Here is a 57,671-nt window from a genome sequence, read left to right on the forward strand (position 1 = left end):
CCCAACATCACTATCGGTCCGGCCGTCGTAAAGGCATTGCGCCCCCATTCGGACAAGCCGTTCGACGTTCATTTGATGATCGCTCCGATCGACCCGTATCTCGAGGCATTCGCGGATGCGGGCGCGGATATCATCACGGTTCATCCCGAAGCGGGTCCGCATATCCACCGCACGCTGCAAGCCATCAAGGGCCTGGGCAAGAAAGCGGGCGTGGTCCTCAATCCGGGCACGAGCGTCGAAGCGCTCGATTATCTGCTTGAAGACGTCGACCTCGTCCTGGTGATGAGCGTCAATCCCGGTTTCGGCGGCCAGAGCTTCATTCATTCCCAGTTGCGCAAGATCGAGGCCATCCGCAAACGCATCGACGCGCTGGGCAAGGATATCCGCCTCGAAGTAGACGGCGGCGTCGACCCCACGACCGCGCCGCTCTGTGTCGATGCAGGCGCAGACGTGCTGGTGGCTGGGTCCGCTACTTTCAGGGGTGGGCCGGACAAATACGCATCCAATATCGCTGCCCTGAAGGGACTTGGATGATGGAAGGGCATTCCGACCTGCTGAGCGTTGCACGCGAAGATGCGTCTGACGAAGAGCAGGTCGCGCTGCCTCTGGGCGATACGCCCGAGCCGCTTGTTGCTGCGGCCCCTGCAAACGAACCGGAGGCGGAAATCGAACCGGCGCGGGCGCTCGTGCTGTCCGACTTCCAGCCGCCGCGCAGTGGTCCGCTGCACGCCGCCTTGCGGCTGGCATACAAATTGGGCGTCCCCGGGCAGATACTGTCATCTCCCTTGCGCAAGCCGGCCAAGCCGCGCCTCCTGGGCACGGTGGAGAGCCCCCTTGCGGGTAACCGGACGGCAGGCGTCGCGCTGCGCGCCGGACAATTTTTCGCAGGCGGCCTCAAGCATCCGCTTGCCAAGATAGATTACCGCTCGCCGTCGAAGATGACGCCGCCCTTCGTTCGCGCGGTGCACGGCTTTACGTGGATGCGCGACCTCGCTTCCAGCGCGCCGCGCGCACAATGTGCAGGTACGGCGGGCGACATGTTTGCTGCCTGGCTCAAGGCGAACCCGCAGCCGGGGAAGGGGCCTGCCTGGACTGTCGAGCTAGCCGGCCTGCGGCTGCTCAACTGGCTGGTTCATGCGCCGATCGTGCTGACCGGCGAGGGTGAGAAGCACAAGCCCAGGTTTCTCGAGGCTCTCGAAATCACGGCTAGGTGGCTCGATCGCAATGTAACGCGTGAAGACGACCGCCTCGCGCAGGCGTCCGGCTGGTCAGGATTGCTCGCCGCCGGCCTGCTTTTGCCCGATGGCAAGGCGCGCAAGCTCTATGCCGAAGCGGGCCTGCTGCGCACGCTTGGCGAGATGGTCGGCGACGACGGCGGCGTCCTGTCGCGTTGCCCTTCGGCGCAGGCCGATGCGATCGCCCTCCTGGTCGAAGTGCGCGCCTGCTACGCCGCAGTGGGCGAGGATGCCCCGGCCGCGCTCGACACGATGCTCGCCCTGCTTGTTCCTGCGCTGCTCGGTGTGCGTATGGGCGACCGGGGGCTCGGCAGCTGGCAAGGCGGCGTTGCCATGAGCGAGAGCGTTCTCGATGCCCTTGTCACAGCAAGCGGCGTGCGAACCCGCCCCTTGGCCGAGGCGGGGCAATGGGGTTTCCAGCGCGTCAAGGCCAGGGAAGCGGTGCTGGTGCTGGATGCGGCCCCGCCGCCAAAGCCTCGCCATGCCCGCCACGCCTGCGCGTCGACGCTCGCCTTCGAGTTCTCGCACGGGCCGCAGCGCATCATCGTCAATTGCGGCGGGGCGGCACTTGCCGGCGCACTCGTGCCGGCGCGGATCGAGCAGGGATTGCGCGGCACTTCGGCCCATTCGACCATGGTGCTGGACGATGCCAATTCCACTGCAATCCTCTTGCACGGCCAGATCGGCAAGGGTGTCGAGGAAGTCGATTTCACGCGCGAGACCCTGTTGCAGGGCAAGAAGTCTGGCACCAAGCTTGAAGCCGCGCATAACGGCTACGCCGCACGCTTCGGATTGGTCCACCGCCGCATTTTGATCCTGTCTGACGAAGGCCATGAACTGCGCGGCGAGGACGTGCTCGAACCATCGGGCCGCAAGGGCAAGCGCGGCAAGATCGGCTATGCCATGCGCTTTCATCTCGGGCGCGGGGTTGAGGCCAAGCCGACCGAGGACGGCCGCGGCGTCCACTTGGTCATGCCCGATGCAAGCTACTGGCAATTCCGCCTTGGTGGCGATAGCGGCGAGGCCGGTTGCAGCGTCGAGGATTCGCTGTGGGTCGATGGCCACGGACGTCCGCATGCAACGAAGCAGATCGTAGTCGAAGGGCTGACCGCCCGCAGCGGGGGGCGCTTCCCCTGGCTGCTCAAACGAATGGGGTAATTCACTTGGCTGATGTGGCAATCAACCGGGCACTGCTTTCGGTGTCCGACAAGAGCGGATTGGTGGAACTGGGCACCGCGCTGGCTGGCAAGGGCGTGGAACTGGTCTCGACCGGCGGAACGGCCAGAGCGCTGCGCGAAGCCGGTCTCGACGTGAAGGACGTTTCCGATCTGACCGGTTTTCCGGAAATGATGGATGGCCGGGTCAAGACGCTGCACCCCATGGTCCATGGCGGCCTTCTCGCGGTGCGGGACAACCCCGAACACGCCGCTGCCATGGAAGAGCACGCTATCGGCGCGATCGATCTCGTCGTCGTCAATCTCTACCCATTCGAGGCCACTGTGGCCAAAGGTGCAGAGCGCGACGAAATCATCGAGAACATCGATATCGGCGGGCCGTCGATGGTGCGCAGCGCTGCCAAGAACCACCAATATGTGACGATAGTGACCGATCCGGCGGACTATGAAACGCTGATCGGCGAATTGGAACAGGGCGGCAGTACCTCGCTCGAATTCCGCCGGAAATGCGCCGCGAAGGCCTTTGCAGCAACGGCAGCCTACGACAGCATGATCAGCCAGTGGTTCGCCTTCGCCGACCAGCGAGAAACCTTGCCCGGCATGCTGGCGGTCAACGGCAAGAACCCGGTCGAATTGCGATACGGCGAAAATCCGCACCAGAAGGCGGCGCTTTACACGCCTGTCGGACCGCACGCCAAAGGCATCGCCCAGGCCGAGCAGCTGCAGGGCAAGGAGCTCAGCTACAACAACTATAACGACGCCGACGCCGCGCTCGAGCTTTGCGCGGAATTTGCGGGCAGCGATCCGGCAGTTGTCATCGTCAAGCACGCCAACCCTTGCGGAGTGGCGCAGGCATCGACATTGATTGAGGCGTGGAATGACGCGCTCGCGTGCGACAGCGTTTCGGCCTTCGGCGGCATCGTCGCGGTCAACACGGAACTCGATGGCCAGACTGCCGCAGCAATCTGCGAGATATTCACCGAGGTCGTGATCGCTCCTTCTGTCAGCGACGAGGCGCGCGAGGCTTTTGCAAAGAAGAAAAACCTTCGCCTGCTCGTCACGGGCGACCTGCCCGACCCGCGCCGCGGCGGATTGATGGTCAAGCCGATCACTGGCGGTCTCCTGGTCCAGACGCGCGATAATGGCGCGATCAGCGAAGCCGATCTGAAAGTCGTCACGCAGCGCCACCCCACGGAGCAGGAATTGAAGGATTGCTTCTTCGCCTGGACCGTGGCGCGCCACGTCAAATCCAACGCGATCGTCTATGCCAAGGACGGCGCGACTGCCGGAATCGGGGCAGGGCAGATGAACCGCCGCGATTCGTCGCGCATCGCCGCAATGAAGGCTGCCGAGGCCGCCGAGAAATACGAGTGGTCCCAGCCGCGCACGGTCGGCAGTGCCGTGGCATCGGATGCGTTCTTCCCCTTCGCCGATGGACTTCTTGCTGCGGCAGAAGCGGGCGCGACTGCGATCATCCAGCCGGGCGGATCGATCCGCGACGACGAGGTTATTGCAGCCGCCGATGAGAAGGGTCTCGCGATGGTGTTCACGGGAATGCGCCACTTCCGGCATTGATCCGCGGGCTGATCGCCTGAACGAATTACAACCATCGCATTAAGTATGTTGCAATCGGTATGCCTGTAACCAGATGGCCAGGCATACCGAAAGACATCCCATGAACCTCTTCACCCCTGACCTCTATCGCAACTTTGCCATCGGCTTCATGGCCGGTGCGCTCGTCATCGCCGCTTCGAATGGAGAGGCGCTGCTCGCAGCTATTCCGGCGCTGTTCTGATGCGCAAGGTTGCCGCCCTCTTTGCCGCAGCCGCCCTTTTCGGGGCGAGTGCATGCCAGCAACCCGCATTCGCCGCAGAGCGCGTCGTCGAGGCGCCCGCAGCTTCGCGTATTGCCAAAGAAGGTGCTGGTCTGAAAACGGCGATTTTCGCCGGTGGGTGTTTCTGGGGTGTGGAAGCGGTCTTCAGCCATACAAAGGGCGTGACCAGCGCCGTTTCCGGCTATCATGGCGGCACCAGGCGCCAGGCGGATTACAAGCTGGTATCTTCGGGCATCACCGATCACGTCGAAGCGGTGAAGGTTACGTACGACCCGCGCGTAGTGCGTTACGACGAATTGCTGCGGATATTCTTTTCCGTCATCGCCGACCCGACGCTGAAGGATCGCCAGGGTCCGGATCGCGGCGCACACTATAATGCAGAGCTCATTCCGCTTTCCGCAGAACAGCGCGCCGTCGCTTCGGCCTATCTTGCCAAGCTTAAAAAGAGCGGCCTGTGGTCACGTCCGATCGTGACTTCGATAGAGCCTGCCAAGACGTTCTATCCCGCCGAGACCTATCATCAGGATTTCGCCGCCAAGAACCCGCGCCACCCCTATATAACCCGTTGGGATGCGCCCAAAGTGGCGGCGCTCAAGCGGCTTTACCCCTCGCTCTACCGCGCAGAGTTCAAGCGCTACTAGCTTGCACCTTGGCAGGTGGGCGCTTACCTCCCTTCCATGGCCCAGCACGCACATTCCCATAAGGAACACTCCGGCGAAGACCTGGTCGACGCTGCTCGCCACACGCTCACCGATGCGGGCGAGCAATGGACGGGTATGCGCCAATCGGTTTTCGAGGAACTTTCCCGACACGAAAAACCGGCGAGCGCTTATGACATCGCGGACAACCTCTCGGCGGCGCGGGGCAAACGCGTGGCACCGAACAGCGTTTATCGCATCCTCGACCTCTTCGTGCGGAACAACCTGGCGAACAGGATCGAAAGCGCCAACGCCTATCTCGTCAACACGCATCCGGGCTGCCGTCACGACTGCATTTTCCTGATCTGTGACGATTGCGGCAAGGCTCTCCATATCGACGACGACCGCGTGACCGGTGCGCTGCGCGAGGCGGGCAAGGATGCCGGTTTCGTCGACGTACGTCCCGTGGTCGAGCTGCGCGGTTTGTGCGACGAGTGCGGCGCATAGAGACTGTCGACGCCAGACCGTGCATGACTTGCGACAAGCCGTTCATCGACAGTTGTGAAAACGCGGTGTAAGGCACTCGCTATGACGACGCGACCCGAAACGCCGCTGCTGGATACAGTCGATACTCCGGCTGATCTCCGCAAACTCGACAAATCCCAGCTGCGCCAGCTCTCCGACGAGCTGCGCGCGGAAATGATCGACGCTGTCGGGACGACGGGTGGTCACCTCGGTTCCGGCCTCGGCGTAGTCGAGCTTACGACTGCCATCCACTATGTTTTTGATACGCCGACCGACAAGCTTGTCTGGGACGTCGGGCACCAGTGCTATCCGCACAAGATCCTGACCGGGCGGCGCGACCGGATCCGCACGCTGCGCCAGGGCGGCGGCCTTTCGGGTTTCACCAAGCGCGCGGAAAGCGAATACGATCCTTTCGGTGCAGCGCACTCCTCGACCTCGATCAGCGCGGCACTCGGCTTTGCCATGGCCAACAAGATGCAGGGACGTCCCGGCCGCGGCATCGCGGTGATCGGCGACGGCGCGATGAGCGCGGGCATGGCCTATGAGGCGATGAACAACGCCGAGCAGGCCGGCAATCGCCTCGTGGTTATCCTTAACGACAACGACATGTCGATCGCGCCCCCGGTGGGTGGCCTTTCGGCATATCTAGCGCGCATGGTGTCGAGCAGCGAATATCTCGGCCTCCGGTCGATGGCCTCGAAGATCGCCCGCAAGATGGGCCGCCGCGTATGGGGCGGGCTTGAAAAGGCGGAAGAATATGCCCGCGGCATGGTGACCGGCGGGACCATGTTCGAAGAACTCGGCTTTTATTACGTGGGCCCCATCGACGGGCACAATCTCGACCACCTCATCCCGGTGCTGGAGAATGTGCGCGACAGCGAGCAGGGCCCTGTCCTGATTCATGTGGTGACGCAAAAGGGCAAGGGCTATGCGCCTGCCGAAAACAGCGCCGACAAATATCACGGCGTTGCAAAATTCGATGTCGTGACCGGCGAGCAGAAGAAGAGCTCGGGCGGTCCGCCTGCATACCAGAATGTGTTCGGGGAAACGCTGGCGAAGCTTGCTAATGACGACCCGCGCATCTGCGCTATCACGGCCGCCATGCCGAGCGGTACGGGGGTCGACAAATTCGCCAAGGCGCACCCTGACAAGGCCTTCGACGTTGGCATTGCCGAACAGCATGGCGTGACCTTTGCTGCTGGACTCGCGGCAGAAGGCATGCGCCCGTTCGCGGCGATCTATTCGACCTTCCTCCAGCGCGCCTACGACCAGGTCGTCCATGACGTTGCGATCCAGAACCTGCCTGTGCGCTTCGCCATCGACCGTGCTGGTCTCGTGGGTGCCGACGGTTGCACCCACGCCGGTTCTTTCGACATCACCTATCTCGCCACGCTTCCCAACATGGTTGTGATGGCCGCCGCCGACGAGGCCGAGCTGGCGCATATGACCTACACGGCGGCAGAGTATGACGATGGGCCCATCGCCTTCCGCTATCCGCGCGGCGCAGGTGTTGGCGTGGAAATCCCGGAACAGCTCAAAAAGCTGGAGATCGGTAAAGGCCGCATCGTTCGCGAAGGCACGAAGGTCGCCATCCTTTCACTAGGCGCGCGTCTCGAAGAGGCGAAGAAGGCTGCCGACCAGCTCGAAGCCAAAGGCCTTTCGACCACGGTAGCCGACATGCGCTTTGCCAAGCCGCTCGACACCGCGCTGATCGAGAAGCTGATGCGTAGCCACGAAGTCGTCGTCACGGTCGAGGAAGGCGCTATCGGTGGTCTAGGCGCACACGTGCTGACCTTCGCCTCTGACGAGGGCCTGACGGACACCGGCCTCAAGGTCCGCACCATGCGCCTGCCCGATATCTTCCAGGACCAGGACGATCCGGCCAAGCAGTATGACGAAGCAGGTCTCAACGCCCCGCAGATCGTCGACACGGTGCTCGGCGCGCTTCGGCACAATTCCGCAGGTGTCGAAGAGGCGCGGGCTTGAGCCGACCGGTCCGCGTCCTCTTGTGGATCGTCGGCCTCGCAATCGCAGCCTACCTGATAGTGCTGACGCTCCTTTGGAGCCAGCAGCAAAGCCTGATTTATCCCGCGCCGAAAAAGCTGAACCCGCTGACGGGCGGGTTCGAACAAGTTACCTACCGCACCAGTGACGGGCTCGACCTTGCCGCCGGATACCGCGCGGGCGAGCCAGGTAAACCAACCATCATCTACTTCCACGGCAATGGCGCAGATTGGGTGTCGAGCGTTGTTGCGACCGACCGGCTCGTACCTCTGGGCTATGGCGTTCTGGCAGCTGAATACCGCGGCTATCGTGGCAATCCCGGAACGCCGCATGAGGACGGTCTCTACCGCGACGGACGGGCGGCTCTCGCCTTCCTTGCAACCCGCGGCATAGCCGCAGGGGATGTCGTCATCATCGGCAATTCGATCGGCTCCGGCGTCGCGGTCCAGATAGCCAGCGAGCAGGCGCCACAGGCACTCGTGCTAATCTCGCCGTTCGCCAGCCTGCGTCAGCTCGTCGGCGAGAAAATGCGCTGGGCACCGACCGGCCTGTTGCTTCGTGACCGCTACGAGAATGCCGAGAAGATCGTGAGCATCGACGCGCCGCTGTTGCTGTTGCATGGCAGCGCCGACACGCTGATCCCCGATGCGCATTCGCGGCAGCTCGAAAGGGTGCGCGATGATGCGACGCTGGTCATTTTCGAAGGCAAGGGACACGACCTTGCGTGGCACGACGAAGCCGAAGAGGCCGTGCTGTCCTTTCTCCAAACTCTGGACAAGCGAGGAAACGCGCGATGAGCCTGCTCCAAATCGTCAAGGCCGACCATATTGCCACTCTGACTTTGAACCGTCCGGACAGCATGAATCCGCTTGGCGCTGCGGGCGATGGTGACGCTTTTGCCAGGGCTTGCGATGCCATCAATGCCGACATGGATGTGCGCTGCGTCATCCTGACCGGCGCGGGACGGGCGTTCAGTGCCGGCGGCGACATCAAAGCGATGAAGGAAAAGACGGGCAATTTCGGCGGTACAGCTCCCGAGATCGCCGACGGGTACCGCAACAACATCCACAAGATCCTGCGCGCGCTATACTCGCTTCGCGTGCCGCTTATCGCAGCGGTCAACGGCCCGGCGATCGGTCTCGGCTGCGATCTTGCCTGCCTCGCCGATATGCGGATCGCGAGCGAGAAGGCGAAGTTCGGCGTCACGTTCCTCAAGCTCGGCATCATTCCGGGCGATGGCGGCACCTGGATCCTGCCCCGGATCATTGGCGAAGCGCGCGCGGCGGAACTGTTTTACACCGGCGACGTGATCGAGGCCGGGACGGCTCTCGACTGGGGCCTCGTCAGCCGAGTGGTCGACCATGACGCCTTGCTGGATGATGCAAATGCGCTTGCCGCCAAGGTCGCAGCCATGCCCCCGCATGCGCTACGCCAAGCGAAGAACCTCATGCGGCAGGGGCGTTCAACGACTTACGACGCGGCGCTCGAAATGGCAGCGAACGCACAGGCGCTGATGCATTCGACGCGAGATCACATGGAGGGGGTCGACGCCCTGATCGAAAAGCGCGCGCCGAAGTTCACCGGCGAATAGATTAGCCGATCCAGCGCCAGATCCCTGCGGGAATACCGCCTGCGTGGATGTGGCTCCAGCTGATCAGAAGCCACACGGCGATCCCTGCTAGCCAAAGGCCGAAGCCCGCCTTCGGCAGATTGCTCCAGCGCGGCCAGTAGCTCGTACGCGCCTCCCAGTGTTGCCAGGCTTCGCCCATGAGGACTTCCTTCTTGCGATCCTGCATCCGTGCGCCAACAAGGGCCAGGAGGAGGATCGAAAGGGCGACGATATTCGTTCGCCAGCTCCACCACAGGACGATGTGGCTCACTGACCAGAGAGCAAAGCCCCACATCATCGGATGGCGGGTCACGAGGTAGACGCCGCCCGGTTCTTTTTCTGCAAGCTTCTCGGCACCGGGAGCGGGCGTAGCCGGGTTGCCTCTTAGCGAGCCGAGAAACAGGACGAGAGCAGGCAAGGTCAGGACGGTGGCAATGATCCACCCGATTTCGCCGCTGCCGCCAAGGCCGGCAGAGGTAACACTGGTGAAAGCGAAGTACATCCACGCCATGCAGGCCGCCGCGACAACGCTGTAGAGCGCAAGGAAGCCACCCGCGCCCAGAGCTCGCACGAGGGTGCCGCGCAAGGGATGCGACAGTGCGAAATGCGTGCCGACGAAAACGGTCGATGCGGCGATCAGCGAAACGAGAGCGGTATCCATGGCTATCTCCCCGGCCGGAGCCAGTTAGGTAGCAAATAAAAACCTATCCGGCAATCACTGGCTTTCGATGTCCAATAATTCGACCTTGAAGACGAGTGTGGCGCCGCCCGGGATCGGACCTTTGCCCTTCGCTCCGTAGGCCAGGTCGGCGGGCGCCGCGATTTCAATCGCCTCGCCTACGCGCATCTCGGGTATGGCCATCTGCCATGCCTTGACGAGACGCCCGAGCGGGAAGGTTACCGGTTTCCCCCGGTCATAGCTGGAATCGAACGTCTCTCCATCGATGAAGGTACCGGCGTAGTGGACCGTGACCCTGTCGGCGACGGTCGGCTTGGCCCCGGTGCCCTTGTATTCGAGATAGCGCCAGTAGAGGCCGCCATCCATGTATCGCCAGCCATCTTCCGGCGCGAGCCTGGCCAGATAGGCCTGCTGTGCGCTCATCCAGGCGATGTCCTGCGAACGGTCGGGCGGACTGTCCTGCGCGACCGCCGCATAGGTGCCGACAGCGGCAAAGGCAGCCGCCACGGCAAACACCATTCCGCGCATTTCCTTGGGAATACTCACCAGTCGTACGCCTCCGGCAGGGTACTTTCATCAAGCTCGCGATACCGATCGCGCAGGCGGCTCTGATGGTTTTCGAGCGGCTGCTCGATCCCGTCGATATAGACGCGTACCGGGGTAGAGCCGACTTCCAGCGGATCACCATCCCAGACGACCAGATCGCCATTGGCGCCCGGTGCAAGAACGCCGGCCTTGCCGCCCATCCCGCTAATCTCGGCGGGAACGGAACTGATGGCCGCGAATGCCTGACCCCAGCTCAGCCCATCGGCACCGGGCATGCGTGTGAGGGCGACGAGATTGCCTGCGTATTGGTTGAGATTGCGCGGGTTCTCCATAGCGGCAGCGTTGATCGCGACCTTCACCCCGGCTTTCACCATGCGGCCGATGTTCGACTGGGTGCTGGCAAGCTGGTCGAAACCCTGGGGCAGGTCGTCCAGGCCATCGGCAATAACCGGAACCCCTGCTGCAGCAATGTCGCTCGCCACCAGCCAGCCTTCACTCGCGCCGACCAGGACCATGTCCAGGCGCGGGAATTCCTTCTTCAGGGCAAGCGCGCTGCGGATATCGGCGGCCCGCTCGACCATGACGTAGAGCGGTTGTTCGCCGCGTGCGACGGGAATCAATGCGGCCGCGTCGAACCGGGTCAGAAGGACATCCGAAGCGCGATCGCGCGACATGCGCGCCATCCGGCTGTCGATGCCGATATCGTCACCCTGGCGCGAAGTGCCTCCGCTACCGGTGCTGCGGAGCGTACCGCTGCGTTCGAACTCGCCCGCCTCGAGCAGGGCATTGCGGAACAGGGCTTGCGCTGAAGTCCTGCTGCCGCCCGAGAGGCGTGCGCCGCCTTCTCCCAACTCCACCACCTGGAAGGCGCGTGGCGTCGTGACCGCATCGGCGTCCGAACCCAGGTCGATGATCGCGCCCTGGCCGGCGAAGATAGACCCGCTGGCCGAGCCGACCACTGCGGCGCGCGTGATGCCCGCCGCACGATGGATGAGGATGTGCTGCGAGGCAGGGTTGATGACCGGAGCCACATCGAGCGCGGCGCTGAAGGGCGAGCCATTGGCGCGAATATCGTTCGATTCGCTAACCGCTCCGACGTCCCACAGGCCGAGGTTCGTAACAGTGGCGAAAAGGCCCGGCGTCACCCAGGTACCGTTTCCATCGATCGCATTGCTCGTTTCGCGGGCCGGGGCGCCGCTATCGGGCCCGGCATACACGACGCGGCCATTGCGGATCGATACCGTCGCGCCCTGGATCGGCTCGGAACCGTCACCGGTGGCGACCGTGGCGTTGATGATGTCGACGTTTTGTGCAGCGACCGGTGCGGCCATGGCGAATGCTGCACTCGCCGCGAGGAGGATAGCGCGCTTCATTTCACGTCTCCTTCACCGGGCTGGCCGAGCTCGAAGTCGCTCACCGGCCGACGCTTGCGGTCCATGGCATCGAACAGCAATGCGCCGTCCACCCAGACCTTTTCGGGTCGCGAATAGACGCTGAGGGGGTTGCCGTTCCACAGGACGACATCGGCCATCTTGCCCGGCTCAAGGCTCCCGGTCATTGCATCGATGCCCATGGCTTTCGCAGGGTTGAGGGTGATCCAGCGGATGACCTGCGCGTCGGAGATGTCGATGCCCACGCGTGCACCTGCCGCCTGTGCTTTCGCCGCTTCCTGGTTCAACCGCTGGATGCCGTTGGCATCGTCGGAATGGATGACCACGCAGGCGTCCTCGCGCTGCAGATAGGCCGCGTTTTCGAGGATGCCGTCGTAGGCTTCCATCTTGAAGCCGTACCAGTCGGCCCAGATGGCGCTGCACACGTCGTTTTCCCGCAGGAGGTCGCCGATCTTGTAGGCTTCTACAGCGTGGTGGAACGCGCTCACCTTGTAGCCCATCTCCTTGGCCATATCCATGACCAGCGCCATCTCGTCAGCGCGATAGCAGTGGTTGTGGACAAGGATCTCCCCGTCGAGGACGCCCTTCAATGTTTCCTTGGCGAGGTCGCGTTTCTTGCCATCATAGGCCTTGGCATCGAGCCACGTCTGCCGGTTGACCGCAAAATTGCCCATGCGGGTCGAGGGCATCCGGCCACGATTTCCGTAGACGCGTTTGGGGTTTTCGCCGCACGCCATCTTGAAGCCATAGGGCGCGCCGGGGAATTTCATGCCCTGCACCGTGCGCGATGGTACGTTCTTGAGCGTCGCGCTGCGTCCGCCCATGAGGTTGGCCGAACCCGGCAGGACCTGCAGGCTGGTCACCCCGCCATTTGCAAGCGCGCGGGCGAAGCCCGGGTCCTGCGGCCAGACGGAATGTTCCGCCCAGACTTCGGGGGTTGTCGGGCTCGTTGCTTCGTTGCCATCGGAATGCGCGTCGACGCTTGGTGTCGGATAGTCGCCGAGGTGCGAGTGGATGTCGATAATACCCGGCGTCACGAATTTGCCGGTTCCGTCGAACACGGCGATGTCTGCCGGAACCGGCGTATCCGGCCCGCCGATCGAGACGATCTTTCCGCCGCTGAAGAATACCGTACCGTTGTCGATCCTGCCGCCCACACCGTCGTATATCGTCGCACCTACCAGTGCCGTGGGTGCTCCCGGATAGGGCTCGTACGTCGACGGGAACGGCGTGTCGGTGGTCGCCTGCGATCTGCTGGCGCTTTCGGTTTCCGCCGTTCCATTGGTCGAGCAGGCGGCGAGCGCGATGGCAAGCGTACCTGCGGCGATGGTCTTGAGCTTTGTATTCATGGGAGCCTTCATGCCGTGAGACGTCTGATTTGCAAATATCGGGCGCAAAGAAAAAGGGCGCAGATTGCTCCGCGCCCTTTTCGTTAGTGGTGCCTGCCGGCGATCAAGCGTCGCCGCGGGTCGTCGGGTGGACGCCTGCAGCCTGCGGCTCGGCCGGGAATTCCGACTGGCCTTCGAGGTCATCGTCGATCGAATCGTCCTTGATCGTGTCGAGATGCATCAGCTTCTTGATCAGCGGGCTGACGACCATCACGCCGACACCGATCGCGACGGCGAACCAGCCGACCGTCGAGTAGACGTCGAGGACGACCTGCTTGCCCGCTTCCTCGCCGACGCCCTCTGCACCGGTTGCAGCGGCGATGAGGCCGGCAGCGAAGTTACCCGTGGCCGAGGCGAAGAACCAGGTACCCATGATGAGCGAAGCCATGTGGGCCGGGCTCAGGCGGTTCATCGCCGAAAGGCCGACCGGCGACAGGCAGAGCTCGCCGGTGGTGTGCAGCAGGTAGATGAGGAAGATGAAGATGACCGGCGTCGGCACGTTCACGCCAACACTTTCGGCGCCCCAGACAAGGACCAGGAAGCCGAGGCCGACCTGGATCACGGCGAGGCCGAACTTGAGCGGAGTGCTCGGTTCGGCACCCTTGCGGGCAAGGCCCTGCCACAGCATCGCGAAGAGCGGTGCCAGGAGCACGATGTAGATCGCGTTGATCGACTGGAACATCGAGGCGTTGACGCCCTGCGTGTCGACGTGGCGGTCGGTGAACAGGTTCAGCGAAGAACCGGCCTGTTCGAACAATGCCCAGAAGACGATCGACGTCAGGATGAGGAACATGGCCGCGAAAATGCGGTCGCGTTCTTCGCTCGGCAGCTTGGTGACTGCGGTAAAGAGGACGTAGAGCACGAGGCCGCCACCGAAGGCGCCGAGGACGTATCCGACCATTTCCTGGTACTGGATTGCGGCCCAGCACAGGGCGACCATGGCAAGGCCGGCGCCGTAGATGCCCCATTCCTTGCCGCCCTTGATCTTGGACGGGTCCTTGGGTTCGCCCTTGCCGAGCAGGAGCGGCTTGCCGAGCACGAAGAACACGAGGCCCAGCAGCATGCCGAAGCCGGCGAGGCCGAAGCCATACTGCCAGCCATAGGTCTGGCCGAGATAGCCGCAGATGATCGACGCCGTCGCCGCACCCACGTTAATGCCCATGTAGAAGATGGTGTAAGCCGGGTCGCGGCGAAGGTCGGTGCGCGAATAGAGCTGACCGACGATGACCGAGATGTTTGCCTTGAGGAAGCCCGAGCCCACGATAATGAGGGCAAGCGCCAGCCAGAAGACATTGATCATCGGGTCGGCCTGGCCGCCGCTGCCTTCGAAGGCCATGAAGAAGTGGCCGAAGGTCAGCAGGACAGCGCCGAACAGCACGGCCTTGCGCTGGCCGATGTACTGGTCGGCAAGGTAGCCGCCCACGACCGGCGTAATGTAGACCAGCGCGGTGTATGCGCCGTAGATGACCGAAGCCTCGCTATCCGAAAACAGCCAGTGCTGGACGAGATAGAAGATGAGCAGGGCGCGCATGCCGTAGTAGGAAAAACGCTCCCACATTTCGGCCATGAACAGCAGGAACAGACCCTTGGGGTGTCCCAGCACCTCTGCCTGCGGGCGCGTGACCAGCACGCTGCCCCCGATGAGGAACGCCGCCAAGGCTATGACGGCGATCCAGAAAGCCCACATTTCGAACATGGAGTCGAAAGTGAAGAAGAGACCTTCGATCATTAGTGTGAAATCCTTATTGTCCCTGAGGGACGCGCAGCTGCGCCTGCCCTCCCCGAAGAAGCGCGCACCCTAGCGCTATCTGCGCTCATGTGAAGCCTTAGTTACAAACGCTACCAGCTTGCGGCGGCATGAATGCGCGAAACCCGGGAACCTTGCGCGCCGCGCTGTATTATGGCACTGATGCACTATTCGCGAACCGGGGACCGGCCATGAGCAACCAGAGCAAGCCCGTATATCTCAAGCTGCGTGACCAGATCGCGGCTGCCATCATCGACGGACGCTATCGCGAAGAGGAAATGTTGCCTTCCGTGCGCGCTCTGGCGGCAGAGCAGGGCGCGAACCCGCTCACAGTCGCCAAAGCTTACCAGCAGTTCCAGGCCGACGGGCTCGTAGAGGTGCAGCGCGGGGTCGGCATGTATGTGGCGCGCGGTGCTGCAGAGACGCTGCGCAAGCGCGAGAAAGAGGCGTTCCTTTCCGAGGAGTGGCCCGAGATCTCGACGCGCATCAAGCGCCTCGGGCTCAAGCCGGAAGAGCTGCTGGCTGCGGTGTGACGCACCGAATGTCCCGCTAAGCTACGGGCGGGTATTAACAATTGCTATCTTATCAGGCTTCTGGCAGGGTTTCCCGCGTTGTGCAGGGGGTCAGGCATGACGTGAGGGCGCATAGAACAATCTGTATCGCGCGGGGGCGCGATCGAGGGAGCCTGAGACATGATTCGATCCGAACTTCTCGCCGCGCTGGCAGACGACAATCCGGACCTGCGCCCCGAAGAGGTCGAGCAGGTGGTCGACATTTTCTTCGAAGAGCTTGCGCAGCGCCTTTCCGAAGGCGGCCGTGTCGAATTGCGGGGTTTCGGCGCCTTTTCCACGCGCGAGCGCCAGGCGCGCCAGGGCCGCAATCCGCGAACCGGCGAAATGGTCGATGTCCCTGCCAAGCGCGTGCCCTACTTCAAGCCGGGCAAGGACATGCGCGAGAAGCTCAACAGCAACTAAGCGGGGCTCGCTTCGCCTTCGCGATTGCGGGGGCCGGTGCTTCGTTCTAGGCACCCTCGCCAGACGTGCGGGTGTGGCGGAATGGTAGACGCCGGGGACTTAAAATCCCCTGTCCTCTGGGCGTGTGGGTTCGAGTCCCACCACCCGCACCAACGAAAGGCCGGGAGTGCGAGCGGCGCGCGGCTGCTCAGCAGGCAACCGCCTTATCCAGGTGTTAATACCTAATCGCTTACTAGAGTGCCTCAAAGGGGCGCTATGCCAAGACTCGTACCGGCAAACAGGGGACTGCCGGATTCTTGGGAGAAATTGTAAGCATGGATTATTCATCGGGCATCGGGGCCCATGCCGGCACCGGCTATGTCGATAGCGAGCAGCGCGGTGCGCCGCGATACACCTCGCTCATCCGCTCGGCAAAGCTCGTTTGCGGCCAGGGGGAGTTCCTGTGCGTGGTGCGCGATGTCTCTTCCACCGGCATCTCACTACGGGCATTCCATAATCTGCCAACCGACCCGACGCTCGCGCTCGAGCTGCAGAACGGCGAATCGTTCGAAATCAAGCAAGTGCGCGCCAACGGCCTGGAAGGAAGCTATCGCTTCGACAAGCCGGTGGTGGTGGAGCGACTGGTTCACGAGACGTGGAATTATCCCAAGCGTCAGTTGCGCCTCAATATCATGATCCCGCTGACGATCTCGACGCTCACGCAGAAAGCGGATGCGGTCACCCTCAACATTTCGCAGCAGGGCGCGCGGATCGAATGCGATACGGTTTTCGCAATCGATCAGACGGTCCGGGTGAACGGTCCGGGGTTTCCGGAAACGCAGGCCAAGATCCGTTGGCGCAGGGACTCCAACTACGGGCTGGTCTTCGAGAATACCTTCTCCTTGCGCGAATTCGCGCTGATGGCGGCATCGGTCCAATGTCCGTCAATGCTCGAGCCGCAATAGGAGAGCGGGATCGCGCAGCGCTCCTGCGGCGGGCAGGCCATTTAACGATTAGCTAACCATTTTCCTTCACTTCCGGTTATAGAGATGCCGGGGGTTTCAATGGATAGTGTCAATTCGCCGATCAAAGTCGATGTCGCGATCATCGGTGCCGGCCCTGCCGGTCTGACGGCAGCATACCTGCTTACTAAGCAGGGCAGGTCGGTCGCCATCATCGAGAAAGACCCGACATATGTCGGCGGCATCAGCCGCACGGTGGAGCACGAAGGCTATCGGTTCGACATCGGCGGGCATCGCTTCTTTTCCAAGAGCTCGCAAGTCGTCGATATGTGGAACGAGATCCTTGGCGAGGACGATTTCATCCAGCGTCCCCGAATGAGCCGCATCTATTACGAGGGCAAGTTCTACAGCTATCCCTTGCGAGCATTCGAGGCCCTGTCGAACCTGGGCATCCTCCGGTCGACCGCCTGCATGATTTCCTACCTTCGCTACAAGCTCTTCCCGATCAAGGAGGTGAAAAGCTTCGAGGACTGGACGACCAACCAGTTCGGCAAGCGTCTCTATTCGATCTTCTTCAAGACCTACACCGAGAAGGTGTGGGGCATGCCGTGCGACGAGATGAGCGCGGACTGGGCGGCCCAGCGGATCAAGGGCCTGTCGCTGTGGAGTGCCGTGGTCGATGGTCTCAAGCGCAGTCTCGGCCTCAACAAGAAGCCCAATGACGGCATGGCAACTAAGACCTTGCTGGAGACCTTCCGTTACCCGCGGCTCGGACCGGGGATGATGTGGGAGGCCGCACGCGACAAGGTGTTGGCGAGTGGTCGCGGTCACCTGTTCATGGGCCACGAGCTGTCGCAGCTCTCGGCCGACGGCAAGGGTGGCTGGCGCATGAGCGCTCGCGGCGAAGGCGGCGATGTCGTGGTGGAAGCGGATCACGCGATCAGCTCGGCCCCGATGCGCCAGCTGGCCAAGCGTCTCCACCCGCTCCCTGAAAGTACGATCCAGGCCAACGACCTCAAGTACCGCGACTTTCTTACCGTCGCGCTGATGGTGGAGGGCGAGGACCTGTTTCCAGACAACTGGATCTATATCCATGACAGCAAGGTGCAGGTCGGCCGCGTCCAGAACTTCCGCAGCTGGTCGCCGGAAATGATTCCCGATCCGAACATGGCCTGCGTCGGGCTCGAATATTTCTGCTTCGAGGGCGATGGCCTTTGGTCCATGGAAGATGCGGACCTCATTGCCCTTGCAACCGACGAGATGGAAATCCTCGGGCTGGTCGATCGCCGCAAGGTCAAGGGCGGAGCGGTCGTGCGTCAGGAAAAGGCCTATCCCGTCTATGACGAGGATTACGCCGCCAATGTCGATGCGATGCGCACGGAACTGGAGGCCCGGCATCCGACCCTCCATCTCGTGGGGCGCAACGGGATGCACCGCTATAATAACCAGGACCATGCGATGATGACGGCCATGCTCACGGTCGAAAACATCCTTGCCGGCGAACGCGTATATGACACCTGGTGCGTGAACGAGGACGCGGAATACCACGAGGCAGGCGACGAGGGTGCAGAGAAATCCCTGCCGAACCGTACCCTCAGCGCCGATCAGGCCGCCGCGCTGTCCTCCGTCCGCGACGTTCCCGAGCGGGTTAAGAAATCCGCCTGACGCGACATTGGCCGGGCTTCTCCAACGCATATTCCGCTGGCGGCTCGCCCGCTACATGGTGGCAAGCCTTGCCGGGACGGTAGTCGATCTCGGCGGCTTCCTGCTCCTCTATGGCAACGGCATGGCGCCCGTGCTGGCCGCAGTCGCGAGCTACGTCATGGGGGTCGTCATCCACTGGATGGTGTCGAGCCGTTTCGTGTTTGCCGACCGGCTTGCGAGCCGGGGGCTGGCGCGCGGCACCCAACAATTGCTGTTTGCGCTCTCGGCCCTTGCCGGACTGGCGATTACCGCAGGCATTGTCTGGTTTGCCGGCGAGATCGATGTCGATCCCCGCATCGGCAAGCTGGTGGCGATGGGCGCAAGCTTCCTTGCTGTCTGGACCATAAGATTGCTGCTCGTGTTTCGTCCTGCCTGACCTTGGGGTTGCCTCAAATCGCTGGCGCCACGCCGGATTTTGCGTTTTATTTACCATGATTTGCGAAACAGGCGTGCCGCGCGGTGGCGCGGGGTCGTTCGCGACGGGGGGAAACTTGATCGGATTGCTGGCACGGCTGCGGGACGTCCGCCTGATTCGCTATGGCCTGGCGAGCGTCGGCGCACTTGCGGTCGACATGGGGTCGTTCCTGCTACTGCTTGCCATCGGGATGATTTCGCCGCTCGCCGCAGCCGCAGGCTACTCGCTCGGCATCGTGGTCCATTGGGTGCTTTCGAGCAGGACGGTTTTTCAGGATACTGTCGCCGTCAAGGGCGAGGGACGCGGGTGTCAGAAAGCCCTGTTCGTCGGTTCCGCCCTGGTCGGCCTTGCCCTGACGACCGCAATCGTCTGGGCCGGCGATCACAGCGGGATCGATCCGCGGGCAGCCAAGGTCGCTGCTATAGCCGCAAGTTTCATCGTCACCTATCTCTTGCGCAAGACGATCGTGTTCGGACGGGCGACCGGCCGATGAGGGATGACCGGCGCCTGCGTTCCGACAGGCACCCGGTGTTCTGGGTGCTGCTGGTCTGGGCGCTCGGGATAGGTCTGCTGAGCGTTCTCGCATTCCCCTACATCATGGAGCGGCGCTTTCCCGGCCCCGACGACGTGCTGCGTCTCGTCCAGGTCCGCGACCTCCTCGACGGACAGGGCTGGTTCGACCTCCGGCAATACCGGATAAACCCTCCCGATGGCGTGGCCATGCATTGGTCGCGGCTGGTGGACATTCCCCTGGCGCTGGCGATCCTTGCACTGGAACCGCTGGTCGGGACCGCAATGGCCGAATGGATCGTGGCGCTTGTGCTGCCTCCGCTGATCCTGCTCGCGGTGCTGATGATCGTCTCGCGTCTCGCGTGGCGCTTGTTCGGGCGTCTCGAAGCGGTTTTCGCCGCGATCATCCTCGTTCTGTGGTCGAGCTTCATGATCCAAATGCAGCCGCTCAGGATCGATCACCACTCATGGCAGATCCTCAGCGTCGCGATAGCCCTGTGGGCATTGTCCTGGCGGTCTGCAGTGCGTGGCGGGGCGGCGGCCGGGATCGCGATGGGCCTCGGCGTGATCATTTCGCTGGAAGTGCTCCCGATGGTCGCCGGTTTCGGCGCCGTCATGGCACTGCGCTGGGTGAGAGACCACCGAGAAAGGCTATGGCTGACGGCCTATATGCAGGCGCTGGCCCTGACCATCGTCATAGCCTTTGCAGCGACGAGGGGTATCCCTGCGGCGTCTCCCTTCTGCGACGCCATCTCACTGCCGCACATCGGTTTCTTCGTCATCGCCGCGCTAGGTACGGGCGTCATCGCGGCGCTGCCGAAGCTACCGGTTATCATGCTGGCAGGCCTTTTCACCCTCGTAGGGGCGCTGGGTCTCGGCTTTATCGCGATTTCGGGGCCCCAGTGCTTCACCGCACCGTTCGGAGTGCTGGATCCGCTGGTGCGCGACTATTGGTATGCCAATGTGATGGAAGGCATGCCAATCTGGCGACAGGCTCCGGAAGAATATCTCGTGGCGATCGCCCAGATGGCCATAGCGCTCTTCGCCTGCACCCTCCTGATCCTGAGGAGGCGCGACTGGCAGCGCCGTTGGTGGCAGGAATACATGGTGCTGCTGATTGTCGCGGCGATATCGACAATCGCGACTTTCCGTTCTCTCTATTTCTTTGCCGTCCTCGCAGCTGTGCCAAGCGGCTGGCTGGCCAGTCGGGCGGTCGCGCTGGTCCGTGATGGCAAGGGGCTCGTCGCCAGGGTGTTTGCTCCGGTCTTGACTTACCTTGTCCTGATGCCGGGCGCACCCGTGGCTGTCGGATCGCAACTCCTGCAAAGCGAGGCGCACAGCTCGCCTGCCATTGCCGGTAGCGAGGAGGTTCGCCTGCGCGAGTCTTCATGCGATCTCGCACGAAGCACGACCGGACTGGCCGCATTGCCCCGCTCCACGATCTTCTCCCCGCTGGACGTGGGCCCCTTTATCCTGCTCAACACGCCCCACTCGGTCGTAGCCACCGGCCATCACCGGGCCAACTTGGCCATGCGCGATGTGATAGCGGGTATGATCTCTACCCCGGACGAAGCTCGCCCGATCGTCGAACGCCACCAGGCCGATTACGTCGTAATCTGCACCGATATCGCAGAGCCGCGCATGCTGGCGCAAGTTGGCGGTCCGGAAAGCCTTGTCGCACGCCTGCTTGCCGGTGCTCCGCCCGATTGGCTGGAGCATCTCGATCTGGAGGGCCCCGAGGCGCTCAAGGTCTGGCGCGTTCGCGGCGGGCGGTGATGGTCAGGCCGGACGGAAGTCCATCGCCACTCCGTTGATGCAGTGGCGCTTGCCGGTAGGTCGCGGGCCGTCGCTAAAGATATGCCCCAAGTGCCCGCCGCAGTCGGCGCAATGCACTTCCGTGCGGGGGTAACCGAGCTTGAAATCCCGGCTTGTGCCGACAGCCCCCTTGTCGACCGGTGCCCAGAAGCTCGGCCAGCCGGTTCCGGAATCATATTTCGTTTTCGAACTGTAGAGAGCATTGCCGCATCCCGCGCACACGAAGACCCCGGCGCGCTTTTCCTCGTTGAGAGGGGACGAGTAAGGCCGTTCGGTACCTTCCTGCCGCAGGACGTAGAACTCGCTCTTGGTCAGCTTGCTGCGCCATTGGGCCTCGCTCAGGGAGACCGGGAAGCTCTTGGCCTCGGCCCGGCCGGACCCGCAGGCTGCAAGTGCTGCAAAGCTTGCTGATGCACCGATCCAGCCGAGGAAGCCCCGGCGCGAAGGTTTGTTGGTCATGGCGTCGTTCCGTTTCATGCGCGCACGATAGACCTGCGCACCTGAACTTACGCTTGAAGCGGCAGAAAGGTTACGAAGCGCTGCGGCGCATCACCGTCAGAACTCGGTGATCTCGACCTCGAGCTTGCGGAACCCATGGACGAAGTTCGCCCGCACGCGCTCGATGTCGCCGGCCACGTGGACCCGCATGCGGCGCTTGTGCAATTCTTCGAGCAGGACACGAAGCTGCAGTTCGGCAAGGCGGGCACCGACGCAGCGGTGGATACCGTAGCCGAACGCGATGTGGCGACGGGCGTTCTCGCGCTCCAAGTCCAGCTTGTCGGGGTTCTCGAATACCTGCTCGTCGCGATTGGCGCTCAGATACCACAGCACCACCTTGTCACCCTTCTTGATCTGCTTGCCGAAGACCTCGGTGTCTTCGGTGCAGGTGCGGCGCATATGCGCGAGCGGGGTCTGCATGCGCAGGATTTCCTGCACGGCGTTGGGGATGAGGTCGGGGTTCTGTTCGAACTTCTTGCGCTGGTCGGGGTTCTTGTCCAGCTGGTAGATGATCCCGCTCATCGAATTGCGGGTGGTGTCGTTACCGCCCACGATAAGCAGCACCAGATTGCCCATGAATTCCTCGGGCCGCATCTGGTTCATCGCTTCGGAGTGGATCATCATGGAGATGAGGTCGTCGCCCGGCTCCTTGTCCATCGTGCGTTCGACCCAGAGCGACTGGAAATAGGCCCCCATCTCGTGGAGGAAGCCCCAGCGCATCTCGTCGAGTTCGCGTACGCTGGCGAGTTCGGTATCACCCGACCAGTCCGACCAGAACGTCAGCAGTCGGCGGTCTTCCCAAGGGAAGCCAAACAGGATGGCGAGCATTCCGGTCGTCAGTTCGATCGACACCTTGTCGACCCAGTCGAAGACTTCCCCACGCGGCAGCGAGTCGAGCAATTCGCCGGTGCGCTGGCGAATCTCGCCTTCCATTTCGGCCATACCGCTCGGCGTGAACTTAGGGGCGACGGTGCGCCGCTGCCCCGTGTGCTGCGGCCGGTCCATCGCGATGAACATCGGCAATTCGCGCCGGTCGACACCGCTTTCCGCCAGCTCTTCTTCGGTAAGCCGGTTGAGGATCGTGATGCCGCCATATTCCCAGCTGGACGAGAAAATCTCGGGCAGGGCTTCGATATGCTGGATCGCCTTGTGCTGCACGACCGCCCAGTAGGGGCCGAACGGACTGTCTTCGATATAATGCAGCGGCCCGGCTTCGCGCATTTCCTTGAAGATCGGCTGCCAGGTGTTCTCGTAGTAGATATCGCTCCGGCTGACGTCCCACTTGTGCGTGTGCTGGAGCCGCTGTTCGGGATGCTCTTCGAAGTGCTTGGTCAGCGCTTCGTAGGCGGTCGGGCTCGAACGGACTTCGGGTCGCTGCGGGGCGATGGTGGCCATATCTCTCTCCGTTTTGGCGGACTCTTTGGCGAGTCTCTGCCGTTATCCTCTGCGGTGCATCCTGAACTAACTGACATATGTGTCAATAGTGCGTTGCAAAACGGAACCTAAATCGCGGTGCCTCAAACGGATTGCACCGATGCGACCCGATCAGGAGCGCGCCTTCCTGCCGAACAGGAAACGCGGCTTCGTGTGGCCGCCACCCGCGCCCGATTTCATGACCAGCTTGCGGAACAGGCCCGACCCGGTGCGCACGAAAATCGCGACCCAGAGCAGCTGCCAGGCAAGCGCAGCTGCGTGAGTCCAGAGGACCGGCGACTGTGCCGCGCGGGCAACCATCGCATAGGGCGACGAGACCGGGAAAAGCACCGCGAAGATCTCCGCCGCCGATCCGGGATCGCTGAGCGAGTAGGTGGCGAGGAAGAACACGGCGAGTTGCAGGATCGTTGCCGGCATCGACAGCGTCTGCACATCGCGCACGGTCGGAGCCATCGAACCGATCGTGAGGAAGATCGACCCGATCAAAAGATAGGCCGTGGCAAAATAGGTCACGAACAGGATCACGAACAGCGGCCAGCCGACGGCAGGCTCCGGTATCGGGCCGAGCGCGGCGCTGCCGAGGGTCAGGACCAGCAGCGCAATGCCGCCCCAGACCGCGATGCCGACGAAACTGACCGCCAGCATGGCGAAAAGCTTGCCATAGAAAACCGCTTCCATCGGAATGGCCGCAGCAAGGATTTCGATGATCTTGTTGGCCTTCTCCTCGACGAGGTTGGAAAGGACCATGCCGGCCAGAAGCATCGTCAGGAGGAACAGGAGCGTGATCGCCCCGGTGGCAGTTGCCGTCTGGGCGCTACGGATTGTCGCGACGCTGGTTCGCGTCGGCGAGAGGTTCACGTCGGGCAATTCCGCACTCGAACCGCCTAGCGCCTGCGCAGAAAGCAGGGCGACCTCACCTTGCCATCGTGCAATCCGTTCCTCGGTACCCGTCAATTGCGGGGTCTCGAGCGACCCTGTCAGGACCGCACCGAAATTGTCCGATTTGTCGGCCAGCAGTTCGGCCGCATCTCTTCGGTCGCTGTCCGGCACTGTCACGATCGCTGGCAGGCCCACGGCTTCGGCAAGATTCTCGTGCGCCTTTGCGAAGGCGGCGTTTTCGGCGTCGGACAGGGCTACCGCCAGCTTGGGCGGATCGGAACTTTCTGCAGCCTTGGCGCCGAGCGCGCCTGCCGTAGCACTGATCGCGCCGAAGAAGATCGGGCCGAGCAGGAAGAAGAGGAAGGCCTTGGAAAACAGGATCGCCCTGAAATCCCGCCGCGCCATCACCAGCGCTGCGCGCCAGAGCGGAAGCCTGCTTGCATTATCGCTCATGCCAGATCTCCTGCCGCGTCTTCATCGAGTGCGCGCGCTGCCGCTTCACCGGCGATCTCCACGAAGGCATCGTGGAGACCGGCCCGTTCTATCGATAGCGAAAGGATACCGGCGCCCCCTTCTATGAGCCGTTTCAGGAGCGCCTCGATCCCGCTCTCGGGCACGGGGAAATACCAGAAGTGGCCGCCATGCGCCTTTGCGTCGTGGCGGGCATCGTCCGGAAGGGCGGAGCGCCATTCCCCCTCGCCATTGGCCGTCTCCAGTCGCACCTGCGCGGGAATGCGGTCGCGTGCCGCGTCGACCGATCCGGCATAGGGTACCTTGCCCCCCGCAATGATCGCCACATCGTCGCACAGTCGTTCCGCATGGTGGATGACGTGGGTCGAAAAGATCACGGTCGTCCCGTCGTCCGCCAGCTCGCGGATCATGCCTTCGAGCTTGCCCTGGTTGATCGCGTCGAGACCGCTGAAAGGTTCGTCGAGCACCACCAGCTTCGGCTTGTGGACCAGGCTTCCGAGCAATTGCACCGTCTGCGCCATGCCTTTCGATAGCTGGCGGATCTGGCGGTCGATGGCGTGGCCGAGGCCGTGCGCCTCCATCATCTCGCGCCCACGCCGTTTGCCTTCCTCGACAGGCAGGCCGCGCAGGGCGCCGAGGAAACCGATGGCCTCGTCGCACTTCATCGCCGGATACAGGCCGCGCTCCTCGGGCAGGTAACCGATAAGGCGCGCTATCTCGTGCGGCCGCTCGTGGCCGAAAATGCGGCGCACCCCTTCGTCGGGATCGATGATGCCGAGCAGCATTCTCAGCGTGGTCGTCTTGCCTGCCCCATTGGGCCCGAGAATGCCGTAGATCGCCCCTTCGGGAACGCTGATGTCCACTCCGTCCACCGCGAGCGTATCGTCGAACCTCTTGACCAGGCCCTTTGCTTCGATGGCAAGTGGTGGCGACGTGTCGGTCAGGGGTCGCGGCTTGGCATTCGGCTCGGTAAGCATATAGCAGCGTTAACCGCGCCGAGTGAACGGGAGCAACAGCAAGTTTGGTTAAGAACCCCTCTTTGAAGGCCCTGCAGGAGGATTTGCGCAAGGAAGCACGCTCGCTCGGCTTCGCGGCGTGCGGCTTTACTTCTGCGGGCGAGGACCGTGGGCGCACTGCAAGGCTCGAAGAGTGGCTGGGCGAGGGACGGCACGGCTCGATGGAGTGGATGGAGGCGCGAAAGGAGCAGCGCGCTTGCCCGCAGGGCCTGTGGCCGGAGGCGCGCAGCGTCATCGCTCTCGGAATGAGCTATGCGCCCGATATCGATCCGCTGGCGCTTGAGGGCGATACCGACAAGGCGAGAATTTCGGTCTATGCGCAGGGACGCGACTATCATGACGTCGTGAAGAAGGCGCTCAAGGCCCTGGCGCGCTGGATTATCGAGCGGGAGCCTGACAGCGAGCTCAAGGTCTTCGTCGACACCGCACCGGTCATGGAAAAGCCCCTGGGCGAAGCCGCCGGCATCGGATGGCAGGGCAAGCACACCAATCTGGTCAGCCGCGATCATGGCAGCTGGCTGTTCCTGGGCGCTATATACTCCACATTACCGTTCGAACCGGATGCGCCGTCAAGCGACAAATGCGGGTCGTGCCGCGCCTGTCAGGATGCCTGCCCGACCGATGCTTTCCCCTCTCCATACCGGCTCGATGCGCGGCGGTGCATTTCCTACCTGACGATCGAGCACAAGGGGCCGATCCCGGAGGAGTTTCGCGAAGCACTGGGAAATCGGATCTACGGCTGCGACGATTGCCTCGCGGTGTGCCCATGGAACAAGTTCGCGGACACTGCGCACCGGCATCTGAAGCTGGCACCGCGCGAGGAATTGCAGGCCCCCGACCTCGCGCACTTCCTCGCATTCGACGATGCAGGGTTTCGCCAGTTCTTTTCGGGCTCGCCGATCAAGCGGATCGGGCGCGATCGGTTCGTGCGCAATTGCCTTTATGCCGCAGGAAACAGCGGGAGCGCGTCGCTGGTTCCGCTGGTTGAGTCGCTTCGCGGCGACCCCGATCCGGCAGTGAGCGATGCGGCCGACTGGGCAGCCGCGCGGCTCAGAGCATCTCCTTGAGCGGGACCTCGGTGTCGGCGAGAAGGTCGGGATCGACCTCAGCCCGCGCCTCCACAAGCTTGCGTCCCTGCGCGTAATCGCGGGTATTGTTCACGCAATCGAGCGCAATCACGCAGCCCTCCTTGAGGTAGATCATGGCGAATTTCCGATCGGCAGGATCGCCCCGCAGCACGCAGCCATCGTGGCCGGTGGAAATGCCGACAGTCTGCAAACGCAGATCGTACTGGTTCGACCAGAACCAGGGAACGGCATTGTAATCCTGCTTGTCGCCCATGATCGCCTTCGCCGCGACGGTTGCCATGTCGTTGGCGTTCTGGACCGATTCCAGCCTGATTACGGCATTGTCCGCATAGGGATTGGCATGCGCGGCGCAGTCCCCGATGGCGTATATGTCGTCGAGCGACGTGCGGCAGTAGGAGTCGACATCGACGCCGTTGCTGCCTGCCGCGCCTGCCGCGATCAGGGGCCCGACCGAAGGCACGATGCCGATCCCTGCAATCACGATGTCGCAGGGAAGGGTCTCCCCCGTGGTCAGGGTGACGCCGCTTACCCGTCCGTCGTTGCCTTCGATGCGTTCCACGCCCGTCTCGAGCCGCAGGTCGACCCCGTGCGCGCGGTGTTCGGCGGCATAGAATCCGGACAACTCCGCTCCGGCGACGCGGGCGAGAACGCGATCCTGCATCTCGATCACGGCGACTTCGCATCCCAGCTTGCGCAGGACAGCGGCCGCTTCGAGACCGATATAGCCTGCACCGACGATGACGGCGCGTTTCGTGCCGGTTTCCAGTTCGGACTTCAGCGCATCGGTGTCGCGGCGACCGCGAATGGTGTGGACACCGGCCAGATCGGCACCGGGGCATGACAGTCGGCGCGCATCGCCGCCACCGGCCCAGATGAGTTTGCGGTACGTCACCTTGGTATCGTCGGACAATGCGATGGTGTGCGAACGCGGATCGATCTCGTTGGCATTGGCGCCGAGGCGCAAGGTCACATTGCGATCGGCCCAGAACTGTTCTGGCCGGATCAGGATTTTCTCGAAGGGCTTTTCACCGGCGAGATAATCCTTCGATAGCGGCGGGCGCTCATAAGGCGGGTTGCGGTCGCGGCTGACCATGAGGATCGTATCCTCATGCCCCGCCTGGCGTAGTGCGATGGCAGCCTGCGCTCCGCCATGACCCGAACCCACGATAACGACGTCGTAATGCTCCATGACGCGCAGGGCTGGCGCTAAACGCGCACGCGGTCAAGCATTCCTGCGCTGGATCACCGAGCCAGCAGGTTACGTGCCATGCTCGCGATCTGCGCCAGCATCGCCGGTGCAACCGGGGTTTGCGACTGCGCGCGTTCGATCATGGAGCGGAACTGCCGCATCGCGGATTGGTGATCTGCAGCCCAAGCGTTGACGACACCGCGCATGTCCTCTTTCGCATCCTTGCGGCGCGAGAGACGGCGCAGGAGGTCCAGCCGCATCTGCTGGAAGTCGCGCGCGATCCCGGAGACAAGCAGGCGCTCCCACACGTCCGAGGGATTCATCAGTGCAGCAGTTCCTTGTGCCCAGTCGATGCCGAGGCTTGCACCGATATCGGTAAAGCCCAGCGTCAGCGGTTCCGGATCGAGGCCCGTATCTGCGGCCAGCTTGGCCAGGCCGACCGACCCATCGAGATTGAAGATATGCGTGATCCGCGAAGCGATGGCATCATTCGCTCCTGCATCGGTGAAAGTGTCGTGCAGGTCCTGCGACTGATCCTTGAGCTGCGAGCCGAGGAGCTGGTCGGTCGACTTGACGAGCAGGGCTACGTTCTTGCCAAGCTCTTCGACCATTTCCGCAGGCCGCACACGACCCGATGCCGTACGCAGAACGTCTGACATCAGATTGCCGACGGCAGCCGCAAGACGATCGAACAGCAGGAGACGCGCGGTTTCGTCGATCTTGGCATTGTCGAGCTCGTTCCAGATCGTCCGGAGATCGAACAAATGCGCGGCCGCCACGAAGGCACCGGCAACTTCGGAAAGTTCGACGCCTTCCTCTTCGGCCAGTTCGAACGGGTGGATGATCCCGATCCGGTTGACCATCGCATTGGCCAGCTTGGTCGCGATGATCTCGCGGCGCAGGCGATGGTTTTCGATCTGCTTGCGGAACTTGCCGCGCATCGGTTCGGGGAAGCTGCGCATGAGCAGGTCGTGCAGGATCGGATCGTCCGGCAGGTCGCTGGTCTGGATCGCGTCCTGCAACACCAGCTTGGCCGACGACAGCAGCACTGCCAGTTCGGGGCGGGTGAGGCCCATTCCGTCGGCAGCCCGGCGCTGAAGCGTCTGGTTGTCGGCCAGGCCTTCGGTCCTGCGATCGAGATTGCCGCCGTCTTCCAGTGTCTCGATCAGGTGCAGCTGCGATGCCATGGCCCGCGCGCCGCCCTTTTCGGCAATGGAGAGGGCCAGCGCCTGCAAGCGATTGTCTTCCAGGACGAGGTCCGAAACCTCGTCGGTCATCGCTTCCAGCAATTCCACGCGTTTGGGTTCGGACAAGCGTCCTGCGCGCTTGGCAGCGGCGAGGGCGATCTTGATGTTGACCTCGTTGTCCGAGCAATCGACGCCGGCGGAATTGTCGATGAAGTCGGTGTTGCAGCGCCCGCCACCGAGCGAATATTCGATGCGCCCGGCCTGCGTCGTGCCAAGGTTGGCGCCTTCGCCGATAACCTTGGCGCGAAGGTCCTTGCCGTCGACGCGCAGCGCGTCGTTCGCCGGATCGCCGACCTGGACGTTATTCTCGCTGCTCGCCTTGATGTAGGTGCCGATACCGCCGAACCAGATCAGGTCGACCGGCGCCTTGAGGATCGCCGAAATCAGGGCTTCGGGCTCGATCTCGTCCTGTTCGATGCCAAGCACGCCCTGCATCGTTTTCGATAGCTTGATGGTCTTCGCATCGCGCGGATAGACGCCGCCGCCACGCGAAATCAGGTCCTCGTCGTAATCTGCCCAGCTCGACCGGGTCATCTCGAAGAGGCGCTTCCTTTCCTTCCAGCTCTTGGCCGGATCGGGATTGGGGTCGAGGAAGATGTGGCGGTGATCGAAGGCGGCGACCAGCTTGATGGCCTTGGACAACAGCATGCCGTTGCCGAAGACGTCACCGGACATATCGCCGCATCCCACGACCTCGATGGAATCGGTCTGCACGTCGATGCCCATTTCGAGGAAATGGCGCTGGACGCTGACCCAGCCACCCTTGGCGGTAATGCCCATCGCCTTGTGGTCGTAGCCCTTCGAGCCGCCGCTGGCGAAAGCGTCGTCGAGCCAGAAGTCGCGGCTTTCCGCAATCGCGTTGGCGACGTCGGAGAAGCTGGCCGTGCCCTTGTCTGCGGCCACGACGAAGTAGGGATCATCGCCGTCGGTGATCACGACGTTTTCAGGGTGCACGACCTTGTCGTCGATAATGTTGTCGGTGACCGACAGCAGGCTGCGGATGAAGACTTCGTAGCTGGCCTTGCCCTCTGCCGCCCAGGCATCGCGATCGGCGGAAGGATCTGGAAGCTGCTTCGGATAGAAGCCGCCCTTGGCACCGGCAGGAACGATGACTGCGTTCTTGACGCGCTGCGCTTTCATCAGGCCGAGGATTTCGGTGCGGAAGTCGTCCCGGCGATCGGACCAGCGCAGGCCTCCGCGCGCGACCGGGCCGGAGCGCAGGTGAATGCCTTCAACGCGGCGCGAATAGACGAAGATTTCGCGCCATGGCACGGGCTTGGGAAGTCCCGGCACCATCGAACTGTCGATCTTGAATGCCAAAGCTTCGCTGGCTGCCGGCGCAAAGACGTTCGTGCGCAGGATCGCGTCGATCAACGCCTTGTAGAGGCGGAGCAAACGGTCGTCGTTGATGGCTTTCACCCGCGTCAGGGCGCGCCTGATCGTTTCGCTGGCTTCTTTGGCTGCCTCTTCACGGTCGCCATCGAAATCCGGGTCGTGTCGTGCGGTGAACAGGTCGATGAGGGCGCGCGTGATGTCCGCCGATTTGGCCAGCGCATCGACGACCGTGTAGATCGTGAACCCCATGCCGATCTGGCGCAGGTAGCGATAAAAGGCGCGCAGCCATTCGGTCTGGTGCGCGTCGAGGGCAGCTTCCACGACAAGGCGGTTGAAGACGTCGTTTTCCGCTTGTTCGTTGAGCACTGCGCCGATCGCGTCCTCGATCCCTGCCGCACGCTCGATCAGGTCATCGGCGTCGAGGCCGGGCGCAAGCTGCAGCGCGAAATCGTGGATCGTGCCCAGGCGTCCCTCTTCCAGGACCGTCGGCATTTCGGATCGCACATGGAAACCGAAGTTCTCCAACGCGGGGACGGCATCGGAAAGCGGCAGGCTACCTTCGGCCTGGTAGAGCTTCAGCCGCAGGCAGCGCTCGTCGTCGCGCTCGCACAGGTACAGGCGGGCACCGCGGTGCGGGGCGTCGTCCTCGTCATCGGCGTGATGGCCGAGTGCGCGCAGGCGGGAGATATCCTCGGCCGCTTCGCGAGGGCCGAAGCGTGCGCGATAGGCGGTCGGGAAGGCTTCCGCGAAACGCAGGGCCAGGGCGGCTGCGCGACCCTTTTCCTCGAAGGCGAGCAATTCGTTCTCGACCGCTTCGCTCCATCCGCGGAGCAGGGTCTGGAGCTGTTTTTCGAGAGCCGCTTCGTCGGGCTTCTGCGCGCCTTCGCGAATGTCGAGGACGAACCGCAGCATGGCGAGGTTGCCGCCTTCGACCTCGAGGCTCCAGTCCAGCAGTCGCGCTTTCGCGCCTTCTTCGAGCAGGCCGAGGATCTGTAGGCGCACCTGCGTTGCGAGCATGTCGCGCGGCATCCACACGAAGGCAAAGAGGTGGCGGGCCAGGGGGGCTTCGACCAGTGCCAGGCGGGGGCGGGGCCGGTCGACCAGGCTCATCATGGTGGTCGCGATGCGCGCCGTGTCTTCTTCGGAGAAGCCGATCACGAGATCGTGCGGCAATGCCGTAAGGGCGTGGACCAGTGCCTTGCCGGCATGGCCGGTGTCGTCGAAATTCAGCTCGTTGCGGATCGCGTCGAGCCGTTCGCGCAGGATCGGGACGCTGCGCGGTGGCGAGGCGATTGCCGCGCTTGTCCAGACACCGGCGTGCACGGACAGGGCCGTAACCTTCTTGCCGTCGCGGATCGGGACGATGAACAGGTCGAGCGGCACGCGGCGGTGCACGCGCGCCATGTGATTGGCCTTGATGATCAGCGGCGTGCGGGCTTCGCCCTTGCCTTCGAACCAGGCGAAGGCACGCTCGTAACTGGCATCGACCAGGAGCTGGCGGGACGAGGTGCGACAGATGCCAAGTTCGTTTTCCTGCGTACCGTCGCGCTTGCGCACCACGTGCCCGAGCTGCGTGAGCATACCCGAGTTCAGCCATTCCAGCAGGGCGGCGCCTTCTTCGTTATCGACCCTGTCGACGTCGGCGCTCATCGCTTCTTGCAGCTTGGACCAGTCGGAAACCGCCGATCGTACGTCGGCGAGCGCTTCCAGCAGGGCGTCCTCGATCGACTGTCTGCGCTTGGCGTCGACACGCGGCGCCTCGAGATATATCATCGATTCCCAGAAGGCGTCGTCCGGCTCGCCCTCGATCACCTTGCCAAGAACGCCATCGCCGCTCCGTTCGACCGGGACGACAGGGTGGATCAGGCGGTCGATCGCAATCCCCATTGCAGCGATCGCCGCGGCCGTGGAATCGACCAGGAACGGCATGTCGTCGTTGATGATCGCGATGCGCGTATAGCGGCGGTCGTCGCTGATCGACTGGATGGCGATCGCGGGTTCGCCTGCTGCGCGCTTTTCGGCGGTCTCGGCGAGGAAAGCTGCGGCCTCGGACAAGTGCTCGTCGTCGATCGGAGTGTCGCCCGGGAGCAGGGATTCGCGCATGTGCTGCGCGATGGCCTTGGCGTGGGGGGACATGCTCTGGCTTGCCTTGGCGGCTTTGGAACCCATGAAAGGCCTCTCGCTTGCGGCGTACGATACTTTCGCACCCGTGAAATTTCCGAGTCGTCTTCAGCGACGCGCTGGCTCGCGATTAGGCCCGTTGTCGCGCCCTCGCAAGGCTAGCAAAAAGGAAAAGCCGCAATCGTATGCGTTCCTAGGTTCCGTAGCGTCGGCGAAGGGTGTCAGCCGAGCGCCGAAAGCGCACGGGACAGCGAATCCACTCGCTCTTGCGGATCGAATGTCGGCCCGGCGAAGATAATCTCGTCCGCACCGGTTCGGGAAACGAAGGCGCGGATCTTGTCGGCACATTGCTCGGGCGTTCCGACTGCACTGGCCTGCCCGATATGGGCGAGCATGGCCTGCGCCGGGGCGGGAAGGCTCTCGCGATAACCTTCCACAGGCGGCTTGAGCCTGGCCGGCGATCCGGTGCGCAAGGCAACGAAGGCCTGCATCTGCGAAGTCGACAGCGTCTCCGCTTCCTCTTCCGTCTCTGAGCAGAAAAGGTTCATCGCAGCCATCACATACGGCGCATCGAGCTGGTCCGAAGGCTCGAAATCGCGGCGGTAGACTTCCAGTGCGGTATCGAGGTGATCGGGCGCGAAATGGCTCGCGAAGGCATAGGGCAGGCCGAGCCGCGCGGCCAGTTGCGCGCCGAACAGGCTGGAGCCGAGCATCCAGAATTCGGGCTTGGCGCCAAGCCCCGGTGTGGGATGAATGGCCGTGTCCCCGCGCATCAGGGCCTGCAATTCCGCGACGTCCTGCGGAAACATCTCCGCGGCGCGATGGAGGTCCTTGCGCAGGGCGCGCTGGAGTTCCGGGCCTGCACCTGGTGCACGGCCAAGTCCCAGGTCGATACGGCCCGGGAACAGCGCGTCGAGCGTGCCGAATTGCTCGGCAATCTGGAACGGGGTGTGATTGGGCAGCATGATGCCGCCGGAGCCGATCCGGATCGTGTTCGTCGCATTGCCGATATGCGCAAGGACGACGGACGTGGCGCCCCCGGCAATGCCTTCCATCGCGTGATGCTCGGCAACCCAATAGCGCGTGCATCCGAGGCGTTCGGCGGCTTGCGCCAGCTGGGTCGCCGCTTCGAAGGCTTCCGCAAGGGTTCCGCCCTCACGGACCGGAACGAGATCGAGAACCGAGAATGCCGTCATTCTGCCGGCGCGATCTGTGCGAGGTACTCGCGCGCCTGGTCGGCCTGCGGGCTTTGTGGGGCAACGTCGAGCACCGACCGGAAGCTGCTGCGCGCATCCGCCTCGCGACCGGACAGGGCGGCGATAACGCCAGCTTCCAGTCCGACTTGCGGATTGCGGGGCGAAAGCAGGGCCGCCCTCTCGATCTGTTGCTGCGCTTCGCCGAGGCGCGATAGCCGGCGCGAAAGGGTGGCGGAGAGAAGCCATGCCTGCGCATCGTCGCCATCGGCCTCGCGTGCCTCGGACAGGGCTTCTGCCGCGTCATCCATGCGGCCCATCCGCACCAGAACGCGGGCCAGATCGACACGCAAGTCCGCAGCGAGCGCCGCGTCGGGTGCGGCAAGTGCCTGCCCTCCTGCGCGGTCGAGCAGGACGAGGGCGCCTTCCATGTCTTCTTCGGCGAGCGCCGCATTGCCCGCCATCGCATTTAGCCGGGCGGCATAGGCGAGATTGTCTGCCGGAGCTTCCGCGCTGGCGAGTTCGAATATCTCCCGCGCCTCTCCCATGCGATCGAGCTGGACCAGCGCGAGGCCAAGGCAGTGCGCCGATTGTGCCATTTCGAGGTCGGTTTCAGCCGTTTCGCGCCAGCTTTGCGCAAAGTCGAGCGCGGCCTCGGGTGTATTCGCTGCCTGGCGCAGGCAGGTCGCAAGCCGGGGCTGCACCCGCGGCTCGGAAACTTCGGCCCGCGGCGGCCGGTTGGCGAGTTCGTCGGGAATACCGGGCATGGCGCCTGCAGACGGATTCGGACCGACCTGCATGAAAAGGAGAGCGAGCGGGGCAAGGGTCAGGGTCATTCGGCTTCCAGATCGTCGAGAAGTCCGCCAATCGTACGCAGCAGCAAGGCGATATCCTGCGGCCTCGACAGGCGGTGGTCGCCGTCCTTGATATAAGTGACTTGAACGTCGTCCGAACGCAGGGCTGCGGCAAGCCTGCTGCTGATTTCCCACGGCACGTCGGCATCGCGCTGGCCGTGGACCAGGCGCACCGGCGCATCGATTTCGATCGTCCCTGTCAGTTGGCGCAGGGCCTGCCCGTCGGCCCAGAAGGCGGAGTGCATGGGCGTCGGCTCGGGACCATAGGGATTCTCGTCGTAGACGGTCTCACCTGCCTCCAGCTTAGCTTTCTCCTTCGCGTTCCTGCCCCAGTCGGTGAAATCGGGCGCAGACGCGATGCCGACCACGCCGGCCAGCCGATCCTTCAGTGCCAGCCCGACAAGCAGCATGAGCCAGCCGCCCATGGAAGAGCCGATGATGACGAACCGCTCCTCGACCTCGGCTTCGATCAGCGCGGCCACCTCCTCGCGCCATCTGGACAGCGTGCCGTCGGCGAAGTCGCCGTCGCTGCGGCCGCAGCCCGAATAATCGAGCAGCAGGCACGCCCGGCCTCTTTCCCTGGCCCATTCGTAGAGGGCGGTCGCCTTGCCGCCTTCCATGTCCGACATGTAGCCGGGCAGGAAGACCAGCGTGGGCCCGTTACCCGGCGTATGGCGAAACGCGATCCTGCGACCGTCCGGCATGGCATGAAACTGGATATCGTTCATGCGTCACGATGTCGGCCCACGCGCCCGGCTTTGCAAGCCTAGAAGAAGTCGAACTCCTCGACGTCGGGATCCTGCTTGCACATGGACTTGATGGCTTCGAACTCCGCCTGGGTAAGGACCGGTTTGAAGGTCTTGCCCTTGGCGGCCTCGCGATAGGCGCGCGCCCGTTCGCCTGGTGCAGGGTGGCTGGCGATCCAACCGGTAATGCCGTTGGTGTCGCCTTCTTCGCTGTCGCCGCCGAGGCGCTCGAAGAATTTCGCAGCGCCCAGCGGGGAGACATTGCTTTCGGCCATGCGCGCCCTCGAATAGGCGTCCGCTTCGCGTTCCGCGTCGCGTGAATACCCCATCTGCGCGACCCCGAACAGCGTGTCGCCGAAGCCGCTGTCCGCGCCTGCCAGCAGGACGGACAGGCCGAACTGCCGCAGCAGCGCAGTCATCACGTGGCGTTCGCGCACATGTCCGACCTCGTGGCCGAGCACGCCGGCAAGTTCCTCGGGCGTTTCCGCGTCCTGCACGAGGCCATCGAAAAGGAGGACGCGCCCACCCGGCAGGGCGACCGCGTTGACCATGTCGATGTTCGCCACATTGGCACGCACCTGCTCGCGCTCGGGATCGACCGCGTCGAGCAGCTTCGCCATGGCGGCATCGCCTTCGGGCGTGCTGCAGAGACGATTGCCGAAGTCGCCGATCATCGCATCGCCCATTTGCCGCTCCCAGCTTTCGGGAACGCGCGGGCCGAGCCACTCGGGAGCCGTCATGAACAGCGCAACCGCGCCCGCACTGACGATGGCGAAGAGGGCGACTGCCTTGGGCAGGCCAAGCCCGTCCACCCAGGCGCCGTATGTCGCTTTCGCGGGCAGCCGCGAGGCGAGGCCCGGCGGCAAGTCTTCGGGCAGCATGAGGCGGAAATCGGGCTCGCTCTGGCGGCGATAGACATTCTCGCCGCCGCGATTTTCGCCCCACTGGAGATCGGCAAACGGCACTTCCATCGTACCCGTCGGGCCCACCAGCAGCAATGTATCGGCATCGCTCCACACGGCCTCGCCCTCGTGGCGAACGGCGTTGCGACCGTCATACCACTGGGCAGGCGCACGAAAGGCAGCGTCGCTCATGTCAGATAGCGCCGATGTCGAATGCGTCCAGGAGGCCCTCGCCGTGCTTGGCGGTGGTCGTGGTCGACTGGGTGAGATCGTCGAGCAGGATTTCTCCGTTGGCCTCGAGGTGGACCATGAAGAACTTCCAGTGGCGATAGCTGAGGAAGATGAACCCGATGCCGAAGGTGAACACGACCAGCAGCGCATCGACGATCAGCAGCTTGACCCAGTCCATGGTGGACGCCTCGAAACTGAAGCCGAGGTCGCCCCATGTCGTGCTGCCCACGACTTCGCGATAGAATTTCGCGAAGAACGCCACGGCGATCAGGCCGAGGCCGAGGTAGAAGAACAGGAACAGGAATATCACCGCGCCGACCATGCCGATGCCGGCTCCCTGGTCGCCGCCGAGGCTTTGCCCGGCGATCATGCCCATCGCACCTGCCGCAATCCCGCCGATGAAGAAGACGATCGGGGCGAGATAGAAGAGCAGGTAGCGCGCGAAGACGTTGGAGCTGTCGGCATTTGCATCGAACTCGTACGGGCCGAAGCTCATCTTGCGCATGCGCTCGTTCCACAGGCTGGTCATCGACCAGGGCACGAGCAGGCCGAGGGGGATGTAGCCGACAATCGTCTTCCACATATAGGACCAGCCGTAACGGAAGCCCTGGTGGTTGCTGCCGCCGCGGATGCCGCGCCAGCGGGTCCGTGACAGGCGATACCGCAGGGCGCGGAATCTCGCGACGCCGGTGAGGTAGAAGAAGCCGAAGAAAATCGCGAAGGTCGCAATTGCTGCCACCGCCTCGTACCCGCGAGCAATCAGTGCCTGCTGCACGAAGCTGAACAGCGAGAGCGGGAGGATGAAGAGGATGAAAACCAGCACGAAGCCGACGAACAGTTCCTTGCCGGTGCCGGTCCATTCCAGCCGCTCGTCCACGAAGCGGCTATGCGCCCAAAGGTATTGCCGCTCGCGCGTGGTCGCCCAGAAACGATAAATCCCCAGCGTAACGATAGTCAGCAACAGGTTGGGGAACGCGATTTTCGCGAAATCCTGCCAATTGCCGTCGAAACCGAAAGCGCTTTCCGCCTCGATCGGTGCCTGTTCCATATTGTGAGCGACCCCCCGCCTGTAAAAACCGTAATTGAACACCCGTCCGTATCGGGTTCTTCAAAGCAGCGGGCTCCAAGTCAAGGCAAACGCTCACTCGCGCAGGAATATGTCTTCTATTTGTGTCCCGAATACATCGGCAATCCTGAATGCCAGCGGGAGAGAGGGGTCGTAACGCCCCGTTTCGATGGCGTTTACCGACTGGCGGCTGACCTCGAGCCGGTCGGCGAGGTCCTGCTGGCTCCAGTTGCGCTCCGCACGCAGCACCTTGAGGCGGTTCTTCATGCGCCCCTTACCTTCTGCCACAGCTGCGCTCCGGCAAGTCCGATGGCCCAAGCGGGCAGGACCCACCAGGCCCAGATATGCGGCACCAGTTCGAACATCTCCAAGAAGCCCCAGAAGATACCCAGCGCCAGCACGAATGCGAGCGCTGCAAGCGATGCCATCATCGACTTGTAGCGCAGGTATTCGTCGCTCTCTTCCCCGAGGTATCGCGCCATCGCCCAGATCATTCCCAGGGTCGGCAGGATGGGCAGCAGGGTCAGGGCGAAGACCGTCCAGTCGGCCAGTTCGTAATTGCGCCAGAGCACGATTGCGATCCCGAGGCCCAAAACATAGCCAATGCCGCACAGCATCATGCGCCGGTTGTAGACGTCCATAGCCTCGCTGTAGGTGCAGGTGCTGTTTTTCATGGCCTTGTTGAACGGGATCATCAGGCCCATCGACAGCGCGAGCAGGATGAAGCCCACGGGCTCTTCAATGGCTCCGCTAAGGCGCAGCGCGATGATGACGCCGGCGCTGGCGAAGAACAGGCCGACCCACAGGCCGGGGCGGCTCCTTTTTCGGGTTTCGGCGGTCATCGAGCCGACCTCTTCAGAAGATTGCAGGACCGGTCGCCGCGCAGCCAGACAGGGGCGAAAAGAGCGAGAAGCAGGAAGGGAAGTAGCTGTGCCACTTCGTGCGGGATGATGCCCGCGTTCCCCAGCAAGGCCAGACCCAGCATGGCCGAAGCAAGCAAAATGGAAGGTAGTAAGGTTTTCATGACAAGCATCCTTTTCTCAATGTAAAGTGCGTTTGTCATAAAGGCCCCGATTTGTCAAGCCTCCTTTACAAAGTGGAGCGCGGCCTTTCCATCGCCTCTTTCTGCTTGTCATCTGCCTGCCATCCGGCGCAGTCATGGAAGGAGGAGAGAGGACCCGTTTCATGATCAAGACCGAACCACCCGTTGCCGCGCCGATCCTGCCGCTCGATCGCAGGCAATTGCTCAAGGGCGGGGTGCTGGGTGCGGGTCTTGCTGCGGCACCCCTGTCCGCCAGCAGCGCTGCGCGCGGCTTCACACATGGTGTAGCAAGCGGAGAGCCGGGGTCCTCGCGCGTTCTTTTATGGACGCGTTACGTAGGCGATCAGGACGTCCGGCTGACATGGGAAGTGAGCGAGACAGCCTCCTTCGCTGCTCCCGTCGCTTCGGGCTCCATCACGGCGAGCCCCGCAAATGACGGATGCGCCAAGCCATGGGCCGACGGGCTCGCGCCGGGTCGCTGGTATTACTTCCGTTTTACTGCGCCCGACGGCAGCCACTCCGATATCGGCCGCACGCGCACCCTACCCGAAGGCCCGACCGCGCGCTGGAAGATGGCGGTCTTCTCCTGCTCCAACATCGGCTTCGGCTGGTTCAACGCCTATGCGCATGCGGCCGCGGCGAACGAGTTCGACTGCACGCTGCACCTCGGCGACTATTTCTACGAATACGGCCAGGGCACCTACCCCTCCGAGAGCGAGTGGCTCGGCACCCGAGCTCCACTCGACCCGCAATCCGAAACGGTGGCCCTTGCGCAGTACCGCGCGCGCTATGCCCAGTATCGCAGCGATCCGGACCTGCGCCGCATCCACCAGATCTATCCGATGATTGCCGGCTGGGACGACCACGAGAGCGCGAACGACAGCTGGGAAGGCGGTGCGCAGAACCACCAGAGCGAGACCGAGGGCGAATGGAGCGTGCGCAAGGCCGCCGCCATGAAAGCCTATCGCGAATGGATGCCCGTCTCTGATGAGCCTTGGGCCGAGTACGAGATCGGCGATCTCGCGAGTCTGTTCCGCCTTGAGACGCGCCTTTCGGCTCGCGCAGAGCAATTCGATTACGGCACGCTGCTGCGCGGAATGACATCTCCCGAACAGGGCGTCGCCGCGCTCACCGCGTTCCGGGAGGAGAGCTATCGCGACCCCACGCGCGAAGTGCTCGGCGCCGCACAGCAGGCCTGGCTCGGCAATGGTCTCATGCGCTCGGCCAAGGGCGGCAAGACGTGGCAGGTGCTCGTCCAGCAGGTCCTGATGGGCAAGACCGCCTCCGCTACCTCGCTGACCGACGCCCTGCCGCAAGGACTGCCAGACTACATCATGCGCCGCGTGGTCGCAGGCGCTATCGCCTCGCGCGCCGGTCTGCCGCTCAACATGGATGCGTGGGACGGCTATCCCGCAGCCCGCGCCCGTCTTTATGAAGCGGCTCTTGCGGCGGACGCAAATCTCGTCAGCCTTGCAGGCGACACCCACAACGCATGGGCTTTCGACCTTGCCCACGAGGGCGAGAAGGTCGGCGTCGAATTCGGCGGCCAGTCGGTCACCTCCCCCGGCTTCGAAGGATACTTGCCGCAATTGGCGCCGGGCGATGTCAGCGCGGCCATGGTCGCCCGCAATCCCGAGCTTAAATGGATGGACGCCTCGCGCCGCGGTTACATGGCGGTCGAACTCACGCCGACGCGTGCGACGAGCGAATATCGCTTCCTGTCCTCGGTGCGTGAGAAGGGGGCCGAAGTCGTCGCGACGAAGCGCCTCTCAACCCTTGCCGGAGCGCGCGCGCTCGATCTCGGTTGAGATTTTAACCTGTCGTCGCTATCTCCTGGCGCATGACGCATCAGCGCATCACGACAACCACTACCACCACCCCGGGCGACCGGGGGCGGGTGCGCGCGTCCTGACGTAGCGCTCCGCCGCCCGGTTTCGGGCGGTCGGCGTTTCCTCCCGAAATCGAATTTCTCGTAAACGCCGCTTCAAGCGCGCGCCTAGCTGTGCCATGGGCCTCGACATACCGAGGCCGGTCACGGGAGGCCGCGCCAGGACAACGGACGGATAGAATGACGGAACTGCTCAAGATCAGCCTGCCCGATGGTTCGGTGCGCGAGATGGAACCCGGCAGCACGCCTGCCGATGTCGCCGCCGCGATCGGGCCGGGCCTTGCCAAGGCCGCCATTGCCGCGCGCGTCGACGGGGAGCTGCGCGACATCAACCGCCCCTTCGAAGGCGATGCGGAATTGGCGCTGGTCACGAGCCGCGACGAGGAAGACGCGCTGGAACTGGCGCGCCACGATTTCGCGCACGTTCTTGCAGAAGCGGTGCAGTCGCTCTTCCCCGGCACGCAGATCACCTTCGGTCCGGCGACGGACGACGGCTTCTATTACGATGTGAAAGCGCCTGATACGCGTGAGCCGTTCTCGATGGACGACCTCCCCGCGATCGAAGAAGAAATGCGCCGCATCATCAAGGCCGACAAGCCGCTGCGCCGCGAAGTGTGGAGCCGCCAGCAGCTGATCGACAAGTGGGAAGCGGAAGGCGAGGTCTTCAAGGCCGAATGGGCCAAGGAACTGCCAGAAAACGAGGAACTGACGGTTTACTGGTCGGGTGAAGACTGGCTCGACATGTGCCGCGGTCCGCACCTTGCCTCGACGGGCAAGCTGGATCCGCAGGCGTTCAAGCTGACGCGCGTTGCCGGTGCCTATTGGCGCGGCGACCAGAACAATCCGCAGCTCACGCGCATCTACGGCACGGGCTGGCTCAACAAGAAGCAGCTCAACGCCCACCTCACGCGGCTGGAAGAAGCGGCCAAGCGCGACCATCGCAAGCTGGGCCGCGAGATGGACCTGTTCCACCTGCAGGAAGAGGCGCATGGCAGCGTCTTCTGGCACCCCAACGGCTACATGATCTGGCGTGAGCTCGAAGCTTACATGCGCCGCAAGATGGACGGCGCGGGCTACCGGGAAATCAAGACGCCGCAGCTGATGGACGTGCGTCAGTGGGAGCAGTCCGGACACTGGGGCAAATATGCCGAGAACATGTTCGCGGTGCCCGACATGGTGCCCGAAGTGGACGAGCTGGGTGACGGTCCGGCCAATCCTTCGGTTGCGCCCGATGCCGACTGGATGGCGATCAAGCCCATGAACTGCCCTGCCCATGTGCTGGTCTTCAAGCAGGGCATCACGTCCTATCGCGAACTGCCCATCCGCCTTGGCGAAATGGGCTGCTGTCACCGCAACGAACCGCATGGCGCGCTGCATGGCCTCATGCGCGTACGCCAGTTCACGCAGGACGATGCGCATATCTTCTGCACCGAAGACCAGGTGGTCGAGGAAGTGCGCGCCTTCTGCAAGCTGGCCGACAGCGTCTATCGCGATTTCGGCTTTACCTATCACGTGAAGCTCGCCCTGCGCCCGGAAAAGCGCTTCGGCAGCGAGGCGGACTGGGACAAGGCCGAGCAGGAATTGCGCGACGCCGTGGCCGAAGCGGGCATGGCGAACGAGGAATACGGCTGGGAAGAGCTCCCCGGCGAAGGCGCTTTCTATGCGCCGAAGCTGGAGTGGCACCTTACCGATGCCATCGGCCGCACCTGGCAGGTCGGCACGATCCAGGGCGACCGCGTGTTGCCCGACCGCCTCGATGCAAGCTTCATCGGCGAAGACGGGGAAAAGCACCGTCCCGTCATGCTGCACCGCGCGATCTTCGGATCGTACGAGCGGTTCATCGGCATTCTGATCGAACACTTCGCCGGGCGCTTGCCCGTCTGGCTCGCCCCGACGCAGGCCGTCGTGGCGACGATTGTCTCGGATGCCGACGACTATGCCAAGGAAGCCGTCGCCAAGCTCAAGGCAGCCGGCATTCGCGTCGAAAGCGACCTTCGCAACGAGAAGATCAATTACAAGGTCCGCGAGCACTCGGTCGCCAAGGTCCCCCACCTCCTGGTGGTGGGCATGCGCGAGGCGGAGGAAGGCACGGTCGCAGTCCGCACGCTGGGCCAGCAGCACCAGAAGGTGATGCCGCTCGAGGAAGCGATCGCGATGCTCAAGGCCGAAGCCACGCCGCCGGACCTGCGGGACTAGTCCTTCGTGCGACGGCGATTGGGACTTGCGGCGCTGGTCGCCGTGCTGGCCGGCCTGCTCGTCCTCGCGCTCGGCTATTCCAACGCACGCGCAGACCCGATCGTCCGCGAAGCCTATGTGCCGGTGGCCGGTTGGCCGGAGGGCGAGGCCCCGCTCAAGGTCCTCGCCCTGTCGGATGTCCATGTCGCAGGTCCCGACATGCCGCCTTCGCGGGTCGAACGCATCGCGAAGCGGCTAAACGCGCTGTCGCCCGACCTCATCCTCGTGGCGGGCGACCTCATCAGCGAGAGACGCACCGCGACAAAGCTCTATTCCGAGGAGGAAGTAGCCGCACCCTTTGCCACTTTCGAAGCGCGCTTGGGCATGGTGGTCGCCCCCGGCAATCACGACCATTGGGTCGATCTGGGCGCAATGGTCGCCGCGCTTGAGGGGCATGGCATCACGGTCCTGAGAAACGAAGCGGTGAAACGGGGGCCGCTGCTCATCGGCGCAGTCGATGACGACTACACCGGCCATGACGATGTACCCGCGACCTTTGCTGCGCTCGACGCTCTGGGCGAGGGACCGGCTGTAGTGGTCAGCCATACCCCCGACATCGTGCCCGACCTCCCGCGCGCGGTCGCGGCAGTCTTCGCCGGACACACGCACTGCGGCCAAATCAGCCTCCCCGTCATCGGCCCGATTTCGACGCTCTCGCGCTATGGTGACCGCTTCGCCTGCGGCACGATACGCGATGGCGGGCAGACGGTTTTCGTGGGCGCGGGACTTGGAACCAGCATCCTGCCGCTGCGCTATGGCGCGCCGCCCGATGTGTGGCTGGTGACGCTGGGGCCGCCCCGATGATGGGTCTGGAATACTCGCTTCTGCAGATTGTCGCTGCACTGCTCGCCGCCTTCGGTTCGGCCTTCGTGCGTGGGCTCACTGGCTTCGGCATGGCCATCCTTATCGTGCCCGTTCTGGCGCTGGCCCTGTCGCCCGTCGACGCGGTCTTGCTGACCAACTTCCTTTCGGTCTTCATCGGCCTGTCCGAAATCCGCCGCCTGCTGCGCGGAGCCGAGAAATCGGCCTGGGCCATCATCGCGCTGGTGGCGGTGACGACGCCGGTCGGCCTCTACCTGCTCAGCATCACCTCGCCCTCGATTGCGCGGGTGGTGATTGCGCTCATCGCCCTCTCGGCCTTCCTCGCGATCCTCCTGCCTCGCCGCAAAGCCCTAGAGCATCATCCGGCGACCACCGGAGGCGTCGGGGTGCTTTCGGGCCTGATGACAGGCTACGCCGGAATGCCGGGCCCGCCGGTCGTGCCCTATTATGTCGGACGCGACATTCCGCGCGAGACCGCCAAGGCCTCGATGCTCCTCATCTTCACCTGCGCCTCGAGCGCCGGCCTTGCCAGCGGAACGGCGCTGGGCGTGCTCGACTGGAGGCTGGCGCTGCTGGCGCTCCTGCTCTTCCCCGCCGTGCTGCTCGGCAACTGGCTCGGCAACAAGGCCTCGGGCAGTATCGAGGACCGCACCTGGCGCATCTGCGTCGGGCTGGTGCTGGCCGGAGCCGCGCTGGCGGCCTTGTGGAAGGCCTTCGCCTAAATGCTCGGCCTGCCCCCCGAAGCGATCGGCATTGCCCTGGTGACCGCGCTGGCGGCGGGTTTCGTGCGCGGGCTTGCGGGGTTCGGGCTGTCGGTCGTGATCGTGCCCGTGCTCGCGCTGACCATCGCCCCGCGCGAAGCGGTGCTGGTGGGTAATATCTCGCTGTTCCTGATCGGCCTGACCGACATCGGGCGCATAAGGCGCGAGGCCGATCGCTCAGCCATTCCGATCACACTGCTGGCGCTGGCCTGCATGCCGCTTGGCCTGTGGGCGCTGGTGACGCTGAGCGCGGACTGGGCGCGGCTCCTGATCGCGCTCGTCTCGCTTGGCGCATTCGTGCTGGTGGTGGTGCCGCTCGGCAGGATCGCCATGCCGCGCAAGCCTGCCATGGGGCTGTCGGGGTTCTTCACCGGCTTCTTCGGAGGCTTCGCCGGAATGCCGGGGCCGGGCATGGCGCCCTTCTACCTGCGCGGACGCCTTCCCCCGCGCGAGGCGCGGGCGTCCATGATGGCGATTTTCCTGGTGCTGACACCGCTATCTTCGGCGCTGTTCATTGCACTCGGCGTCGGCGGGATGCGCGAGGTCCTGCTCGCCCTGCTGCTCTTCCCGGCAGTGCTGGTCGGCGATCTCGTGGGCCACGCAGCCTTCGGGCGCGTCACATCGCGGCAATGGCAGGTGAGCGTCGCCCTCGTGCTGGGCGGCGCGGCAGCCGGTGCGGTCTGGAAACTGTTAGAAGGGTAGGGCCGGTCCGGCGAGGACCAGGGCAAAGCCGCATCCGCTCACGATAAGCGCGCGCGCAGCTTCCGCCAGCGGGAATGCCGGAACGTGGGTGCGAGCGAGAGCGATAGCCTTTGCCATGGCCCCATTCTCGCGGCCAAACCCTAATGAAGCGTTAAGGCTTCCATCCGGCAGAGGGCATTTGCTGGCTGGCGCAGTGGAACCCGCCGCCGCCCGCCAGCACCGCATCGCCCGGAAGGCCGATAGTCGCGCGATCCGGGAATAGCGCGTCGATCGCCGTCACGCCTTCCTCGTCGTACGGACTGCCGAAGGTCGGCACCACGACGAGGTGGCTGGTAATGGCGAAATTCACGTAGCTCGCCGGCTCGACATGGTCGCCGCTGGTTACGAGGCCGGGCGAGGGGATCTCGACCACCGAAACGCCAGCCGCTTCTGCCCGGCGGCGCGCATCGGCATAGATCTCCGCATTGGGGTCGGCGCTTCCCGTGGCGCGCGGGATGACGAGCGTGTTGGCCGCAACGAAGCGGGCGAGATTGTCGACATGGCCGTCCGTGTGATCGTTGATCAACCCGTCGCCGAGCCACAGCACGCGGCTAAAGCCGAGATCGCGTTCGAGGCGCTGCTCGATTTCTTCGCGCGAGAGCTGCGGATTGCGATTTGGGTTGAGCAGGCATTGCTCGGTCGTAGCGACGAGGCCGGTCCCATCGCCATCCACCGCGCCGCCTTCGAGGATCCAGTCCGCCGTTTGCAGCGGCAAGCCCTCGTCCACGGCCAGCTGCGCGCCGACGGTCTGGTCTCCGTCCATCAGGTACTTGCCGCCCCAGCCGTTGAAACCGAACCGCCGCGCCGCCCGCTTGCCATCGCGGTTTGAAACAACCAGAGGTCCGGTGTCGCGCAGCCAGACATCGCCATAGTGACGTCGTTCGAGCGTGACGTTCCCGCCGACCAGCTGACGCGCGCGTGCCTCGTTCGCATCATCGCGCACCAACAGGCGGACTTCCTGCCCGCTATCGGCGACAACATTGGCGAAGGCCGCGATCTGCTCCTGCGCCCTTGGCAGGACTTCGGGCCATTCATGCGGATCGTGCGGAAAGCCGATCCACAGCCAGTCCTGCGGGGCCCATTCGGGCGGCATCATCCAATCGGGCGTCGTGCTCATGCGCGGCGGTTAGGACGAGGTGATCGCTCCGCGCAATAAAAAAGGGGACGCCGCAGCGCCCCCTTTCCATTCGGTGACAGAGTGGCTCAGGCGTCGGCCTTGGGGCTTTCGCCGCTGTCCTTGTTCCTGCCTGCGTCCTTGCCATTGGCGGGAAGCGCCTTGGGGGCGTCTTCCTTCTTCGGCTCGGGCGCATCTTCCACTTCGAAGCCGCCGGTCTGCTCGGCCGGGCCCTTGACCAGGCTGTTGAGGCTGGAGCCGTCGAGGCCCAGTTCCTTCATCAGCCCGTCGAGCACCGGCGCCTGCGCGCGGTAGGCAAGCGCTGCGCTGACCGCATCAGTCGCGAGGTTGCCCGATCCGCCGCCGACACCGGCTGCACCGCCCGACGACTTGCCGCCGCCATTGGTAAGCCCGTCGACCTGGACGATCTTGATGCTCTCGATCGCTTCCATCGGTTTGGCGCTTTCCTTGACCAGTTCCGGCAGGACCTTGAGGAGGGCCATCTTGGTCTGCAGGCTGATCTGGTCGGACGAGAGAATGTTCGCCGCCTCGTTGATCGCCTTTTGACCGGCTGCCTCGACTTCGAAGCGCACGCGCGCAGCTTCTGCCCGCAGCTTCTCGGCTTCGGCCTCGCCCTGCGCTTCCAGGCGCAGCGCTTCGGCACGGTTGGTCGCGGCGTCCCTTTCGGCCTCCGCTTCCACGCGAACGCTGATAGCTTCACGCTCTGCCTGCTTCGATGCCTCGATCAGCTCGATCTTCTTCTGCCTTTCGGCGATCTCGCTTTCGCGGCTCGTTGCGACCTGTTCCTCGGCAGCGACCGCCTTGGCGCGGGCTTCGTCGGCTTCGGCCTTGGCCTGGCTTTCCTCGCGGCTCTTGTTCTGGACCGCGATCTGCTGCTCCTGCCGGGCGATTTCGAGCGCCCGCTGCTGGTCGATCCGCGCCTCTTCGACGAGACGGTCGGCTTCGATCTGCTGCGCGTCGACCTGCTTCTTCGCCTCGATCCGGGCAGCATCGGCCTCGCGGCTGCGCTCTGCCTGCTCGCGGGCGATTTCCGAAGCCTGCGCGGCGCGGCGGATTTCCACCTCGCGTTCCTGCTGGAGGCGGGCGTATTCCTTGTCGCGCCCGATCTCGAAGCTGCGTGCGTCGGCCTCGAGGTTCTTCGTCTCCATCTGCACGCGCGTGTCCTGCTCGATGTCGTTGCGCAGTTTCTTGCGCGCCTCGATCTGCTCGGTCAGCTTGGTCAGGCCTTCGGCGTCGAAGGCGTTGTTGGCGTTGAAGTGCTCGATGCTGGTCTGGTCGAGACCGGTCAGCGAGACCGATTCCAGTTCCAGGCCGTTCATCGCGAGGTCGTTCGAGGACACCTGCTGCACCTTCTGGACGAAGTCGGCACGCTGTTCGTGCAGCTCGTTCATGGTCATGCCTGCCGCGACGGAGCGCAGCGCGTCGACGAACTTGCCTTCGACGAGGTCCTTGAGCATTTCCGGCTGCATCGTCCGCTGGCCGAGCGTCTGCGCCGCCATGGCGATCGCATCGGCATCGGGCTTCACGCGGACGTAGAATTCCGCCTTCACGTCGATCCGCAGGCGGTCGAGCGTGATGAGGGCCTCGCCATCGCGGCGAATGACCGAAAGCACCAGCGTGTTCATGTTGACCGGCATGGTTTCATGCAAGACCGGCAGCACCAAAGCGCCCCCGTTCATGACGACCTTTTCGCCGCCCACGCCGGTCCGCACGAAAGCGATTTCCTTCGACGCCCGTCGGTACATCCTCAGCAGGAATGCGAAAAATGAAACCACCACGACGGCGATGACCGCCATGCCGATAATTCCCGTTTCAAGTAGACTGTCCATTGCTCCTCCTTATTGATTGGCTGTCGGCGACAGGCGACGCTCTGAGAGCGCGGTCGCGTAGAACTGATTGCCCTCGCGGCGGACGAGGAGGACCTCGTCGCCCGCGTGGAGTTCGGATGATGCCTCGTGCGGCTCGACCATTACGTAATGCGACTGGCCGTGCACGTCCTTGACCCGGGCACGCGCAGGCGATGCCTGACGGGCGACGCCGTCCGTGATCTTGGCGCGGCGACCGACAAGGCTGCCCGTGCTCACCGCGGTGGTGTGATCCTTGGGCATGATCCGGCCCAAAGGCCGCGCGAATATGCCCGTGACCGGCAAAGCAGCCACACCGGCGATCAGCGCGGCGAGCCAGCTGTAGAGCGTGCTGCCGGTGAGATCTTCGGCGATCGCCTGTATCGAAAGACCGACGATGGCGAACACGCCCAAGAACAACATGATCCAGATCGTCAGCGGCACGCGCCCGATGCCAAGCAGCGTCAGCAGCCCGTCGAGCATGCTCGCATCGGGCAGGCCTTCGCCGTCAAGGTCGACATCGGCATCGCCGAAATCGGCAACCCCGATCAACTGGACGAGCGCGAGGATCAGCATGATGACGAGCGCGGCCGCAAACGGCATGTTGTGCGGCTCCAGCAATGTCATGGATTCCCCCCTTTCTTATGCGCAGAAAGTCCCGCCTCCGGCCTCAGCCGAAAGTGGATCCCCCTACTGTTGTATCCATGTCATTCACCTAGCAGAAATGTGCGGTGAACCGTAGAAATATGCGACGAACCGAGTTCGATTTCCCCCACAATTGCGCGGGTTTGACTTGGATTTGCGGATTTTCGACTTCGGCCGGGGAAATGTTGTGGTGACCAGGTCTTGGGACAGGCGAAGAAAGACCGTTTCCGGCCAACAGGCGCCGCTCTCCGGCATCCGACCAAGGGCATCGCGAGCGGGAATTTCCTACATGGCAATCGGCGGCTATGTGAACATCATTCCCGTGGCTCGCTGGAGGACGATGTGCAGCGAAAGTGTCACCCGGCGGACTGGGCCGTAAAGACTTGTAATTAAAGAATAGATGCCCTTTTGCCGCGGGCGACACACTGTCGCCTTCGTCAACCGTCGGCAGTACGTCTCAGGCAGCGGCTATCCGGAGCGGCAAGGTCTTGAGCCCGCCGACGAAGGTCGATTTCGCGCGCTTCGGTTCTCCCGCCAGTTCCACGCTGTCGATCCGGTCGAGCAGGGTTTCGAACAGGATGCGCATTTCAAGCCGGGCGAGGTGGAGGCCGAGGCACTGGTGCGCTCCGGCTCCGAAGGCGAGGTGCCGGTTGGGGCTACGGCTGGCGTCGAACTTGCGCGGGTTTTCGAACTGCGCCGGATCGTGGTTGGCGGCAACGTAATTGATCATCAGCCAGTCGCCCTTGGCGATGTGCTGGCCGCCAAGCTCGGTGTCCTCGGCCGCCGTGCGCATGAAATGCTGCACCGGGCTGGTCCAGCGGATCGCCTCTTCCACGATTCCGGGGAGGAGCGAGCGGTCGGCCTTCACCCTCGCCCATTGTTCGGGGTCCTGCGCCAGGGCGAGCATGGCGCCTGCCGTGCTGGCGCTGGTGGTGTCATGACCGGCGGCGGCGACGATGATGTAATAGCCCATCATGTCGCGGTCGTTCAGCGGTTCTCCGTCCACCGTTGCATTGGCGATGGTGCTGGCGACATCGTCGGTCGGATTGGCGCGCTTTTCGGCGGTCAGGCCTGCGAAATAGGCTTCGAAATCCTTCACCGCGCCGGCGACCAGCTGGGTGATCGCTTCGGGCGGCAGGTCCTTCATGCCTGACTGGTTGAGGTCTTCGTCCTGCCCGCCGAACATCTGCTGCGTGAGCATCAACATGCGCGGCTCGTCCTCTTCGGGCACGCCGAGGATCTGCATGACCACGTGCAGCGGATAGGGCTGCGACACCAGCTTGCAGAAGTCCGCTTCCGGCCCGGCGTCGATCAATCGGTCCACCGTCTTGTGCGCCAGCTCGCGGATCTCGTCCTCCAGCGTGCGCAGGTTCTTGGGCATGAACCATTCCTGCGTGAGCTTGCGGTATTTCATGTGGATCGGCGCGTCGAAGGTGACGAGGCTGGCGACCATATGCGGGCTGCCGCCGGTCAAATTCTTGGCGAACTCGATCCCTTCGGTGAGGCTGAACACGACCGTCTGCGGATTGTTGAGGAAGGTAGCATTGTCCTTCGAGACGCGCATCACGTCGTCATAGCGGCTGACCAGCCAGAACGGCGGGTGGCGGCCCTCGGGATCCTCGACCCAGGCGACCGGGCTTTCCTCCCGCAGGCGATCGAAGGTGTCGAGCAGCGGGTCCCACCGGGCGTAACTTTCCGGAGAGATGACCTCGTACGCGGTTTGCGGATCGAGGCGGGGTTTCGCTGCGCTCGCCATCACGCCTGCTCCGCTTCTATCTCCGCCTTCTTCGCGTACTCGTCGCGCAATTCGCGCTTGTACAGCTTGCCATTGGCCTCGCGCGGCAATTGCTCGCGGAAATCGAACAGCTTGGGCATCTTGATCTTGGCTAGCTGCGGGGCGAGGAAATCGCGCAGTTCGGCTTCCAGCTTTTCGCCAGCCTCGCCCATGTCGATGGGCTGGACGACGGCAACGACCTTCTCCCCGAAATCGGGGCAGGGCGCACCGATCACGGCGGCATCCATCACCTTGTCGTGTGTGACGAGCAGGTTCTCGATCTCTTGCGGGTAGATGTTGACGCCGCCGGAAATGATCATGTGGCTCTTGCGGTCGGTCAGGAAGAGGAACCCGTCCTCATCCACATGGCCGATATCGCCCAGCGTCATCCAGCCTTTCGGGTGCATGGCGTCGGCGGTCTTTTCCGGGTCGTTGTGATAGGTCGGAATGTTCTCGTTTTCGAAATAGAGCAGGCCGTCGGTCCCCGCGGGCACTTCCTCGCCATCGGGACCGCAGACGTGCAACTGCCCGTGGATCGGCTTGCCGACCGTACCGGGGTGCGTGAGCCAGTCCTCGCTCTTCACGAGCGTCATTCCGATGCCTTCCGATCCGGCGTAATATTCGATGACGATGGGGCCCCACCACTCGATCATCTCGCGCTTCACCGGAACGGGGCACGGGGCGGCCGCGTGGATTGCACGGGCATGGGTGGAAAGGTCGTACCGGGTACGCACTTCGGGATCGAGCTTAAGCATGCGCACGAAATGGGTAGGCACCCACTGGCTGTCGGTCACACGGTACTTCTCGATCGCTTCGAGAGCGGTCTCGGGGTCGAATTTCTCCATCACCACGATCGTCGCGCCGAGGCGATGCGCCGTGGTGCACCAGCCAAGCGGTGCCGCGTGATAAAGCGGGGCGGGCGAAAGGTAGATCATGCTGCCATCTGCCGGCCAGCCCACGCCCATCACGGCAAGGCCGACGAGCGGGTTCACCGCGAGGATATCGTCGTCGGCGGGCGGCGCGGGGCGGATACCCTTGGGCCTGCCGGTCGTGCCGCTGGAATAGAGCATGTACTGGCCGGGAGCCTGGTCCGCGATCGGATCGGCCGGATACTTCGCCAGCGCTTCGGTCAGGTTCTCTTCGCCTTCTCCGCCCTTGGCAAGGATTGCGATATCAGGACAATCGGCGCGGATGTCGTCCATCACCTCGTCGAAATAGCGCGAGGTGACGAGCAGCTTCGCCCCCGCGTCCTTGAGGATGTAACAGATTTCCGGTGCGGTAAGGCGTGTCGAGATCGGCACCATCATAGTGCCCGCGCGCTGCGACCCCCAGACCAGCTGCAGGTAATCGATGGTGTTTTCCATCAGGATCGCCACGTGGTCGCCGCGTTTCAGGCCGCGTGCCCGCAGCAGCTGGGTGAAGCGGTTGGCATAGGCGTCCATCTCCCCATAGGTTACCGTCTCGCCGGTGCCCGCCATGATGATCGCGGGATGGTCGGGGCGCGCCTGCGCATGGGTGATGGGGTGCATAGGGTCCTCTCTCTCACTGCCGTCGGTCCTGTTTGCGGACTCGTCCGGTTGCTCAAAGAAACCTACCTACCTGCCGCGCGCGGGCAAGAAAAAAGGCGCCGGATCGCTCCGACGCCTAATTCCGCTGACCCGAAGGGCTCGTTGGCCTTTCGAATAAAAACTCAGTCTTCGTCGCCGCCGCCCTGGCCGCCTTCGCCGATCGCGAGCGCGAAAGCGCGCTGTGCGGACGATTCGACCATGTAAGGGACCGGGTTGACCGCTTCGCCGTCGATGCGGACTTCATAATGGAGGTGCGGGCCGGTGGAACGGCCGGTCGAGCCGACATAGCCGATCAGGTCGCCCTTCTTGACGCGGGCACCGTCGGTGACGGCAATGGCTGACATGTGGGCATAGCGCGTCTGGATGCGGGCGCCGTGTTCGATGCTGACGAACTTGCCGTAGCTGGAGAAGCGCTCGGCCTTGGAAACCACGCCGTCGGCCGTGGCGTAGATCGGCGTTCCGGTCGGCGCGGCGAGGTCGACGCCCTTGTGACCCATGCGACGACGCAGGACCGGGTGCGTGCGCATGCCATAGTCGCTTGTCAGCTTGGCATCTTCGAGCGGCATGCGCGAAGGGATGGCAACCTGCGGCCCAGCCGTGATGAGCGAAGCCTGGTTGGGTGATTCCCAGCGAGCGAAAAGTTCGGTGAACTGTTCGTCCGCTTCGCCGGCGCTGTCCGCGGTGACCTTCGATACGTCGATGGCACCGACTGCAGCTGCCGCTGCGTTGGTTTCCGCGTGCGCCGGAGCGGCTGCGATGCTCATGCCTGCGGCGAGCATCGTCACGGCAATCGTGCTGCGCTTGGAAATCATTGCTAACCCGTCCTGTCGATACCTTGTCGGTATCTTTCCTTGCGATCCTCAGGCGTCCCGTGCCTTTCGGACCGTTTTTTCAAAACCGCCGGAACCCCCCGGCATCTCGTGAGTATGGGTTATGGCTGCAAAGGTTAATCAAGCAATAGCCGCGTAGAAGTCCCGCGATAAACCGGCTGCCGCACGCGCCGAGTCGTTGAATGGCGGCTTCAAGCCCCCCGAAAAATGCATTTGGACCAATTTCTGCCATGTTTCCGGTGGCTTTTCGTCGCGCGTAATGCACAACTCACGAAAGTGCTTGGCCCCGAAAGCGACATGGCGAATCTCGTCGTCAAGGATTCGTTGGAGGATTCGGGCGCCGTTTTCGTCTCCCTGTGACCGGATTCGCTCCATCATCGCCGGAGTGACGTCGAGACCGCGCGCTTCCAGAACCATCGGCACTATCGCCAGCCGTGCCGTGACGTCATCTGCCGTATCCTGCGCTGCGCCCCACAACCCGTCATGTGCCGGTAGCACACCATAGTGCGATCCCATCGTCGCGAGCTTGCGGTCGATCAGCGCGAAATGCATCGCCTCGTCGGCGGCGACCGCCAGGAAGTCGCTCACGAACTGCTCGCCCATTTCCTCTCCGAACCGCCCGGCCATGTCGAGCGCAAGGTCGATCGCGACGAATTCGATATGTGCCAACGAGTGCCACAGGGCGATCCGCCCTGCCAGCGAGCCCCCGCGCGACCGCCGCGGCATCTTGCCAGGGGCAAGCAGTAGCAGCTCATCGGGCCAGGCCGGCCGGTCGGGCATGGCGCAGTCGAATGCGAACGCCAATCGCCCCAGCCGCCAGTCGCGTGCGACCTGGCGGGCGGCGAAGACCTTCGCGGACTTGTCGCCCGTAAGCAGGGCGTCCCTGATGGCGCCCGATACACTGCGGCGTCGTGACGTCATGCGGAACGTGCGGCGTCGAGCACCTCGTCTGCATGGCCCTTGACCCTGACTTTCGGCCAGACACGCAGGATCCGGCCGTCTTCGCCGATCAGATAGGTCGAGCGGATCATGCCCATGTAAGTGCGCCCGTAATTCTTTTTCTCACCCCAGACGCCGAGCGTGTCGGAAAGGCCGCCTTCTTGTGCATCGGTGGCAAGCTCGACCGTCAGATCGTGCTTGGCGATGAAGTTCTGGTGCTTCTTCGCGCTATCCTTGCTGACGCCAAGCAGGCGCACGCCGGCTTTCTCGAACTCTGGCTTCAGGGCGCTGAAATCCTTCGCTTCGGTGGTGCAGCCGGGCGTATTGTCCTTGGGATAGAAGAAGATCACCGCCTTCATTCCGGCCAGGTCGTCCTTGGTGATCGTGCCACCGTCGGGAGTTTCCATTGCGAAGTCGGGAAAGGCATCGCCCGTTTCATAACTCGTCATCGTTCGATCTCCAGCCGCTCGTCCAGCAAGCGGTTCCATTGGTCCGATACCTGGTTTCGCGCCTCGTCGAGCGCATTTCTCAGGTCACGGAATTTCTCGACCCGGCACAGGCGCGACAGGATCGCCTTTTGCGGCTTGTCCGGGACTGCGAGGTCGGGTGCGAGCAGCCGGGTACCCACCAGCAGTCGCGTCATCAAGTCGTGGGCCTCGCCGAGCGACGCGGGCAAGTGGTCGCGCGCAGCAAGCTGGGCGATCGCATCGTCCAGTCGCGGCGTCAGTGCCTCGCCTTCTCGCAATTGCAGGTAGTGTACGAGGAATTCGAGATCGACGAGCCCGCCGCGCAGCAGCTTGATGTCGAGCGGGCCGCGTGCTGGTTTGTGCGTTGCCATGTCGCTACGCATCGTCCTGACGTCGTCGACCAGCGTCTCTGTGGAGCGCTTGCGGCACAAGACTTCGCGCAAGGCCTCGTCGACCTGGCGTCGTGCCTCCGGGCTTCCCGTCAGCGAGCGCGCGCGGGTGAGGGCCATGTGTTCCCAGGTCCAGGCGTCTTCGCGCTGGTATCTGAGAAAGCTTTCCAGACTGACGGCAAGTGGTCCCTGGGCGCCCTGGGGGCGGAGCCGCGTATCGACTTCGTAGAGCGCGCCTTCGGCCGTCGGCACGGACAGCGCCGCGCTCACACGCTGGGCCAGCCGGTTGTAGTAGAGGGTCGCACCAAGCGGGCGCTCGCCATCGGATTCGCCTTCGTGACTGCCGGTAAAGATATAGACCAGGTCGAGGTCCGAGGCGTGCGTCAGCATTCCGCCGCCAAGCCTGCCGAGCCCCAGAACCACCAGCTCGCTGTCGGCGATCCTGCCGTGGCGTTCTGCAAATTCCTCCTCTGCGGCTTCCTGCGCGACCTCGATCGCGGCCTCGGCCACGCGCGACAGGGCAGCTGCGATATCGAGCGGGTCATGCGCCGTTTCTATGACCTGCACCCCGAGCGCAAATCGGGCTTCCCCGGTGACGATGCGAATGCGGTCGAGCTTGTCTTCATAAGTGTCGCCGCGTTCACCGCGCCGCATTTCGGTTGAAAGCTCGGCCCGCTCTCCCGGCAAATCGAGGGCAGTACGGTCGATCAGGGCGTCGACGAGCTCGGGGCGCAGGGCAATTGCGTCGGCCAGCGGCGGGGCCAGCGTCAGGCAATCCGCGAGCAGCTGGAACAGGCCGGGCCTCGCCTCAAGCAGGCGGAAAAGGTTGATCGCGCTCGACAGCTTGGAAAGCAGGCTCTCCCAGCGCGCGGCGGCGCGCTCCGGCTCCTTTGCGGCAGCGAGCGAATCGAGCAGCGGCGAACGGATCGCTTCGAAGGCAGACAGCGCTGCGGTGCTGCGCAGTGGCGGGTAACGGCCGTCGGTCCAGCTTGCGACGCGTTCTACCAGATTCGCGTCGAGCTCACTCCTTGCGGGGACGGGTTCGACGTGTGGACTGTCGGAAGGGACGGACACCTCGTCCTCGGCCAGAAGGGCGTCATAGCGCCGGGCGACCGGGGCAGTCAGCGATGCAATGTGTTCCAGCCACGTGGCCCCGTCGGGATATCCGTCGAGCCGGGCGACCTTGTCCAGCGCCTCGCCTTCGGGAAGTGTGTGGGTCTGGCGGTCGCCGACCATTTGGAGGCGGTGCTCGATCTGCCTCAGTCCGTCGTAAGCAGCGCCGAGCGAAGCGGCGTCTTCGGCCTCGATATGACCTGCCTGCGCCAATGCATCGAGGGCAGCGCGCGTGCGTTTGTCTCGCAAGTCGGGATTGCGCCCGCCATGGATGAGCTGGTGCGTCTGGGCGAAGAACTCGATCTCGCGAATACCCCCGCGACCGAGCTTCACATTATAGCCCGGGGCAGGAGCCGTGGGCCCGGTCTGCTGCTCCCTGATCCTGCGGGTCAACTGCCGGACCGCATCGATCGCACCGAAATCGAGGCTGCGGCGCCAGACGAAGGGGCGGATCTGGTCGAGGAATTTCTCGCCCGCAGCGATATCGCCTGCGCAAGATCGTGCGCGGATAAAAGCTGCGCGCTCCCACGCCAAGGCAGAGCTTTCGTAATGCGTGATCGCCGCATCGAGGGGGATTGCCAACGGGCTGACCTCGGACGCCGGACGTAGGCGCAGGTCCACCCTGAAAACATAGCCTTCGCTGGTCACATCGGACAGCATGCGCACCATCTCGCGGGCATAGCGCTGTGCCGCTTCTCCCGGCTCGTCCCTTTCGCGCCGGGCGAGGCTTTCGGGATCGTAGAGCAGGATCGGATCGATGTCGGAGCTGTAGTTCAGTTCTCCCGAACCGTGCTTGCCAAGCGCAAGGGCGATCATGCCATCGCTGGATGCGCCTTCGACCCGGCGCGCGATCGCCGCTTCGATGGCCGCGTGCATCGCGCGATCGGCGAATAGCGAAAGCTCGCGCATGACCTTGTCGAGATCGAAGGCGCCAGCGAGGTCTCCTATCGCGAGCGCTGTCGCAAGTGCGCGCTTCTCGCGCCGCAGGGCAAGGCCGACATCATCGACGCCGATCGCGATCCGCTTTGCCTCTGCCAGAGCTGCCTCACCCTCGCCCTGCGCCAAGAGCTCCGCGATTGCCGGATACAATTCCAGCCCGCGCGCCAGGTAGGGGGCGTGAGCCCGCGCTCGTGCCAGCGCGTCGGTCCAGTCGGCAGTCATTGCGCGCGGTCTGCCTCCCTTGGCCGTCCGGTGCAAGCTTGCCCTCTTTGTTCGCTGCTGCAACAAGCGCGCCACGCAAACCAACAAGAGGGTGCAATACCATGATCCGCACAAGCCTGACCGCAGCAGGTGCGCTGCTCCTGGCGGCCTGTACCGCCGGCAGCGATGAAGGGGCGACCGCAGGGCTCGACATCCCGGACATCGCAGCGACGGACATTTCCGAGCAGACGATGAAGGACATTACCGAGCAATTGTCTTCCGACGAATTCGAAGGCCGCATGCCCGGCACGATCGGCGAGGAAAAAACCGTCGCCCTTTTGACCGAACGTTTCGCTGCGGCAGGGCTGGAGCCGGGCAATAACGGCTCGTGGGTCCAGAAAGTCCCGCTAGTAGAGATTACCGGCAAGGACTTCGCGCCGCTGACGATTTCCGGCGAAGGCACCGATATCGCGCTCCAATATGGCAGCGACTGGGTCGGCGTGACCTATCGCGAAGATGCGCAGACCACGCTCGAAGACAGCGAACTGGTTTTCGTTGGCTATGGCGTCAATGCGCCTGAGCGCGGCTGGAACGATTACGAAGGCGTCGACATGACCGGCAAGACCGCCGTCATCCTCGTCAACGATCCCGATTTCGGCACCGAAAGCCTAGAAGGCCCCTTCAACGGCAAGGCAATGACCTATTACGGCCGCTGGACCTACAAGTATGAGGAAGCCGCGCGGCAGGGCGCTGCCGGCGCGATCATCATCCACGATACGGAACCTGCCTCCTACGGCTGGAACGTGGTCGAAAGCAGCTGGTCGGGGCCGCAGGCCTATGCGCAGCGCGGCGAAAACGCTCCGCCGCTCACCATCATGAACGGCTGGGTACAGAACGAGGCGGGTCGCCAGATCCTCGAAGCTGCGGGACAGGATGCC

General features: G+C 63.6%; 51 protein-coding genes and 1 tRNA gene (2 of these 52 cut by a window edge). 23 read left to right on the forward strand and 29 right to left on the reverse strand.

Annotated elements, in window-relative coordinates; genetic code table 11:
* The 8 genes from rpe to K3179_RS05675 form a co-directional block, all read left to right on the forward strand.
* Nucleotides 1-534 carry the 3' portion of a ribulose-phosphate 3-epimerase gene (rpe, locus tag K3179_RS05640; protein ID WP_221562845.1) on the forward strand. The gene continues 129 nt to the left of window position 1, outside the view, so only the last 534 of its 663 coding nucleotides appear in the window; its start codon lies beyond the left edge, outside the window; the stop codon is at nt 532-534.
* The gene (locus tag K3179_RS05645) at nt 531-2,393 is read left to right on the forward strand and encodes a heparinase II/III family protein (RefSeq protein WP_221562846.1); all 1,863 of its coding nucleotides are present in this window, start codon (nt 531-533) and stop codon (nt 2,391-2,393) included. The genes rpe and K3179_RS05645 overlap by 4 nt, the downstream gene beginning before the upstream one ends.
* 5 nt (nt 2,394-2,398) lie before the next feature.
* A complete protein-coding gene (gene purH / locus K3179_RS05650; protein WP_221562847.1) occupies nt 2,399-3,985 on the forward strand; it encodes a bifunctional phosphoribosylaminoimidazolecarboxamide formyltransferase/IMP cyclohydrolase in 1,587 nt (528 codons plus the stop codon).
* Between the two features lie 219 nt (nt 3,986-4,204).
* Nucleotides 4,205-4,885 carry a peptide-methionine (S)-S-oxide reductase MsrA gene (msrA, locus tag K3179_RS05655; protein ID WP_221562848.1) on the forward strand — a complete coding sequence of 227 codons (681 nt, stop codon included), beginning with the start codon at nt 4,205-4,207 and terminating at the stop codon, nt 4,883-4,885.
* Between the two features lie 36 nt (nt 4,886-4,921).
* Nucleotides 4,922-5,389, forward strand: a complete 468-nt coding sequence (locus tag K3179_RS05660; protein WP_090476914.1) for a Fur family transcriptional regulator — start codon at nt 4,922-4,924, stop codon at nt 5,387-5,389.
* Between the two features lie 81 nt (nt 5,390-5,470).
* Nucleotides 5,471-7,393 carry a 1-deoxy-D-xylulose-5-phosphate synthase gene (dxs, locus tag K3179_RS05665; RefSeq protein WP_221562849.1) on the forward strand — a complete coding sequence of 641 codons (1,923 nt, stop codon included), beginning with the start codon at nt 5,471-5,473 and terminating at the stop codon, nt 7,391-7,393.
* A complete protein-coding gene (locus K3179_RS05670; RefSeq protein WP_221562850.1) occupies nt 7,390-8,208 on the forward strand; it encodes an alpha/beta hydrolase in 819 nt (272 codons plus the stop codon). The genes dxs and K3179_RS05670 overlap by 4 nt, the downstream gene beginning before the upstream one ends.
* A complete protein-coding gene (locus K3179_RS05675) occupies nt 8,205-9,002 on the forward strand; it encodes a crotonase/enoyl-CoA hydratase family protein (protein WP_221562851.1) in 798 nt (265 codons plus the stop codon). The genes K3179_RS05670 and K3179_RS05675 overlap by 4 nt, the downstream gene beginning before the upstream one ends.
* Nucleotide 9,003: 1 nt before the next feature.
* Here the strand turns inward: K3179_RS05675 and K3179_RS05680 are convergent, their stop codons facing one another.
* From K3179_RS05680 to K3179_RS05700, 5 genes are all read right to left on the reverse strand, one after another.
* The gene (locus K3179_RS05680) at nt 9,004-9,681 is read right to left on the reverse strand and encodes an NnrU family protein (RefSeq protein WP_221562852.1); all 678 of its coding nucleotides are present in this window, start codon (nt 9,679-9,681) and stop codon (nt 9,004-9,006) included.
* 54 nt (nt 9,682-9,735) lie between these two features.
* Entirely contained in the window at nt 9,736-10,245 is a 510-nt protein-coding gene (locus K3179_RS05685) for an FKBP-type peptidyl-prolyl cis-trans isomerase (protein WP_345722155.1), read from the reverse strand.
* On the reverse strand, nt 10,242-11,618 hold the full coding sequence (locus K3179_RS05690) for an amidohydrolase family protein (RefSeq protein ID WP_221562853.1): 1,377 nt from the start codon (nt 11,616-11,618) through the stop codon (nt 10,242-10,244). Before K3179_RS05690 ends, K3179_RS05685 begins: the two co-directional genes overlap by 4 nt.
* Nucleotides 11,615-12,985: an amidohydrolase gene (locus tag K3179_RS05695; RefSeq protein WP_221562854.1), complete on the reverse strand. Its 1,371-nt coding sequence runs from the start codon at nt 12,983-12,985 to the stop codon at nt 11,615-11,617. The genes K3179_RS05690 and K3179_RS05695 overlap by 4 nt, the downstream gene beginning before the upstream one ends.
* Before the next feature lie 103 nt (nt 12,986-13,088).
* Nucleotides 13,089-14,753 (reverse strand): peptide MFS transporter, encoded by a 1,665-nt coding sequence (locus K3179_RS05700; protein WP_221562855.1) that lies wholly within the window; start codon nt 14,751-14,753, stop codon nt 13,089-13,091.
* 209 nt (nt 14,754-14,962) lie between these two features.
* Between K3179_RS05700 and K3179_RS05705 the strand changes: the two genes are divergently transcribed.
* From K3179_RS05705 to K3179_RS05740, 8 genes are all read left to right on the forward strand, one after another.
* A complete protein-coding gene (locus tag K3179_RS05705) occupies nt 14,963-15,304 on the forward strand; it encodes a GntR family transcriptional regulator (protein ID WP_221562856.1) in 342 nt (113 codons plus the stop codon).
* 159 nt (nt 15,305-15,463) lie between these two features.
* Complete coding sequence (locus K3179_RS05710; RefSeq protein WP_221562857.1) at nt 15,464-15,745, forward strand: integration host factor subunit beta; 282 nt, start codon at nt 15,464-15,466, stop codon at nt 15,743-15,745.
* A 67-nt stretch (nt 15,746-15,812) separates the two neighbouring features.
* Nucleotides 15,813-15,897 (forward strand) — tRNA-Leu (locus K3179_RS05715).
* Between the two features lie 162 nt (nt 15,898-16,059).
* Nucleotides 16,060-16,689 (forward strand): PilZ domain-containing protein, encoded by a 630-nt coding sequence (locus K3179_RS05720; RefSeq protein WP_221562858.1) that lies wholly within the window; start codon nt 16,060-16,062, stop codon nt 16,687-16,689.
* 99 nt (nt 16,690-16,788) lie between these two features.
* Complete coding sequence (locus K3179_RS05725) at nt 16,789-18,351, forward strand: NAD(P)/FAD-dependent oxidoreductase (RefSeq protein WP_221562859.1); 1,563 nt, start codon at nt 16,789-16,791, stop codon at nt 18,349-18,351.
* A gap of 7 nt (nt 18,352-18,358) precedes the next feature.
* A complete protein-coding gene (locus K3179_RS05730) occupies nt 18,359-18,766 on the forward strand; it encodes a GtrA family protein (RefSeq protein WP_221562860.1) in 408 nt (135 codons plus the stop codon).
* A gap of 115 nt (nt 18,767-18,881) precedes the next feature.
* Nucleotides 18,882-19,298, forward strand: a complete 417-nt coding sequence (locus tag K3179_RS05735; protein ID WP_247712804.1) for a GtrA family protein — start codon at nt 18,882-18,884, stop codon at nt 19,296-19,298.
* Nucleotides 19,295-21,091 carry a hypothetical protein gene (locus K3179_RS05740; protein WP_221562862.1) on the forward strand — a complete coding sequence of 599 codons (1,797 nt, stop codon included), beginning with the start codon at nt 19,295-19,297 and terminating at the stop codon, nt 21,089-21,091. Before K3179_RS05735 ends, K3179_RS05740 begins: the two co-directional genes overlap by 4 nt.
* 3 nt (nt 21,092-21,094) lie before the next feature.
* Here the strand turns inward: K3179_RS05740 and msrB are convergent, their stop codons facing one another.
* The 4 genes from msrB to K3179_RS05760 all read right to left on the reverse strand — a co-directional run bounded on the left by msrB (nt 21,095) and on the right by K3179_RS05760 (nt 25,389).
* Entirely contained in the window at nt 21,095-21,589 is a 495-nt protein-coding gene (msrB, locus tag K3179_RS05745) for a peptide-methionine (R)-S-oxide reductase MsrB (protein WP_221562863.1), read from the reverse strand.
* Between the two features lie 96 nt (nt 21,590-21,685).
* A complete protein-coding gene (locus K3179_RS05750; protein WP_221562864.1) occupies nt 21,686-23,023 on the reverse strand; it encodes a cytochrome P450 in 1,338 nt (445 codons plus the stop codon).
* Nucleotides 23,024-23,173: 150 nt separating this feature from the next.
* Nucleotides 23,174-24,394, reverse strand: coding sequence for an ABC transporter permease (locus K3179_RS05755; protein WP_221562865.1), 1,221 nt, complete (start codon nt 24,392-24,394; stop codon nt 23,174-23,176).
* Entirely contained in the window at nt 24,391-25,389 is a 999-nt protein-coding gene (locus K3179_RS05760; RefSeq protein ID WP_221562866.1) for an ABC transporter ATP-binding protein, read from the reverse strand. Before K3179_RS05760 ends, K3179_RS05755 begins: the two co-directional genes overlap by 4 nt.
* A 71-nt stretch (nt 25,390-25,460) precedes the next feature.
* Between K3179_RS05760 and queG the strand changes: the two genes are divergently transcribed.
* Complete coding sequence (queG, locus tag K3179_RS05765; protein ID WP_247712887.1) at nt 25,461-26,495, forward strand: tRNA epoxyqueuosine(34) reductase QueG; 1,035 nt, start codon at nt 25,461-25,463, stop codon at nt 26,493-26,495.
* Here the strand turns inward: queG and K3179_RS05770 are convergent.
* From K3179_RS05770 to K3179_RS05815, 10 genes are all read right to left on the reverse strand, one after another.
* Nucleotides 26,479-27,705, reverse strand: a complete 1,227-nt coding sequence (locus tag K3179_RS05770; protein ID WP_221562868.1) for an NAD(P)/FAD-dependent oxidoreductase — start codon at nt 27,703-27,705, stop codon at nt 26,479-26,481. The genes queG and K3179_RS05770 overlap by 17 nt on opposite strands.
* Nucleotides 27,706-27,758: 53 nt before the next feature.
* On the reverse strand, nt 27,759-32,456 hold the full coding sequence (locus tag K3179_RS05775; RefSeq protein ID WP_221562869.1) for an NAD-glutamate dehydrogenase: 4,698 nt from the start codon (nt 32,454-32,456) through the stop codon (nt 27,759-27,761).
* Nucleotides 32,457-32,629: 173 nt separating this feature from the next.
* A complete protein-coding gene (locus K3179_RS05780; RefSeq protein ID WP_221562870.1) occupies nt 32,630-33,604 on the reverse strand; it encodes an LLM class flavin-dependent oxidoreductase in 975 nt (324 codons plus the stop codon).
* Complete coding sequence (locus K3179_RS05785; RefSeq protein ID WP_221562871.1) at nt 33,601-34,437, reverse strand: tetratricopeptide repeat protein; 837 nt, start codon at nt 34,435-34,437, stop codon at nt 33,601-33,603. The genes K3179_RS05780 and K3179_RS05785 overlap by 4 nt, the downstream gene beginning before the upstream one ends.
* Nucleotides 34,434-35,183 carry an alpha/beta fold hydrolase gene (locus tag K3179_RS05790; protein ID WP_221562872.1) on the reverse strand — a complete coding sequence of 250 codons (750 nt, stop codon included), beginning with the start codon at nt 35,181-35,183 and terminating at the stop codon, nt 34,434-34,436. Before K3179_RS05790 ends, K3179_RS05785 begins: the two co-directional genes overlap by 4 nt.
* 38 nt (nt 35,184-35,221) lie before the next feature.
* Nucleotides 35,222-36,295 carry a M48 family metallopeptidase gene (locus K3179_RS05795; protein ID WP_221562873.1) on the reverse strand — a complete coding sequence of 358 codons (1,074 nt, stop codon included), beginning with the start codon at nt 36,293-36,295 and terminating at the stop codon, nt 35,222-35,224.
* A 1-nt stretch (nt 36,296) separates the two neighbouring features.
* The gene (locus K3179_RS05800) at nt 36,297-37,382 is read right to left on the reverse strand and encodes a YjgN family protein (RefSeq protein WP_221562874.1); all 1,086 of its coding nucleotides are present in this window, start codon (nt 37,380-37,382) and stop codon (nt 36,297-36,299) included.
* A 93-nt stretch (nt 37,383-37,475) separates the two neighbouring features.
* A complete protein-coding gene (locus K3179_RS05805) occupies nt 37,476-37,667 on the reverse strand; it encodes a helix-turn-helix transcriptional regulator (RefSeq protein WP_221562875.1) in 192 nt (63 codons plus the stop codon).
* Nucleotides 37,664-38,242 (reverse strand): hypothetical protein, encoded by a 579-nt coding sequence (locus K3179_RS05810; RefSeq protein WP_221562876.1) that lies wholly within the window; start codon nt 38,240-38,242, stop codon nt 37,664-37,666. Before K3179_RS05810 ends, K3179_RS05805 begins: the two co-directional genes overlap by 4 nt.
* Nucleotides 38,239-38,424: a hypothetical protein gene (locus tag K3179_RS05815; RefSeq protein WP_221562877.1), complete on the reverse strand. Its 186-nt coding sequence runs from the start codon at nt 38,422-38,424 to the stop codon at nt 38,239-38,241. The genes K3179_RS05810 and K3179_RS05815 overlap by 4 nt, the downstream gene beginning before the upstream one ends.
* Before the next feature lie 161 nt (nt 38,425-38,585).
* Between K3179_RS05815 and K3179_RS05820 the strand changes: the two genes are divergently transcribed.
* The 5 genes from K3179_RS05820 to K3179_RS05840 all read left to right on the forward strand — a co-directional run bounded on the left by K3179_RS05820 (nt 38,586) and on the right by K3179_RS05840 (nt 44,850).
* Nucleotides 38,586-40,250, forward strand: a complete 1,665-nt coding sequence (locus K3179_RS05820; protein ID WP_221562878.1) for an alkaline phosphatase D family protein — start codon at nt 38,586-38,588, stop codon at nt 40,248-40,250.
* Nucleotides 40,251-40,510: 260 nt separating this feature from the next.
* Complete coding sequence (gene thrS, locus K3179_RS05825) at nt 40,511-42,526, forward strand: threonine--tRNA ligase (RefSeq protein WP_221562879.1); 2,016 nt, start codon at nt 40,511-40,513, stop codon at nt 42,524-42,526.
* Between the two features lie 6 nt (nt 42,527-42,532).
* Nucleotides 42,533-43,369 carry a metallophosphoesterase gene (locus K3179_RS05830; protein WP_345722172.1) on the forward strand — a complete coding sequence of 279 codons (837 nt, stop codon included), beginning with the start codon at nt 42,533-42,535 and terminating at the stop codon, nt 43,367-43,369.
* Nucleotides 43,366-44,109: a sulfite exporter TauE/SafE family protein gene (locus tag K3179_RS05835; RefSeq protein ID WP_221562880.1), complete on the forward strand. Its 744-nt coding sequence runs from the start codon at nt 43,366-43,368 to the stop codon at nt 44,107-44,109. The genes K3179_RS05830 and K3179_RS05835 overlap by 4 nt, the downstream gene beginning before the upstream one ends.
* Nucleotides 44,110-44,850 (forward strand): sulfite exporter TauE/SafE family protein, encoded by a 741-nt coding sequence (locus K3179_RS05840; protein WP_221562881.1) that lies wholly within the window; start codon nt 44,110-44,112, stop codon nt 44,848-44,850. It begins immediately after the preceding gene.
* Here K3179_RS05840 and K3179_RS13520 read toward each other — a convergent pair.
* From K3179_RS13520 to K3179_RS05885, 10 genes are all read right to left on the reverse strand, one after another.
* Nucleotides 44,839-44,967, reverse strand: a complete 129-nt coding sequence (locus K3179_RS13520; RefSeq protein ID WP_263617854.1) for a hypothetical protein — start codon at nt 44,965-44,967, stop codon at nt 44,839-44,841. The two genes, K3179_RS05840 and K3179_RS13520, sit on opposite strands and share 12 nt — an antisense overlap.
* Before the next feature lie 34 nt (nt 44,968-45,001).
* Entirely contained in the window at nt 45,002-46,006 is a 1,005-nt protein-coding gene (locus K3179_RS05845) for an agmatine deiminase family protein (RefSeq protein ID WP_221562882.1), read from the reverse strand.
* Nucleotides 46,007-46,092: 86 nt separating this feature from the next.
* Nucleotides 46,093-47,820, reverse strand: coding sequence for a flotillin family protein (locus K3179_RS05850; RefSeq protein ID WP_425594736.1), 1,728 nt, complete (start codon nt 47,818-47,820; stop codon nt 46,093-46,095).
* Between the two features lie 42 nt (nt 47,821-47,862).
* Nucleotides 47,863-48,495 carry a YqiJ family protein gene (locus K3179_RS05855; protein ID WP_221562884.1) on the reverse strand — a complete coding sequence of 211 codons (633 nt, stop codon included), beginning with the start codon at nt 48,493-48,495 and terminating at the stop codon, nt 47,863-47,865.
* 475 nt (nt 48,496-48,970) lie between these two features.
* Complete coding sequence (locus K3179_RS05860) at nt 48,971-50,269, reverse strand: cytochrome P450 (protein ID WP_221562885.1); 1,299 nt, start codon at nt 50,267-50,269, stop codon at nt 48,971-48,973.
* On the reverse strand, nt 50,269-51,816 hold the full coding sequence (locus K3179_RS05865; RefSeq protein WP_221562886.1) for an acyl-CoA synthetase: 1,548 nt from the start codon (nt 51,814-51,816) through the stop codon (nt 50,269-50,271). The genes K3179_RS05860 and K3179_RS05865 overlap by 1 nt, the downstream gene beginning before the upstream one ends.
* A gap of 161 nt (nt 51,817-51,977) precedes the next feature.
* Complete coding sequence (locus K3179_RS05870) at nt 51,978-52,667, reverse strand: M23 family metallopeptidase (protein WP_221562887.1); 690 nt, start codon at nt 52,665-52,667, stop codon at nt 51,978-51,980.
* A gap of 138 nt (nt 52,668-52,805) precedes the next feature.
* Nucleotides 52,806-53,606: a ferritin-like domain-containing protein gene (locus K3179_RS05875; RefSeq protein WP_221562888.1), complete on the reverse strand. Its 801-nt coding sequence runs from the start codon at nt 53,604-53,606 to the stop codon at nt 52,806-52,808.
* Entirely contained in the window at nt 53,603-54,073 is a 471-nt protein-coding gene (locus K3179_RS05880; protein WP_221562889.1) for a peroxiredoxin, read from the reverse strand. Before K3179_RS05880 ends, K3179_RS05875 begins: the two co-directional genes overlap by 4 nt.
* Nucleotides 54,070-56,754, reverse strand: a complete 2,685-nt coding sequence (locus K3179_RS05885) for a bifunctional [glutamine synthetase] adenylyltransferase/[glutamine synthetase]-adenylyl-L-tyrosine phosphorylase (protein WP_221562890.1) — start codon at nt 56,752-56,754, stop codon at nt 54,070-54,072. The genes K3179_RS05880 and K3179_RS05885 overlap by 4 nt, the downstream gene beginning before the upstream one ends.
* Nucleotides 56,755-56,855: 101 nt before the next feature.
* Between K3179_RS05885 and K3179_RS05890 the strand changes: the two genes are divergently transcribed.
* On the forward strand, nt 56,856-57,671 hold the beginning of the coding sequence (locus K3179_RS05890; protein ID WP_221562891.1) for a M28 family metallopeptidase. It continues 873 nt past the right edge of the window; the window shows 816 of its 1,689 coding nt (coding positions 1-816); the start codon lies at nt 56,856-56,858; its stop codon lies beyond the right edge, outside the window.

Source organism: Qipengyuania intermedia (assembly GCF_019711615.1).
Taxonomy (GTDB): Bacteria; Pseudomonadota; Alphaproteobacteria; order Sphingomonadales; family Sphingomonadaceae; genus Qipengyuania; species Qipengyuania intermedia.

Bases quoted from the DNA above. Each gene is read 5' to 3' on its own strand.
- K3179_RS05790 (WP_221562872.1), bottom strand. From the start codon at position 35,183: ATGAACGATATCCAGTTTCATGCCATGCCGGACGGTCGCAGGATCGCG.
- K3179_RS05775 (WP_221562869.1), bottom strand. From the start codon at position 32,456: ATGGGTTCCAAAGCCGCCAAGGCAAGCCAGAGCATGTCCCCCCACGCC.
- thrS (WP_221562879.1), top strand. From the start codon at position 40,511: ATGACGGAACTGCTCAAGATCAGCCTGCCCGATGGTTCGGTGCGCGAG.
- K3179_RS05840 (WP_221562881.1), top strand. From the start codon at position 44,110: ATGCTCGGCCTGCCCCCCGAAGCGATCGGCATTGCCCTGGTGACCGCG.
- K3179_RS05880 (WP_221562889.1), bottom strand. From the start codon at position 54,073: ATGACGAGTTATGAAACGGGCGATGCCTTTCCCGACTTCGCAATGGAA.
- K3179_RS05760 (WP_221562866.1), bottom strand. From the start codon at position 25,389: ATGCTTACCGAGCCGAATGCCAAGCCGCGACCCCTGACCGACACGTCG.
- K3179_RS05875 (WP_221562888.1), bottom strand. From the start codon at position 53,606: ATGACGTCACGACGCCGCAGTGTATCGGGCGCCATCAGGGACGCCCTG.
- K3179_RS05705 (WP_221562856.1), top strand. From the start codon at position 14,963: ATGAGCAACCAGAGCAAGCCCGTATATCTCAAGCTGCGTGACCAGATC.
- K3179_RS05860 (WP_221562885.1), bottom strand. From the start codon at position 50,269: ATGGCGAGCGCAGCGAAACCCCGCCTCGATCCGCAAACCGCGTACGAG.
- K3179_RS05695 (WP_221562854.1), bottom strand. From the start codon at position 12,985: ATGAATACAAAGCTCAAGACCATCGCCGCAGGTACGCTTGCCATCGCG.
- K3179_RS05800 (WP_221562874.1), bottom strand. From the start codon at position 37,382: ATGGAACAGGCACCGATCGAGGCGGAAAGCGCTTTCGGTTTCGACGGC.
- K3179_RS05710 (WP_221562857.1), top strand. From the start codon at position 15,464: ATGATTCGATCCGAACTTCTCGCCGCGCTGGCAGACGACAATCCGGAC.
- K3179_RS05870 (WP_221562887.1), bottom strand. From the start codon at position 52,667: ATGATTTCCAAGCGCAGCACGATTGCCGTGACGATGCTCGCCGCAGGC.
- K3179_RS05720 (WP_221562858.1), top strand. From the start codon at position 16,060: ATGGATTATTCATCGGGCATCGGGGCCCATGCCGGCACCGGCTATGTC.
- K3179_RS05795 (WP_221562873.1), bottom strand. From the start codon at position 36,295: ATGAGCGACGCTGCCTTTCGTGCGCCTGCCCAGTGGTATGACGGTCGC.
- K3179_RS05740 (WP_221562862.1), top strand. From the start codon at position 19,295: ATGAGGGATGACCGGCGCCTGCGTTCCGACAGGCACCCGGTGTTCTGG.
- msrA (WP_221562848.1), top strand. From the start codon at position 4,205: ATGCGCAAGGTTGCCGCCCTCTTTGCCGCAGCCGCCCTTTTCGGGGCG.
- K3179_RS05850 (WP_425594736.1), bottom strand. From the start codon at position 47,820: ATGGCGGTCATCGCCGTCGTGGTGGTTTCATTTTTCGCATTCCTGCTG.
- K3179_RS05820 (WP_221562878.1), top strand. From the start codon at position 38,586: ATGATCAAGACCGAACCACCCGTTGCCGCGCCGATCCTGCCGCTCGAT.
- K3179_RS05690 (WP_221562853.1), bottom strand. From the start codon at position 11,618: ATGAAGCGCGCTATCCTCCTCGCGGCGAGTGCAGCATTCGCCATGGCC.
- K3179_RS05680 (WP_221562852.1), bottom strand. From the start codon at position 9,681: ATGGATACCGCTCTCGTTTCGCTGATCGCCGCATCGACCGTTTTCGTC.
- dxs (WP_221562849.1), top strand. From the start codon at position 5,471: ATGACGACGCGACCCGAAACGCCGCTGCTGGATACAGTCGATACTCCG.
- K3179_RS05660 (WP_090476914.1), top strand. From the start codon at position 4,922: ATGGCCCAGCACGCACATTCCCATAAGGAACACTCCGGCGAAGACCTG.
- K3179_RS05675 (WP_221562851.1), top strand. From the start codon at position 8,205: ATGAGCCTGCTCCAAATCGTCAAGGCCGACCATATTGCCACTCTGACT.
- K3179_RS05780 (WP_221562870.1), bottom strand. From the start codon at position 33,604: ATGACGGCATTCTCGGTTCTCGATCTCGTTCCGGTCCGTGAGGGCGGA.
- K3179_RS05770 (WP_221562868.1), bottom strand. From the start codon at position 27,705: ATGGAGCATTACGACGTCGTTATCGTGGGTTCGGGTCATGGCGGAGCG.
- K3179_RS05750 (WP_221562864.1), bottom strand. From the start codon at position 23,023: ATGGCCACCATCGCCCCGCAGCGACCCGAAGTCCGTTCGAGCCCGACC.
- K3179_RS05755 (WP_221562865.1), bottom strand. From the start codon at position 24,394: ATGAGCGATAATGCAAGCAGGCTTCCGCTCTGGCGCGCAGCGCTGGTG.
- K3179_RS05810 (WP_221562876.1), bottom strand. From the start codon at position 38,242: ATGACCGCCGAAACCCGAAAAAGGAGCCGCCCCGGCCTGTGGGTCGGC.
- K3179_RS05835 (WP_221562880.1), top strand. From the start codon at position 43,366: ATGATGGGTCTGGAATACTCGCTTCTGCAGATTGTCGCTGCACTGCTC.
- K3179_RS05865 (WP_221562886.1), bottom strand. From the start codon at position 51,816: ATGCACCCCATCACCCATGCGCAGGCGCGCCCCGACCATCCCGCGATC.
- K3179_RS05725 (WP_221562859.1), top strand. From the start codon at position 16,789: ATGGATAGTGTCAATTCGCCGATCAAAGTCGATGTCGCGATCATCGGT.
- K3179_RS05785 (WP_221562871.1), bottom strand. From the start codon at position 34,437: ATGACCCTGACCCTTGCCCCGCTCGCTCTCCTTTTCATGCAGGTCGGT.
- K3179_RS13520 (WP_263617854.1), bottom strand. From the start codon at position 44,967: ATGGCAAAGGCTATCGCTCTCGCTCGCACCCACGTTCCGGCATTCCCG.
- K3179_RS05700 (WP_221562855.1), bottom strand. From the start codon at position 14,753: ATGATCGAAGGTCTCTTCTTCACTTTCGACTCCATGTTCGAAATGTGG.
- K3179_RS05845 (WP_221562882.1), bottom strand. From the start codon at position 46,006: ATGAGCACGACGCCCGATTGGATGATGCCGCCCGAATGGGCCCCGCAG.
- K3179_RS05885 (WP_221562890.1), bottom strand. From the start codon at position 56,754: ATGACTGCCGACTGGACCGACGCGCTGGCACGAGCGCGGGCTCACGCC.
- K3179_RS05815 (WP_221562877.1), bottom strand. From the start codon at position 38,424: ATGAAAACCTTACTACCTTCCATTTTGCTTGCTTCGGCCATGCTGGGT.
- K3179_RS05645 (WP_221562846.1), top strand. From the start codon at position 531: ATGATGGAAGGGCATTCCGACCTGCTGAGCGTTGCACGCGAAGATGCG.
- K3179_RS05855 (WP_221562884.1), bottom strand. From the start codon at position 48,495: ATGACATTGCTGGAGCCGCACAACATGCCGTTTGCGGCCGCGCTCGTC.
- msrB (WP_221562863.1), bottom strand. From the start codon at position 21,589: ATGACCAACAAACCTTCGCGCCGGGGCTTCCTCGGCTGGATCGGTGCA.
- K3179_RS05805 (WP_221562875.1), bottom strand. From the start codon at position 37,667: ATGAAGAACCGCCTCAAGGTGCTGCGTGCGGAGCGCAACTGGAGCCAG.